Below are 55,785 nucleotides of genomic sequence, written 5' to 3' on the forward strand. Positions count from 1 at the left end.
TTCATTGACAGTGGCTTTTTTGTGTTTGTGCAGGGCTGTGGAAATGTTGTGGATAATTTTCAGCAAGCGCAGAAAACTTACACACATGTGGATACAATATTTGATAGGGAACTATCCCTAAATGATGTGGATGAAAGACATATTCTTGGGGATTCGTCAAGAGAAAATCCAAGTAATACACGGGTTTTGTGGATAATATGTGGAATTTGTGGATAGAGACTGTGGAATCGTGGATAACTATTTTTTACCGGAAAGATATTCTTTCCGGTTCTTTGTGCTGCTGTGCATAAGTTGTGGATAACCATTGGATTCTTTATAATCTTTCTTGGCAGATTCGCGTACCTTTTCTGGACTTGATATACTCTTGATAAGCACTATTCTATTTGATAATGAGGTGAAGGTATTGAAGATCAGGCAATTGCAGCTAGAGGATTTTGAGGCAAGCCTTGGCTTGTCCGAGTACGCTTTTCAATTCAAACTTAACGGTGACGACAGAGTAAAAACCAAACAGAAGTTCAAGCCGGAAAGAGCCTGGGGCATCTTTGAGGAAGGGGAGCTAAGTGCGAAGCTGACGCTGCTGCCTCTTCAGGTGTATGTGCAAGGCAAAGCGGTCTCCATGGGTGGGATTGCTGGAGTGGCGACATGGCCGGAGAACCGCAGACAGGGACTGGTGGCCAAGCTTTTGTCCCACACGCTGCAAACAATGAACGAATCAGGTCATACGTTGTCCTTCCTGCATCCCTTCTTGATTCCTTTTTACCGCAGGTTCGGGTGGGAGATCTACTGTGAATATAAGAAGTACACGATACCGGTGGGCGAGTTTCCGCGGAAGGCCGAAATGGAGGGACGTGTAGAGCGCGATAAAGCAAATATTGAAGTAATGGAGCAGTTATACGGGCGCTTTGCTTCCGGGTATAACGGTACGCTGCTGCGTGATCGTGAATGGTGGGAGAATAGCGTAGTGGATGAGGATACACATCATTGTGTGTTTTATTCTTCAGCGGGTGAACCGGGAGGTTATGTGCTCTATAAAATAGAGAACAAAGAACTGGTTATTGATGAATTCATTTTTATGGACGAAGAAGCCCGCCGGGGATTGTGGACTTTTCTCGCCAACCATGATTCGATGGTCACCGCTGCGAAGTTAAAGCTGGTGCCAGCAGATGATATGCTGCCGTTTTTGCTTCCGGATCCCCGCATTCCGCAGGAGAATTATCCTTATTTTATGGCGCGTATTGTTAATGCCAAAGCCTTTGTGGAAGGACTCACCTTTAAGGAACAGAGCGAGCTGCAAAAGCGCACGTTGCATATTGAGGATGAGCATGCGCCGTGGAACGACGGGCTGTGGGAGTGGAAGGTCAATCAGCAAGGTGAGGCATCTTTAATACAAGTGGAGGGTACCGGAGAGCAGGCGGATTTGTACTGCGGTATTGGAACATTGACGGTGCTGCTGCTTGGATACAAACGTCCGGAAGAATTGCACCGCTGTGGGCAATTAACCGGCAGTCTAGAAGCCGTGGAGTGGCTGGAAGGGATTATGCCGCAGGCACAGACCGCGTTGTTGGATTTCTTCTGATCGTAAGCAGCTCTTCCGCTTTGAATAAAGCAGGGAGAGCTTTTTATTTTTCATATAAAAATGCATGTTGATCCAAGGGTTATTCCGAATACAATGGCGGCAATAAGTAAAAAATAAGACTAACCACTTGGAATTCAGTGAGAATATGTTATAATATGAAAAAAGTCAAAGAAAGTCAAAGTCAACGCATCCCGAAAGCAGTCTCTCCTAAGTGTAATGGTCTGAAAGGCAGGACATTGTGTCCGATTCGCCTTCAGGTGCTTGGGTTAAGTTCTTAAGAGATCACCGCCGGACGGATGTACAGCAAGAATTACCCTAACGCTTTGAACACTGGAGGATGAGTGATGCGTAATATCTCCGATATTATCGAACAATATCTGAAGAATATTTTGCATGAAAGTCCCGAAGGTACGGTGGAAATTCAGCGTAATGATCTGGCGGACCAGTTCTCCTGTGTACCGTCGCAGATCAATTATGTCATCAGTACGCGCTTTACTTTGGAGAAGGGCTATGTGGTCGAGAGCAAACGTGGAGGCGGAGGTTACATCCGGATTCAGCGCTTTGAGCTTCCTCAGAATGTGGCGCTTTACGCACATCTCAATTCCACGATAGGCAATGATATTGACCAGAATTCCGCCGAAGGGCTGATTTACCAGCTTGAGGAGGCCCTGTTCTTAACCAAGCGTGAAGCGTGTCTCATGCGCGCCGCTGTTTCCCGGGATTGTCTGACGATTAATCTGCCCTACCGGGATGAGATTCGTGCCAAGATTATGAAAGCCATGCTGATTTCTTTGCTTGGTAAATAATACGAATGGTAAGGGGGACACCGCTTATGCTTTGCCAGGAATGCGGCGTCAAACCGGCTACCCTTCATTTCACCAAAATTGTGAGTGGAGAGAAGACGGAATTTCATATTTGTGAAAGCTGTGCGCGGGAAAAGGGGGAGTTAATTCCCGGAACCGCGGGCGGGTTCTCCATTCACAGCCTGCTCTCCGGTTTACTGGATCTGGAAGGTTCCGGCAAGGAGAAATCCGCGGCAACCCAAAATGCACAGGGTCTGAAATGCGAGAATTGCGGCATGACGTATTCCCAGTTCAGCAAACTTGGACGGTTCGGCTGCAGCTCCTGTTATAAATATTTTGACAGCACGCTGGATCCGCTGTTCCGAAGAGTGCACGGCAGTACCGCTCATGTAGGCAAGCTGCCGAAACGTGCGGGGGCACAAATTATGTGCAAACGGCAAATTGATGAACTGAAGCTGGAATTGCAGCAAAGCATTATGCAAGAGGAGTTCGAAACTGCAGCCGAGCTGCGGGATCAGATCCGCCGACTTGAAAAAGAAATGGCACAAGAGTAAAGTCTTTCATATATAGGGGGGATGTCGCATGTCAAGTCTCCGGTTTACCGAACAAGCGCTTAGTGACTGGATGCGCTGCGGTGGCAGCCATTCCGAGATTGTAATCAGCAGCCGTATGCGTATCGCCCGCAATCTGGAGCACCTGCCTTTTCCTTTGCTGGCATCTGCTGAGCAGGCGGAAGAGGCGCTGGAACAGCTGGCACCCGTGTTTCAGGGAGAAGCTGCAGCGGACTTTGGTACCTTTCAACTGCTGAAGCTGGATGAGCTGGATGAGCTGGATAAAAAAGTGCTGGTGGAGAAACATCTGATCAGTCCAAATTTAGCCAATGATTCACGGGGTGGAGCGGTCATTCTGAACGAGGATGAGTCGGTCAGCATCATGATTAATGAGGAAGACCACCTCCGGATTCAATGTCTGTTTCCCGGCCTGCAGGTCAAAGAGGCTTGGGTAAGGGCAACGGCCATCGACGATATTTTTGAGGCTTCTGTCAATTATGCCTTTGATGATAGAAGAGGGTACTTAACGAGTTGCCCCACCAATGTAGGAACCGGGCTAAGAGCATCAGTGATGCTGCATTTGCCGGCACTGGTTATGACCCATCAAATCAACCGGATTCTATCCGCTGTAAATCAGGTGGGACTGACCGTAAGAGGGATTTATGGTGAGGGCAGCGAAGCAGTAGGGAACATCTTTCAGATATCCAACCAGATTACCCTGGGACAGACCGAAAGTGAAATCATTGAGAATCTTCACAGTGTGGTCACCCAGATTATAGAGCATGAACGGAATGCCCGTGAACGCCTGCTGGTGGATTCCGCACTGCGGATTACCGACCGGATTAAACGCTCTTACGGCATTTTGTCCTATGCGGCAGTGATGGAGCTTAAAGAGTCGGCCCAGCGGTTATCCGATTTGCGGCTTGGAGTCGATTTGGGGATACTGGAAGGGCCTTCGATTTCAGTGTTGAATGAGTTGAATGTCAAGACACAGCCGGGATTTTTGCAAAAACTGTTCGGTGATGAGCTTACGGCTACTGAACGTGATATGTACCGGGCGAAGCTGCTCCGGGAAACACTGGGATCACAACATTAATTATAGATATTTATTATTCGTGGAGGTGCAGGAGATATGATGTTTGGAAGATTTACGGAACGCGCACAAAAAGTGCTGGCGCTGGCGCAAGAAGAAGCTGTTCGTTTGGGACACAACAACATTGGGACAGAACATATTTTGCTCGGACTGATTCGTGAAGGAGACGGCATAGCCGCGAAAGCTCTAATCGGACTTGGTCTGGGTCTTGAGAAAATTCAGGATGAAGTGGAAACGCTGATCGGCAGAGGACAGGAGCAGCCAACAAACATCGCGTATACTCCTCGTGCCAAAAAAGTTATTGAGCTGTCGATGGACGAAGCCCGCAAGCTGGGACACACTTACGTCGGCACTGAGCATATCCTGCTCGGGCTTATCCGTGAAGGCGAGGGTGTAGCTGCCCGTGTACTCAACAACCTGGGGATCAGCCTTAACAAGGCCCGCCAGCAAGTGCTGCAGCTGCTCGGCAGCAGCGAAGCTACTTCCAGCCACAGCGGTGCGCCTGCTAATGTCAGCACACCAACGCTGGATGGCCTGGCCCGTGACCTTACCGCCTATGCCAAGGATGGCAACCTGGATCCGGTTATTGGCCGCAGCAAGGAAATTGAACGTGTCATTCAGGTGCTGAGCCGCCGGACGAAGAACAATCCGGTGCTGATCGGTGAGCCTGGGGTTGGTAAAACAGCCATTGCCGAAGGTCTGGCCCAAAAGATCATCAATAATGAAATTCCGGAAACGCTGCGCGACAAACGCGTAATGACTCTGGATATGGGTTCTGTAGTAGCCGGAACCAAATACCGCGGTGAGTTTGAAGACCGCCTTAAGAAGATTATGGATGAGATTCGCCAGGCAGGAAACATCGTGCTCTTCATTGATGAGCTGCACACCCTGATCGGTGCAGGCGGTGCGGAAGGTGCCATTGACGCCTCCAACATCCTGAAACCGGCTCTGGCCCGTGGAGAGCTGCAATGCATCGGTGCCACTACGCTGGATGAATACCGCAAATATATTGAGAAAGACGCAGCCTTGGAACGCCGCTTCCAGCCAATTACGGTGGATCAGCCTTCTCCTGAGGAAGCTGTACAGATTCTTTACGGACTACGTGACCGTTACGAAGCCCATCACCGGGTGAAGATCACGGATGAAGCCATCGTAGAGGCTGTAAAACTGTCCGACCGCTACATTCCTGACCGGTTCCTTCCGGACAAAGCAATTGATCTGATTGATGAAGCCGGCTCCAAAGTAAGATTGAATTCTTATACGATTCCGCCAAATCTGAAGGAACTGGAAATGCGTCTGGATGATATCCGCAAGGAGAAGGATTCAGCCGTACAGAGCCAGGAATTCGAGAAGGCTGCCGCACTGCGGGATACGGAGCAAAAGATCCGCGAGGAACTGGACACGACCAAGAACCAGTGGAAAGAGAAGCAAGGCCGCACCGACTCGCAGGTTACACCGGAGGATATCGCTCAAGTGGTAGCCAGCTGGACCGGCATACCGGTCAGCAAGCTGAAGGAAGAGGAAACCGACCGTCTGCTTAATATGGAGTCTATCCTGCATGAACGGGTAATCGGCCAGGACGAAGCCGTCAAGGCAGTCAGCCGGGCCCTCCGCCGGGCACGCGCAGGACTTAAGGATCCTAAACGCCCTATGGGTTCCTTCATCTTCCTCGGTCCTACCGGGGTTGGTAAAACAGAGCTGGCACGGGCGCTTGCTGAAGCAATGTTCGGTGATGAGAATGCGGTGGTCCGGATTGATATGTCGGAGTACATGGAGAAACACTCCACTTCCCGTCTGGTAGGAGCGCCTCCAGGTTATGTGGGTTATGAAGAAGGCGGACAATTGACCGAGAAGGTACGCCGCAAACCATATTCCGTAGTACTGCTGGACGAAATTGAGAAGGCCCATCCGGAAGTATTCAACATCCTGCTGCAGGTGCTGGAAGATGGCCGTCTGACCGATTCCAAAGGCCGCGTGGTCGATTTCCGCAACACTCTGATCATTCTTACCTCCAATGTAGGGGCGCAGGCGATCAAGAAGAATTCGACGCTGGGCTTCACAGCGGTGCAGGATGCGGGAGCAGACTACACCAATATGAAGGGCAAGGTTATGGATGAGTTGAAGAAGAGCTTCCGTCCAGAGTTCCTGAACCGGATTGATGAGATCATTGTCTTCCACTCCCTGGAAGAAAAGCATATCGCAGAAATTGTTACGCTGATGTCCGATGAGCTGCGCAAGCGGCTGCGTGAGTACGATGTGGACTTTGAGCTGACAGAGGGAGGCAAAGCCTTCCTGGCGAAAGAGGGCTATGATCCAGCCTTCGGCGCACGTCCGCTTCGCCGGGCGATCCAGAAGCATATTGAGGACCGGCTGTCCGAAGAATTGCTGAAGGGCAACATCAAAAAAGGTGATTCCCTCAAGATTGATGAGGTGAACGGTGAGCTTGTCGTAACTACCGTTGAACCGCCAGCAGCTTCCCTGGAAAAAGAAGTGGAAACTGAGAAATAATATCCATCTGTGAAACATAGCTCCCGCTCCTCCGTATAGAGGGGCGGGGGCTTTTTGTTGCTGTGCAGACCCTTTTGGTGATAATTCACCCGTTTTTCAGGAAAGTTAATGAGATACTCCTCAAAAGTAGCTCTGAAGTGACCTTTCGTTCAAGGTGCAGAAATGGTAAACTTTGAATAAGAGAAAATTATCCGCAATTTAAGCAGTTCGGACGGTAAGGAGTACACATGGCTAAACCAAAAACTAAATTTTTCTGCACCGAATGCGGCTACGAATCGCCGAAGTGGTTCGGCAAATGCCCGGGCTGCCAGGCATGGAACTCCATGGTTGAGGAGACCGAAAGCGTAGTCAAAACACAAGGAATGAATGCACCTATTTTTCAGAGTAAAGAAAAGGCGCAATCGATCATAAATATAGAAAGTGACAAAGAGCCCCGTATATTGACAGGCATCGGTGAGCTTAACCGGGTTCTCGGCGGAGGTATTGTGCCGGGATCGCTGGTGCTGGTCGGAGGCGACCCCGGCATCGGGAAATCAACCCTGCTGCTGCAGACCTCGCATGCATTGACTACTCAAGGTTTACGCGTACTGTACATCTCGGGAGAAGAATCGGTTCGGCAGACGAAACTCCGTGCCGATCGCCTCGGGGCGTTGTCGGCAGAGCTGTATGTACTGTGCGAAACAAATATGGAAAGCATCGAGGAAGCAATTGAACAGATCAAACCTCAGTTCCTCGTCATTGACTCCATCCAGACGGTATTCATGCCGGAAGTGACCAGTGCACCCGGCAGTGTGACACAGGTTCGGGAATGTACGACAAGATTTATGCGTATCGCCAAAATCCGCGGGATCGCAACGGTTCTTGTAGGTCATGTCACTAAGGAAGGCGCGATTGCCGGGCCACGAATGCTGGAGCATATGGTGGATTGCGTGCTCTATTTTGAAGGAGAGCGGCATCATACGTACCGGTTGCTGCGGGCAGTTAAGAACCGCTTCGGTTCAACCAATGAGATCGGTATCTTTGAGATGGGGGAGATCGGGCTTACGGAAGTGGAGAATCCCTCCGAGCTGTTCTTGTCCGAACGTCCGCTAGGTGTAGCGGGTTCCGCAGTAGTGGCGAGTATGGAAGGAACCAGGCCGGTGCTTGTTGAGCTTCAAGCGCTTGTCGCTGCAACTCATTTCCCTTCCCCCCGCCGGATGTGCACAGGTATGGACCACCAGCGGATGGCGCTTATTATTGCGGTGCTGGAGAAGCGGATGGGGATGTTCCTGCAGAACCAGGATGCTTATCTGAACGTTGCCGGTGGGGTAAAGCTGGATGAACCGGCAGTAGATTTGGCTGTAGCCATCAGCATTGCTTCCAGCTTCCGCGATATATCAACCAAGCCTTATGATGTCTTCTTTGGTGAAGTCGGTCTCACCGGGGAGGTCAGGGGGGTCTCACGCGCTGAAATGCGGGTGAAGGAAGCGTCTAAGCTTGGCTTCCGGAGAGTGATTATGCCAGAGAAGAGCATGAAAGGCTGGAAACATCCGCAGGATATCCAGATTATTGGCGTCAGTACCGTAGCAGATGCACTATCGGTCGCGTTAGATTAGGGGGCATAGGAAGATGAAAGAATATAATCAATTAGATAATATGAATGATCTGCTGAGGATGGCGGCACCCGGAACTCCCTTCCGGGAAGGTCTGGAGAATGTGCTGCGTGCAAAGACAGGAGCTTTGATTGTTGTCGGATACAGCCCGGAGGTGATGGAAGTTGTCGATGGGGGATTCTCCATTAACTGCGATTTTTCACCCAATTATTTATATGAATTAGCCAAAATGGACGGAGCTATTATTCTGAGCGAGGATTTGAAACGGATACTGTACGCAAATACGCAGCTCATTCCCGACTCCTCCATCTCCTCCATTGAGACAGGGATCCGCCACCGTACTGCAGAGCGTGTCGCCAAGCAGACGGGCAAGCTGGTGGTATCCATTTCCCAGCGGCGGAACATCATTACCTTGTATCAAGGTTCCATCCGTTATGCGCTTAAGGAGATTGGGGCAATTCTGGCCAAAGCCAACCAGGCCATACAAACCCTGGAGAAGTACAAAGCAGTACTTACCCAGGGCTTAACGAACCTTTCCGCTTCTGAATATGAAGGCATCGTTACCGTGGCTGAAGTAGTCGGGGTGATCCAGCGTGTGGAGATGGTACTGCGCATTAAGATGGAAATCAAGCGCTATATCAACGAACTCGGCAACGAAGGGCGCTTGATCAGCATGCAGATGGAAGAACTGGTCGGAAATACAGAGGAAGAAGCATGGCTTCTGTACAGAGACTATGCAAGAGAGGAACAGGAGGACAAAATCCGCGAAATTATTGCCGGACTCAAACGTTCCAGCGACGATGAGCTGATGGATGACAATCATATTGCCCGTCTGCTTGGTTATTCCTCTACAGCGATTGCCTCCGAGGAAGTCGTTACTCCGCGCGCTTACCGGCTGCTTAATAAGATTCCACGCCTGCCGAATGTGATCATCCACAATCTGGTGGAGCGCTTCGAAATGCTGCCGAATCTGATGACCGCGAGCATCGCGGAACTCGATGAGGTGGATGGAATCGGAGAGGTTCGGGCACGAAATATCCAAGACGGACTTAAACGTCTGCAGAAACAAGTTCTTATTGACAGGCAAATGTAAATAACATACAATCACGTAATATTGAAGAAGTTAGGCTCAAAGTAATAAAATAGAGGTGAAGAAATGATACAAAAATCAATTCCGAGTCTTTTTACCATTGGTAACCTGATGCTTGGAATGTTTGGTATCATGATGGCGTTTGACGGCAAGCTTAGCATGGCCGCTATCATGGTGATTATCGCTATGCTGCTTGACGGACTAGATGGCCGTGTAGCGCGGGCGCTGGGCTGCGAGAGTGAATTTGGCAAGGAGCTGGATTCCCTATCCGATGTCGTATCCTTTGGTGTGGCACCTGCGCTAATTATGTATCTTACAAGCCTGCAGGATTTGAGTTCTGCGCTCGGCTGGACTGTAACAGCAATATTCCCGGTGTTCGGGGCGCTGCGGTTGGCCCGTTTTAATGTCCGCCCGGGAATCCCCGGATATTTTGTCGGTTTGCCTATTCCTGCTGCAGGTGGCGTGCTCGCCACACTGGCCCTTTTTCATAAAGATGTTTCCGCTCCATTCATGATTGTTGCCACTTTGCTCTTATCTTATCTGATGGTCAGCACAGTCAAATACCCTAACTTCAAGAAGATCGGACTGCCCAAAAAAGCGGTCGTTGGTGCGCCGTTAGTGATTATTGTGGCGGTAGCAGTAGCAGTTGTGTTCCCGGAGCAGATTGCCAAGATGATCTTTGGACTGCTCGCGCTGTATGCTTTGTACGGATTTAAGCATAATATTGACCGGCTCACGGCACGTCGCCGTCACCGCCGCAGAAGACGTTCGGAAGACAAGATCTATCACTCCAAGAACGGGTAGCATGCAAGTTATTCCTCTAGATGATAATTCCTTTATATATACCGAAAAAGGCTTTGCCCTCCCTGACCTCAGTGGACGGCAAAGCCTTTTTCGGTTGAACGAATGAAGAAAGCATACAAGAGCGTCTGCAGCCATAATTAGGATAGGTTGAACAAACCGAGCGTAGCGCATTTCTGCGATTCCTTCACCACAACCTCGTCCATATTAATGTCAAGCAGATTGCACAGTGCGGACATATAGAACAATTCCCGCCCCAGCTCGGAGGCGACAACCTCACGGCAGTTCTCGCACAGTTGGCCCTCAAGATGAGTTCCTGCGAGTTCCTTGGCTTGTTCAAGCCCCAAAGCGGGCTCGAATACCTGTTTGGTGGCATGCAGCTGAATACAGCCGCATTCGGTAATGGCCTTGACAACGGCACGGTTGACGGATGCGCTGCTCTGCCCGTTCTTGGACATTACATCCAGAAGACTACGGTGACGGAGCAGCAGTTCGGAGACTTGATCCTGAAAGGCCTGTAAACTTGGTGCGCTCATTTTTCATTCACCCCTGGGTTCGTAATTGAGTTCATTATATGCCTTGGCCCCCCTGTTTTCAACGGGAATAGGAGTTCCTGGGAATCTGTACAGAAGCGGTAAGGTAAAAGTATGAGAAAAAATATGCAACCCCCGATTACCGTCCTGAAAATTGGAACATACTGGTGAGGTATAGATCATTTTAGGATGAATAAAAGGAGGTGCTTAAGGTTATGTGGAAAAAAATGATGTTGACGCTTGCCGGGTTATGCGGAGCCTGGTCCGGTTTTTCGCTATACCATACGGCAGAAAAAGGATTCCCGGAGGGAATGGGAAAGCTGGGGGAAAACCTGCCTGTGGAAGGAAGCATTTTATTTACGGTGCTGGGTGCCATTATTTTTTTGTTTGCGGGGACTTTATGCGCGGAGTGGGCGGGTTCAAAGCTGCGTGAGGCGGTGCTGTACTGCTCACGAATTCCGATGAATGAATTGGCCGCAGGTGCCGCAGGACTTACGGGAGGGCTGCTGTTGTCCCTGCTGCTCCATCCGGCCATGGACTGGCTGGGGAAGGCAGGTGAGCTGGTGCAGGTGGCTGCCACGCTAGCTCTGGGTTATATGGGGCTGCGTATCGGTCTGGAGAAGAAAGAGGAGTTGGCCTCGCTTTGGACAACCGGGCGCTGGGGACAATCGGCTGAACCGGAGGGCCGCGGACTGGAGGAGCATAAAATTCTCGATACCAGCGTCATTATTGACGGGCGGATTGCCGACATCTGCAAAACGGGATTTATCGAGGGGACGATTGTCATCCCTGAGTTTGTTCTGGAAGAGCTTCAGCACATCGCCGATTCTTCCGATCTGCTGAAACGTAACCGTGGCCGGCGCGGTCTAGATATTCTCAATAAGATCCAGAAAGAACTGGATGTGAAGGTACTTATCTACGAGGGGGATTTCGAAGAGATCTCCGAGGTGGACAGCAAGCTGGTCAAGCTCGCTAAAGTGCTGCGCGGCAAGGTGGTAACCAATGATTTCAATCTCAATAAGGTCTGTGAGCTGCAGGGGGTATCCGTACTTAATATCAACGATCTGGCAAACGCGGTAAAACCGGTTGTTCTGCCGGGAGAGGAGATTATCGTACAGGTCATTAAAGACGGCAAGGAGCATGGACAAGGGGTAGCCTATCTCGATGATGGAACAATGATTGTCGTTGAAGGCGGACGCGAGTACATTGGCACAACGATGGAGGTTTTAGTTACAAGTGTGCTGCAGACCTCAGCCGGCAGAATGATTTTCGCCAAACCGAAACTGCTGGAAAAAGCGCAATAAGCAAGAAGCCATATCGCAAAATGTCTTTTGGGTTGGAAATGACCGCCAAACACGTTATGATGGGGATATACGTGAAAGACAGGAGCAAAAAGAATGTCGAACAGTGTGGGCGCCGTGATTGTGGCGGCAGGCAGAGGAACACGGATGGGGACCGCCGAGAGCAAGCAATATTTGCTGCTTCAAGGCAAACCCATTATCGTGCATACGCTGGAGGTGTTCCAGCAGCATGAGCTTATCTCTGAAATTGTGCTGGTCACTGGCCAGGAGGACATAGAACGCTGCCGGGAATGGGTAGAGGCCTATAAGCTGGATAAAGTGAAGGCTGTCGTTCCCGGAGGCTCCGAACGCCAGCACTCCGTGCATTTGGGGCTAAAGCAGCTGGACACCAACTGGGTCATGGTGCATGACGGTGTACGTCCATTCGTGCAGGAGAGTGAGATTGATGCTTGCTACGAACGGGCCAGAGCGGTCGGCGCGTCCGTACTTGCAGTGCCGGTAAAGGATACGATCAAGCAGGTGGACGGTAATGGCAAGGTGCTGTCTACGCCGGATCGGCGAAGTCTGTGGGCGATTCAGACCCCGCAGACTTTTCGTCTGTCTGATTTGCTTGCGGCGTATGCCGCGGCGGAGCAGGAAGGATTTATTGGCACCGATGACTCCAGTCTGGCCGAGCGCAGCGGGATTCCGGTATCTGTGGTGGAGGGAAGCTACAGGAACATAAAGATCACAACGCCGGAAGACCTGGATTTTGCCGAATTTACAGAAAGAAACAGGGGAGAGGGTTAAGCATGATAGCTGTAGGACAAGGTTTTGATGTACACCAGCTGGTAGAGGGAAGACCGTGTATTATTGGCGGAGTCACCATCCCTTATGAAAAAGGGCTGCTGGGGCACTCCGATGCGGATGTGCTGCTGCACGCGGTAAGTGATGCTATTCTGGGGGCGCTTGGGCTCGGCGATATCGGCAGGCATTTTCCCGACACCGATCCGGCCTTCAAGGATGCGGACAGCCTGAAGCTGCTGGAGCAGGTATGGAGTCTTGCACGCGAGCGTGGCTATAAGCTCGGCAATATCGACTCAACCATTATTGCCCAGAAGCCAAAGATGGCTCCGTACATCCCGCAGATGACCGAGATCATTGCCCGCGCACTGGGAGCGGAAACCTCGAAGGTAAATGTAAAAGCGACCACTACCGAACAGCTCGGTTTTGCCGGACGCGGCGAAGGAATTGCGGCACAATCTATTGTCTGCCTGCTCCAAGATGTGATATCATCTTGAGATGGCTGCAAGTGACCTAATTTTAACCATTATGAAGCGGAGGGAATACTATGGCGGATCAAGTCCGGGTGCGTTACGCACCGAGCCCTACGGGACATTTACATATCGGAAATGCCAGAACAGCACTGTTTAACTATTTATTTGCCCGTAATCTGGGCGGGAAATTCATTATCCGGATCGAAGATACGGATGTAAAGCGCAATGTCGCCGGCGGGGAAGAAAGCCAGCTGAAATATTTGAAATGGCTGGGAGTAGACTGGGACGAGAGCGTGGACGTTGGCGGAGAATACGGCCCTTATCGCCAAACCGAACGCCTTGATTTGTATCGTATCTACTGGCAGGATTTGCTGGACCGCGGTCTGGCTTACCGCTGCTATTGCACCGAAGAGGAGCTGGAAGCGGAACGTGAGGAACAGACGGCCCGCGGCGAAACTCCGCGTTATTCCGGCAAGCACCGCAATTTGACAGAGGAACAACGCCTCGCGTTTGAAGCGGAAGGACGTATTGCCAGTATCCGCTTCCGGGTGCCGGAAGATCGCACATATACCTTTGAGGACATCGTAAAAGGCAGCATTTCTTTTACTACTAAAGAAATGGGCGATTTTGTAATCGTGAAGAAGGACGGAATTCCGACCTATAACTTTGCTGTAGCGATAGATGATCATCTGATGGAAATCTCCCACGTGCTGCGCGGGGAAGACCATATCTCCAATACGCCGCGCCAGCTGATGATTTACGAATCACTTGGCTGGGAACCGCCGCTCTTTGGTCATATGACGCTGATTGTCGGCGATGACCACAAGAAGCTGAGCAAACGGAACGAATCCATTATTCAATTCATCGAGCAGTATGATCAGCTCGGCTATCTGCCGGAAGCTCTCTTTAACTTCATCTCCTTGCTTGGCTGGTCTCCGGAAGGTGAAGAGGAAATCTTTAATAAAGAAGAGCTGATCTCGATCTTTACCGCTGACCGCCTGTCCAAGAGTCCTGCTGTATTCGACACGAACAAGCTGGCTCATTTGAACAATCACTACATTAAGCATGCGGATCCGAAGCGGATTGCAGCGCTGGCCATTCCTCATCTGCAAAAGGCGGGAAGATTGCCGGCTCAGCTTAATGATGAACAGCAGACCTGGGCGGAAACACTCGTTGCACTGTATCAGGAGCAGCTGACGGCTGCATCGGATATTGTCGGGCTGTCCGAAATGTTCTTCCGCAGCCATGTGGAGCTCGAAACGGAAGCGGCTCAGATTCTGGCTGAGAGCCAGGTTTCTGAAGTTCTCTCCGCTTTTCTGGCCAAGGTGGAAGGTACTGAAGACTTTACTGCCAGCAATATGGCTGTTCTGATTAAAGAAGTACAGAAAGAGACGGGCCATAAAGGAAAAGCGCTGTTTATGCCAATCCGTGTCGCTTTAACAGGTCAGACGCATGGCCGTGATCTGAATGTGACGATTGCCCTGCTGGGCCGGAACCGTGTCATTGAACGTTTGAAATCACAAATCAAAGGGGCCTAAGCTTTGAAGGCCTGGGGGCAAACCTCTTGTCAGTCCCTTATCTTTTCGCTAAGATAGAAGAATATTGTAATAGCTGTGATCAGGAAAAGTACGCGCATAAGGACAATTGCCAGAGAGAATAACCTCGTAAGGAACTTCCTTAAGAGGCTGGAAGTTATTCATTTGTCCGCCGCTGAACATGCGCCTGTGAGCTGCAGGGTTGAGCGTTCCTTTGAGGGACGTTAGACTATGCCGGGAACGTTGCCGTTAACGACGCAAGAGGGATGTTGCATCCAGAGGCCGGAATGCCGGGCTGGGGAATATGCAATCATCCAAGCAGAGTGGAACCGCGGTTACACGCCTCTGCAGCTTTAAGCTGCAGAGGCGTTTTTTGTTGAAATAGGAGAGCAGATTCTTTGGATATAAAGATGGATTTCTGACCAGGCCAAAGCTCGCGGCAAACGTGTAGAGAGATAGATAGTGGGCTGCGCCAATACCTTCCTTATGCGTACCTGTAAACAGGAGGCGGGGAAGCCAAGAAGAGGGGAACCGTGATGTTTAAGCATATCAAGTCGGACATTCGGGCAGTATTCGACAACGATCCCGCAGCCCGCAGCAGATTCGAGGTTGTCTTCACTTATGCCGGACTTCACGCCATTTGGGGTCATCGGATGGCCCACTCTTTTTACAAACGGCGCTGGTATACGCTGGCGCGCATCGTTTCACAGATCAGCAGGTTTATGACCGGTGTCGAAATTCATCCCGGCGCCCGTATCGGGGAGCGGTTGTTTATCGACCATGGCATGGGGATAGTCATTGGCGAAACTTGTGAAATCGGTGATGATGTTATTATCTATCAAGGGGTTACACTTGGGGGGACCGGTAAAGAAAAAGGGAAACGCCATCCTACTGTCGGCAATAATGTTGTAATTGGTTCCGGTGCGAAAGTACTGGGATCGTTCCGGATCGGCGATAATTCCAATATCGGCTCCAACGCAGTCGTACTGCGTGAAGTGCCCAATAACAGCACTGTGGTAGGCAATCCCGGCCGAGTAGTCAAGCGCAACGGGGAACGGGTATCCGACCGTCTCGACCATACCAAGATGCCGGATCCGCTGGTAGATTCCCTGCGTTTCCTGCAGAAGGAGATTGAGGAAATCCGGGAACAGCTCGGGAATGAGGATAAGCAGAAAGCCGAGCAGCGTCGGCTGGAAAGCCAGCAATATATAGGGGACTATGAAATTTAAGCATCCCGGTATTCCAGTGAATGCCGGAACATCAGAAAGGATTGGGACAGCATGGCTTTGCAAATCTACAACACAATGAGTCGCAGCAAGGAGCAGTTTGTGCCTCTGAAGTCAGGCGAGGTAAAAATGTACGTATGCGGACCAACCGTCTACGGCTATATGCATATCGGAAATGCCAGACCTGTTATTGTTTTTGATACGGTCCGCAATTATTTAGAGGCAATCGGCAATGAGGTCCGATATATTACCAATTTCACCGATGTCGATGACAAGCTAATCCGCAAAGCGGAGGAAATGAATACTACAGTAGCTGAAGTCGCTGAAATTTTTATCGCTGCCTACGGTGAAGATCTTGCCGGTCTGGGCGTAAAGCCTGCAACGATGAATCCGCGGGTTACACAAAGTATGGATCTGATCATTGAGCTCATCAAGGAGCTTGAAGACAAAGGTTATGCTTATGAGAACGGCGGCGATGTGTATTACCGCACGGGCAAATTTGCCGATTACGGCAAGCTGTCCCGCCAGAATCTCGAGGAACTGCAATTCGGGATTCGTGTGGAAGTGGATTCGCGCAAGGAGAAGCCCGAAGATTTTGTGCTGTGGAAAGCGGCCAAACCGGGTGAAATCCATTGGCATAGCCCTTGGGGGAATGGACGTCCCGGCTGGCATATCGAGTGCTCGGCCATGGTCCGTGAATATTTGGGCGATACTATTGATATCCACGGCGGGGGGCAGGATCTACAGTTCCCGCATCATGAATGCGAATGCGCACAAACGGAAGTGCTGACCGGCAAGCCGCTGTCGAACTATTGGATGCACAACGGTTTTCTCAACATCGGAGACGAGAAAATGTCGAAATCGCTCGGCAACGGTCTGCTAGTCAAGGATATCCGCCAGCGTTTCAAAGCCGGAACGATCCGCTATTTCATGCTCTCCACCCATTACCGCAATCCGCTGAACTTTTCGGAAGAAGCGCTGCTGTCTGCCGAGAAAAGCGCCGAGCGGATCGCGCTGGCAGAGAGTAATGTGAAGCATCGTCTGGAACTTGCTCCTGAAGGGGCTGGGGAAGCAGCGAGCGCAGAGACCGTGGATCGCCTGGCGAATATACTGGAGACTTTCCATGCTAAAATGCAGGATGATTTCAATACCCCGGATGCGATCACTGCCGTATTCGACTGGGTAAGCCTTGCGAATCTTACGCTTGCGAACAACGAGGCGAAATCTGCGGATCTTGCGGCGCTGCTGAAGGCTTTTGCGGAGATGAATGCGGTTCTGCGCCTTGCTCCCGAGCTTGAAGAAGAGGTCGCAAGTGAAGATGTGGAGCGGCTGATCGCAGAGCGGGCAGAAGCGCGCAAGAATAAGAACTGGGGACGGTCCGATGAAATCCGCGACGAGTTGAACAGTTTGGGCATCCTGCTTGAAGACACTCCACAAGGAATGCGGTGGCGTCGTAAATGAGCGGGGAGTTCAATGTGAACAACGCTTGGTTCCCGTACGAACCCTCCAAGCCGGTCCGGCAGCTCTCGCCAATCGTGCTCGCCTATGCGGGAGACGCGATTTATGAAGTGGCTGTCCGCCAATATCTGATCTCGCTGCCGAATCTGCGTCCGAATCACTTGCACCGCACAGCAACCGGACTGGTCTCGGCTAAGGCGCAAAGCACCATTCTTGCCTTTCTTGACCCGATGCTCACGGATGAGGAGAAGGATGTCGCCCGGCAAGGACGGAACGCTAAGTCAGGGACGATCCCCAAAAATGCGGATGTGCTGGAATACCGCCATGCCACCGCTTTTGAATGCCTGATCGGGCACCTGTATTACACAGGGCAGCAGGAGAGAATCCAAGAACTCGTCCACAGCAGTATAGAGTACATGATGAACCGGCCCAAGTGAGGTCATAAAACTTATAGAACAGGAGGCATGAACATGGAAGAAGAAATAAAGACAGAAGAAGAAATATTGGCCGGTAAGCATTCGGTGCTTGAAGCGCTTCGTGCCGGCCGTACACTGAACAAAATATGGATCGCCGAAACAGCGCAAAAGCATTTAACCGCACCGATCGTTGCAGAAGCGCGCAAAGCGGGAATTGTGATCCAGCATGTAGATAAGCGGAAGCTGGACCAGCTTGCACCCGGAGTGCAGCATCAGGGAGTAGTGGCTCAGGCTGCGCCGTTCGCTTATGCGGAAGTTGCCGATATTCTGGCTGCGGCCGAGGCCAAAGGGGAACCGCCCTTTCTTATCCTGTTGGATGAGATTGAAGATCCGCATAATTTGGGCTCCATTCTACGGACAGCTGATTGCACCGGCGTACACGGGGTAATTGTGCCCAAACGGCGCTCTGCGCAAATTACGGCCACCGTGTCCAAAACCTCAGCCGGAGCTGTAGAATATGTTCCCGTAGCGCGGGTCACCAATCTTGGCCAGACTATAGACCGGCTTAAGGAGCTGGGCGTCTGGGTGGTCGGAACAGATGTTGCTACGGATCAGAACCTGTATGAATCGGATATTTTCACCGGTCCGGTAGCTGTTGTTATTGGCAATGAGAACAAGGGAATGGGCCGCTTGATCCGTGAAAAATGCGATGTATTGCTGAAGCTGCCAATGGCCGGTAAGATCAACTCTTTGAATGCCTCAGTTGCGGCCAGCGTCATTATGTATGAGGTATTGCGGCGCCGGCAAGTACAGGGATAGCTATGGCAGATTGGCGCGATGTGCTGCTTGTGGATGGATACAACATGATCGGCGGCTGGCCGGAACTTTCGGCACTGTCGGAGACAGGCATGCAGGGAGCACGCGACCGGCTGCTGGATATGCTGGCCGATTATCAGGCATTCACCGGGCGGCGCGTCATTGCCGTATTCGATGCTTACCGTGTTCCGGGACTTGGCCGTTCCTTTGTGCAGGGGAAGGTACAGGTCTTTTTCACTAAGGAAAAAGAAACCGCGGACGAATGCATTGAGCGGCTGGTTGGAGAATTCGCTCACCGCCGCCGGCAGATTTATGTGGCAACCAGCGATTTTGTGGAGCAGCATGTAATCTTTGCCCAAGGGGCGTTGCGGATTTCTGCCAGAGAGCTGCGGCTGGAGATCGAAGAAAACCAAAAGCAGGTTAAGAAAGCTATCGAGCCGCAGGGTATCAGCTCCCAGCGCCATTCCCTGGAAGAAAAACTTCCACCGGAGATGCGGAAACGCCTGGAGGATTGGCGGCGGCAATGAAAGCATCCGGAAACCCGAAATCATTTGATTAAATGCCAAAAATTGTTATAGAAGATTGTTTTTGGACAAATGCGGTTGACGGTGTAAGGTAACATAATATATACTGATCCTATATTTCGAGAAGTGACGATGTGTCTTGCGTTGCAGCCGGGGGGATTCTTGGTGAGTGTCGACCTCAAGGAATTAATGCTGTCTGAGTATGATTTCATAAGTGATGAAGAAATTGTCGAGATCTTCCGTGGTGGCGACAGTGGCGCATTGGAGCATTTGATTAACAAGTACCGTAATTTCGTACGTGCCAAGGCCCGTTCTTATTTTCTGATTGGAGCGGATCGTGAAGATATCGTACAGGAAGGCATGATTGGCCTTTATAAGGCAATTCGTGACTTCAAGGGCGATAAGCTGTCTTCGTTTAAGGCCTTTGCCGAACTCTGTATTACCCGTCAGATTATAACCGCCATTAAGACGGCTACCCGCCAGAAGCATATCCCGCTTAATTCGTATGTTTCTTTGGACAAGCCTATATACGATGAAGATTCCGACCGGACGCTGATGGATGTCATTTGCGGAACTCAGGTGCTGGATCCGGAAGAACTGATTATTAACCAGGAGGAATTTATCGGCCTGGAGGATAAGATGGCGGAGATCCTCAGTGATCTCGAACGCAAAGTTCTGATGCTGTATCTGGACGGTAGGTCCTATCAGGAGATCGCGGAAGATTTGAAGCGGCATGTGAAGTCGATCGACAATGCTTTGCAGCGAGTGAAACGTAAATTGGAAAGATATCTGGAAGTGCGTGACAATTAATGATATAATGGACAGGAAAGGCTCGGTCATCGAGTCTTTTTTTAGTGTTTATGCAAGTTTTGATGGATAAGATAGGATTTTAGTTGATTGCCGTTGCTAAGAGGTTTATTCACAGTCGGATTGCTCCATAATGGTAAGAATAGTGCCTATCGATGTTCTATCGAGGAATTCCGTCCGTGAAGTCATTCATGACGACCTTACACAAGGCAGCGAACAGCTGGGAAAGACAAGAACAAGACAATGAATGGAACACGGCTACATTACCCGAAATTACCCAGTGCGATGGGGAATTCTTTCGTTGACACAGAGCTTGACATTATGCTAAAGTGTTTTAGGTAGGCCTAAATTCGCGGGTTTTTTTAGGATCAATATTTGCGTCTTCTAATTATAAGATTAGAAGTACGTCTTCGGGAGGTGCATATCATGCGGGTAATTATCACTTTGGCTTGTACAAGTTGCAAACAAAGAAACTATGCGACAACCAAAAACAAGCGAAATCACCCCGACCGCTTGGAGATGAAGAAATTTTGCAAGTTCTGTAACGAGCAAACTCCTCATCGCGAAACCAGATAGTCTTTGGAGGTGTAGTCGGCGTGAAACGTAGTTTCAAGTCATTGTTTTCCTTTTTCACTGAGAGCTGGAGCGAGCTCAAAAAAGTTCGCTGGCCTAGCCGTAAAGAGTTGAAAAACTATTCATTGATCGTTCTCGGTACAATTGTAGTTATGGCGCTTTACTTCTGGGTTCTGGACATCGGTATTTCCGCTCTGATCGAAACGATTATTTAGAGAGGTCCCAGGTGGCTTGTATGGAAAAAAGATGGTATGTTGTTCATACCTATTCCGGGTATGAGAATAAGGTTAAGGCCAATTTGGAAAAACGCGTTGAGTCCATGGGCATGGAAGACAAAATATTCCGTGTTCTTGTTCCTATGGAAGAAGAACTGGTAAACAAGGATGGCAAGAAAAAAACTGTCATGCGTAAAGTTTATCCTGGTTATGTTTTGGTCGAAATGGTTCAGACTGATGATTCTTGGTATGTTGTCCGCAATACGCCGGGCGTTACCGGGTTTGTCGGTTCGACAGGTTCCGGATCCAAACCTACCGCTCTGCTTCCGGAAGAAGTTGAACAAATTCTGAAGCATATGGGCATGGTTGAACCTAAAGCGAAGATTGATTTCGAAATTAAGGAATCCGTACGTATTATGGTTGGTCCCTTTGCGAATTTTGTGGGCTCCGTGGAAGAGATTTTGGCTGACAAGAGCAAGATCAAAGTGCATGTTAACATGTTTGGACGGGAAACCCCGCTGGAGTTGGATTTCACTCAAGTGGAGAAAATATAACAGTGTCAAGGGTTTCTTGTGGGAGAACGCTTTAAGCGTTCGAATACCACTATTTACGCAAGGAGGTGTCACTCATGGCTAAAAAAGTTATTAAAATGGTGAAACTGCAGATTCCTGCAGGGAAAGCGAATCCAGCGCCTCCAGTAGGTCCGGCGTTAGGTCAAGCAGGTGTCAACATCATGGCATTCTGTAAGGAATTCAACGCTCGTACTGCCGACCAGGCTGGCCTGATCATCCCGGTTGAAATTACAGTATTTGAAGACCGTTCGTTTACCTTCATCACTAAAACTCCTCCGGCTGCCGTTCTGCTTCGCATCGCTGCTAAAGTAGAAAAAGGATCCGGTGAACCAAACAAGAAAAAAGTAGCGAAGCTCGGCCGCGCAGCGGTTCGTGAAATCGCTGAAACAAAAATGCCCGACCTGAACGCTGCATCTATCGAAGCTGCAATGCGTATGGTTGAAGGTACTGCCCGCAGTATGGGCATCACAATCGAAGACTAATATGTATTCGATGCACCGGTCATTCATGACCGCAATATGTGGGAGGAATTTCCGCTAATACCACAAAGGAGGAACATTTTCATGGCTAAACATGGTAAGAAATACCTGGAATCTGCTAAGCTGATCAATAGCGAAGCAACTTACGAGCCTTCAGAAGCTGTAGAGCTTGTGAAAAAGGCGGCAACTGCCAAATTCGACGAAACCGTTGAAGCAGCAGTTCGTCTGGGTGTAGACCCGCGTAAACAAGACCAAGCTGTTCGTGGTGTTGTTGTCCTGCCTCACGGCACAGGCAAAACGCAACGCGTGCTTGTATTTGCAAAAGGTGAAAAAGCGAAAGAGGCAGAAGCTGCTGGCGCGGATTTTGTAGGCGATCAGGATATGATCAACAAGATCCAACAGGGCTGGTTTGAATTTGATGTCTGCGTAGCTACACCTGATATGATGAGTGAAGTTGGTAAACTGGGTCGTCTGCTCGGTGGTAAAGGCCTCATGCCTAACCCTAAAGCTGGCACAGTTACTTTCGACGTTACCAAGGCTGTGCAAGAAATCAAAGCCGGTAAAATCGAATACCGTCTTGATAAAGCCGGTCAAATTCACGCACCTATCGGCAAAGTTTCCTTTAATGCTGAACAATTGAACGAAAACCTTAAATCCCTCATTGACGCTCTGAACCGTGCGAAACCGGCTGCTGCTAAAGGTGTTTACCTGAAGAGTATTGCTATTTCGTCCACTATGGGACCGAGTGCTCGTGTAAACACAACTTCTTACAGATAATAGGGGTTGACTCCTAGAGTCATCTTTGATAATCTATAACAGTTGTGAACTTTAAGGTGATCATTCTTCAACTTGAATATGCTTACCGTAGACAGTAGGTGCCGTAGGGCTTAATTTCCTACCGAGGTGTTGTGATAGAAACAAGAAGTGCCGGGTGCATGCCTGTGTAACTTACGTTTTATCAAGCCTTCGTGAATCTGCGGAGGCTTTTCTAATGCCTGCGTAGGAACGACGAGAATTTTCCGGAAGAATCGTCGTCACATAAATTTTCAGGAGGTGTATACAATTGGCAAATGCAAAAGTAATCCAAGCTAAACAGGAAGCGGTTGATGTTGTAACAAGCAAACTGCAGAACAGTGTTTCCACTGTTGTTGCGGACTACCGTGGGTTGAACGTTTCGCAAGTGACCGAACTGCGTAAGCAGCTTCGTGAAGCTGGCGTTGATTTTCAAGTCCTGAAGAACTCTTTGGTGCGTCGTGCAACTGCGGCGTCTGAGTTGACTGAGTTGGACGCAGTTCTGACTGGTCCTACAGCAGTAGCATTCAGTGAAACTGATGCGGTAGTAGCGGCCAAGATTTTGAACGACTTCGCTAAGAAGAACGACGCTCTGAAACTGAAGGGCGGCGTTGTAGAAGGTAAAGTTATCGACGCAGATCAGCTGAAAGCACTGGCTGAGCTTCCATCCCGCGATGGTTTGCTGTCCATGCTGCTTAGCGTGCTTCAAGCTCCAATCCGCAACTTCGCCCTTGCAGTTAAGGCTGTTGCTGAGAAAGAAGAACAAAGCGCGTAAGCCTTTGTCTCTAGCATCATAATCAATACCACAAACAAATTTAAATATAAAATGGAGGTTCAATCATGAGCAAAGAAACAATTTTGGAAGAAATTAAAGGCATGAGCGTATTGGAACTGAACGACCTGGTTAAAGCAATCGAAGAAGAATTCGGCGTAACTGCAGCAGCTCCAGTAGCAGCTGGCGGCGCAGTAGCAGCAGTAGAAGAAGAGCAATCCGAATTCGACGTAATTTTGACAGGCGCTGGCGCTTCCAAAATCAACGTTATCAAAATCGTTCGCGAAATCACAGGCCTGGGCTTGAAAGAAGCTAAAGACCTCGTAGACAACGCTCCAAAAGCAATCAAAGAAAAAGTAAGCAAAGAAGAAGCCGAAACTACCAAAGCAAAATTGGAAGAAGCAGGCGCAGCTGTAGAAGTGAAGTAATTTGCTTCAATAAGGTAATGCCCCGGGAAGAACCTTTTCCTCCCGGTTCTTGCAACCCCCTTGAACTTGTTCAAGGGGGTTGCTGTATACAATAGGAAGAGCAAAATGAAAGGGAGGATCTTATGTCGCAGCATTATTACTCGCAGCAGCCTGAAGCGCGTCATGACAGACGTACCCTAAGCACGGTTCTGAGAGGGAAAACCCTGCGGTTTACCAGCGACGCCGGTGTTTTTTCCAAAGGAGATATCGACCATGGCAGCCGTGTTCTAATTGAGGCTATGGACATTCCGGATGGATCTGCAGTGCTTGACGTAGGCTGCGGGTACGGACCGATTGGCATTAGTGCAGCGTTTCTGGCCCCGGGCGGCCATGTGACGATGATTGATATTAACAGCCGTGCGGTCGAGCTGGCTCGCGAGAATGCCCAGCATAATGGAATCCGCAATGTTACGGTTATGGAAAGCGATGTGTTGTCTGCAGTAAAGGGACAGAAATATGATGTCATACTTACCAATCCTCCGATACGTGCCGGCAAAGCGGTAGTGCATCGTATTTTTGAAGAGGCGTATGAGCATTTGAATGAGGGTGGAAGTCTGTGGATTGTAATCCAGAAGAAACAGGGGGCACCTTCAGCGGCAGCCAAACTCGAAAGCTTATTTCCGGTTGTGGAAGAAGTGGGGAAAGACAAAGGCTATCGTATTATCAGAGCGCAAAAAAATAGTTGATTAGTTATTGACTTGTGATATCGATAGTGGTATTATTATAAAATGTCAGTATTAAGCTAGGCTCCATGTCTTTAGTTTGCTGAAATGTCAAGTAATATATTGTCGCCCGGCAAGCGCATGCCGTACGGCAAGTTTGTGCGAATTCAGTTCTCTATGTTACTGCCACGGCGAAGGTCGCCGGGGAAATAGATAATAGCGCATAAACTGTTGCTTGGTGACGTATAATACGTACGTTTTGGGCAAATCTACTGGATAAGGAGTATTTTGGTCATGGATAGATGCGCTCTTTTTTCGGAAGATTTCGATAAGGGCTTTTCTCTATTTGTGGCTGAATCCTTGTGTTATGGTTCCATTATAATGGTCCAAACAAGGGTTCGCAATCAATTTTTAAGTGAGTAGACATGAGGGGTGAGTAAAGTTGGCAGGACATCTTGTTCAGTATGGTCGACGCACTCGGCGGAGCTATGCGAGAATTAACGAGGTACTCGAGGTCCCGAACCTGATCGAGATCCAACAAAAATCTTATGATTGGTTTTTGGAGGAAGGATTGCGGGAAATGTTTCAGGACATCTCGCCGATCCAGGATTTCACAGGGAATTTGGTGCTTGAGTTCATTGATTACAGCCTGGGTGAACCGAAATATACGGTTGACGACGCTAAAGAGCGGGACGTAACATATGCGGCTCCTCTGCGGGTGAAAGTACGGCTCATTAATAAGGAGACCGGTGAGGTCAAAGAGCAGGAAGTGTTCATGGGAGATTTCCCGCTGATGACGGAGACCGGCACTTTTATTATCAATGGTGCGGAACGGGTTATTGTCAGCCAGTTGGTTCGCTCTCCAAGCGTCTATTTCAGCACAAAAGTGGATAAGAACGGTAAAAAAACCTACACCGCCACAGTAATTCCTAACCGCGGAGCCTGGCTGGAACTTGAGACCGACGCTAAGGACATTATGTATGTCCGCATCGACCGGACTCGTAAGATCCCGGTTACCGTGCTTCTGCGTGCTCTCGGGTTCGGCAGTGATGCTGAGATTCTGGAACTGCTTGGCAATGATGAATATATTCGCAATACGCTGGATAAAGACAACACGGACTCTACGGAAAAGGCGCTTATTGAAATCTACGAGCGTCTGCGTCCGGGCGAACCGCCGACACTTGATAATGCCAAGAGCCTTTTGGTCGCGCGTTTCTTTGATCCGAAGCGCTATGATTTGGCCAATGTAGGCCGCTACAAGATCAACAAAAAGCTGCACATTAAGAATCGTTTGTTCAATCAGCGTTTGGCTCAACCTCTGGTTGATGAGTCCACAGGTGAAATCCTGGCGGAATCCGGCCAAATGGTTGACCGTCGTCTGCTTGATGAGCTGATTCCTTATTTCGAGAAAAATGTTGCCTCCAAAAACTACCGTGTAAGCGGTGGGGTTATGGACAGTATTGATATCCCTCTGCAAACGATCGACGTGTTCTCGCCGATTGAAGAAGGACGGGTTATCAAACTGATTGCCAATGGTAATATCGACAAATCAGTGAAGCATATTACTCAGGCTGATATTATCTCCTCAATCAGCTACTTTATTAATTTGCTGCACGGCATCGGCAACACCGATGATATCGACCACTTGGGTAACCGTCGTTTGCGTTCTGTAGGTGAACTGCTGCAGAACCAATTCCGTATCGGGTTGTCCCGTATGGAACGCGTAGTACGTGAGAGAATGTCGATTCAGGATGCTAATGCGATTACGCCACAGGCTTTGATCAACATTCGTCCGGTTATCGCGTCGATTAAAGAGTTCTTCGGTAGTTCGCAGCTGTCCCAATTTATGGACCAGACGAACCCGCTGGCTGAACTGACACATAAACGCCGTCTATCGGCACTCGGACCCGGCGGTCTGACTCGTGAACGCGCGGGCTTTGAAGTTCGTGACGTCCATCACAGTCACTACGGCCGTATGTGTCCAATTGAAACGCCGGAAGGTCCGAATATCGGGCTGATCAACTCCTTGTCCACCTTTGCCCGCATCAATGAATACGGCTTTATTGAAGCGCCGTACCGTTGGGTCGATCCGAAGACTGGCAAGGTGACCGAGCAGATCGATTACCTGACTGCTGATGAAGAAGATAACTATGTAGTTGCTCAGGCTAACGTACTGATCGACGAAGAGGGCTCCTTCAAAGAAGACATGGTTATCGTTCGTTACAACAAAGATTCAGATAACATTACAACAATGCCAAGTAATCGCGTGGATTACATGGATGTATCGCCGAAACAGGTTGTATCGGTCGCTACGGCGCTCATTCCGTTCCTTGAGAACGATGACTCCAACCGCGCACTGATGGGATCGAACATGCAGCGTCAGGCCGTTCCGCTTCTAATTCCTAAAGCACCGCTTGTCGGCACAGGAATGGAACATAAATCCGCTAAGGATTCGGGCGTATGTATTGTTTCCAAGTTTGACGGTATTATTGAACGCTCGTCGGCCAACGAAATTTGGCTGCGCCGCGTTGAAGCTGTCGAAGGCAAGGAAGTTAAAGGCGATATCGTTAAATATAAATTACACAAATTTATGCGTTCGAACCAGGGTACCTGCATTAATCAACGTCCGCTGGCTAAAAGAGGCGACATTGTTAAGAAAGGTGACATTCTGGCAGATGGACCATCCACGGAAATGGGCGAACTTGCTCTTGGCCGCAACGTAGTTGTTGCGTTCATGACTTGGGAAGGTTACAACTACGAGGATGCGATCCTGCTGAGTGAGAAGCTGGTTAAGGAAGATGTATACACTTCGATTCATATCGAGGAATACGAATCCGAGGCTCGTGACACCAAGCTGGGACCTGAAGAGATTACGCGTGATATTCCGAATGTCGGTGAAGAAGCGTTGCGCAATCTTGATGAGCGCGGCATCATCCGCATCGGTGCGGAAATTAACGCTGGTGATATTCTGGTAGGTAAAGTTACTCCGAAGGGTGTAACTGAACTAACTGCTGAAGAACGCCTGCTGCACGCTATCTTTGGTGAGAAGGCCCGCGAAGTGCGCGATACTTCGCTGCGCGTTCCTCATGGTAGTGACGGTATTATCGTTGACGTTAAAGTATTTACACGCGAGAACGGCGATGAGCTGCCTCCGGGTGTGAATCAGCTGGTTCGTGTCTACATCGCTCAGAAACGTAAGATTTCTGAAGGTGACAAGATGGCCGGACGTCACGGTAACAAGGGTGTCGTTGCCCGTATCCTGCCTGAAGAAGATATGCCATTCCTTCCTGACGGTACACCGGTGCAGGTTGTCCTGAACCCTCTGGGCGTTCCTTCCCGTATGAACATCGGCCAGGTGCTCGAAGTTCATATCGGTATGGCTGCCCTGCAGCTCGGTATTCACGTAGCTACTCCAGTATTTGATGGAGCGCGTGAGAACGACGTGTTTGACACGATGGAAGAAGCCGGCATGCAGCGTAATGGTAAGACTGTGCTTTATGACGGCCGTACAGGTGAACGCTTCGAGCGTGAAGTTACTGTCGGCGTTATGCACATGATCAAACTGGCGCACATGGTTGACGATAAGATTCATGCCCGTTCCACAGGACCTTACTCTCTCGTTACACAGCAGCCACTCGGCGGTAAAGCCCAGTTCGGCGGACAGCGTTTCGGGGAGATGGAAGTTTGGGCGCTTGAAGCTTACGGTGCTGCATATACACTTCAAGAGATTTTAACTGTGAAGTCCGATGACGTGGTAGGCCGTGTCAAGACGTACGAATCCATTGTCAAAGGCGAGAATGTTCCAGAACCAGGTGTTCCGGAATCCTTCAAAGTACTCATCAAGGAACTGCAGTCGCTTGGTATGGATGTTAAGATCCTCAGCGGCGACGAGCAGGAAATTGAAATGAAGGAACTGGATGATGAGGATGAGACGTCAGGCGACAAGCTGAGCCTCAATTTGGAAGGCACAGAAGTCGGAATAGAGTAATTAAAGCTGTAAGAATCAATTTCATTTAAAAAGGACCGTGCCCTCTTTTGATCTAACCATCAAGGGAGGGCCTCCGGTACTAAATCAGGATATAGGTTAAGGAGGGTTGCTCCTTGTTGGACGTTAACAATTTTGAATTCATGAAAATCGGGCTTGCTTCTCCGGAGAAGATTCGTTCTTGGTCCCGCGGAGAAGTAAAAAAACCGGAAACCATTAACTATCGTACATTGAAGCCGGAAAAAGAAGGTCTTTTCTGCGAACGTATCTTCGGACCGCAAAAAGACTGGGAATGTCACTGTGGTAAATACAAACGCGTTCGTTATAAGGGCGTAGTGTGCGACCGATGCGGCGTGGAAGTTACCCGCGCTAAAGTTCGCCGCGAACGTATGGGCCACATTGAACTGGCGGCTCCTGTATCTCATATCTGGTATTTCAAAGGTATTCCAAGCCGTATGGGTCTGGCACTCGATATGTCCCCGAGATCGCTTGAAGAGATCATCTACTTTGCATCTTATGTTGTAACCGATCCAGGTGAAACGCCACTGGAGAAGAAACAACTGCTGTCCGAGAAAGAATACCGCAGCTACCGTGAGAAATACGGCTACGGTTTCCAAGCCGGCATGGGTGCCGAAGCGGTGAAGAAGCTGCTTCAGGATATCGACATTGAGAAGGAATTGGAATTCCTCAAGGAAGAGCTGCGTACCGCCCAAGGCCAACGCCGCAACCGGGCAATCAAACGTCTGGAAGTTATTGAAGCCTTCCGTAACTCCGGCAACAAGCCTGATTGGATGATCATGGATGTGCTTCCGGTTATTCCTCCGGAGCTTCGTCCGATGGTTCAATTGGATGGTGGCCGTTTTGCTACGTCTGACCTTAACGATCTCTATCGTCGCGTAATCAACCGGAACAACCGTCTGAAGAGACTACTTGATCTGGGTGCTCCTGATATTATCGTGCAGAATGAGAAACGGATGCTTCAGGAAGCTGTCGATGCACTTATCGACAACGGCCGTCGCGGCCGCCCTGTAACGGGTCCTGGTAACCGTCCGCTCAAATCGCTCAGTCATATGCTGAAAGGTAAACAAGGACGTTTCCGTCAGAACTTGCTCGGCAAACGGGTTGACTATTCCGGACGTTCCGTTATCGTTGTAGGACCGTATCTCAAAATGTACCAATGCGGACTTCCAAAGAAAATGGCGCTTGAACTCTTCAAACCGTTTGTTATGAAAGAATTGGTGAACAAGGGCTTGGCCCATAACATCAAGAGCGCAAAACGTAAAGTTGAGCGTGTAAGTCCTGAAGTATGGGATGTGCTTGAAGAAGTAATCAGAGAGCATCCGGTTCTGCTGAACCGTGCCCCTACACTTCACCGTCTCGGTATTCAAGCGTTTGAACCGATTCTGGTAGAAGGTCATGCTATCCGTCTTCACCCGCTCGTATGTACGGCTTACAATGCCGACTTTGACGGTGACCAAATGGCGGTACACGTTCCTCTGTCAGCAGAAGCTCAAGCGGAAGCACGTCTGCTCATGCTGGCCTCCGGTAACATCCTGAACCCTAAGGACGGCAAACCGGTTGTTACCCCTTCCCAGGATATGGTCCTCGGTACATTCTACCTGACCATGGACAACAAGGAAGAAAAGGGTACAGGGATGATTCTGCGTACCGTGAACGAAGCTGTTTCAGCTTACCAGCGTGGAACCGCAGGTCTGCACGCCCGTGTAGCTATTCCTGTTAAGGCTCTGGGTAAAACCTGCTTTACAGAAGCGCAACAAGGCGCAATGCTGATTACTACGGTCGGAAAGATCATCTTTAACGAGATCTATCCTAGCAGCTTCCCTTATATCAACGAAGCGACCAAAACGAACCTGCTGCAAGGTACGCCAGAGAAATACTTTATCTATGAAAAAGGCGCGGACATCCGTGAGCTGATTATGAATGCTCCGGAAGCAAGTGCTGTAGGTAAGGAATATTTGGGTCTGATCATTGCCCGCTGCTTCGAAACCTATCACACGACCAAAACATCTGTGATTTTGGATAAAATCAAGCAACTTGGCTTTACGTACTCCACACGTTCCGGTGTTACGGTTGCCGTATCGGACGTTATCGTGCCGGAGGAAAAGGTTACAATCCTGAAAGAGTCCGAGGCTAAGGTCGATGTGGTTGCCAACCAATATCGCCGTGGTCTGATCACCAATGACGAACGTTATGACCGTGTTATTGAGATCTGGTCGAAGACGAAGGATGATCTTACCAACGTGCTGTTGAAATCGATGGACCGTTTCAATTCTATCATGCTCATGGTTGACTCCAAAGCGCGTGGTAACAAATCTCAGATTACCCAGCTGGGTGGTATGCGTGGACTGATGGCTACACCATCGGGACGGATTTTCGAATTGCCAATCAAGGCAAACTTCCGTGAAGGTCTGACCGTCCTCGAGTACTTTATCTCCACTCACGGAGCGCGTAAAGGTCTGGCCGATACAGCGCTGCGTACAGCGGACTCCGGATACTTGACACGCCGTCTCGTTGACGTGGCCCAAGACGTTATTGTCCGTGAAGAAGACTGTGGTACCGATAAAGGCTTCACCGTCAGCCGTATTCAAGATGGCAAGGAAGTTATCGAAGATCTGTACGACCGTATTGAAGGCCGCTACTCCTTTGAAACTGTACGTCATCCGGAAACGAAGGAAATCCTCGTTCACCGCAACGATCTGATTGACTCCGACAAAGCTGAGGCGATTGTTAACGCTGGTGTGACCAAACTGCAGATCCGTTCCGTGCTGAGCTGCCGTGCGCGTCACGGTGTCTGCAAGAAATGCTACGGACGTAACCTGGCAACAGGTAAATTCGTGGAAATCGGTGAAGCTGTCGGTATCATCGCGGCACAATCCATCGGTGAGCCGGGAACCCAGCTTACAATGCGTACGTTCCATACCGGGGGTGTTGCCGGTGATGATATCACGCAAGGTTTGCCGCGTATCCAGGAGTTGTTTGAAGCCCGTAACCCTAAAGGTCAGGCTACAATCAGTGAAATTGACGGGGTAATCAAGGAAATCCGCGAAACCAAGGACCGCCGCGAAATCGAGGTTCAAGGTGAAGCTGAATCCAAGACTTATTCCATCACCTACGGTTCGCGTCTGCGTGTCAGTGAAGGCCAGGAGATTGAAGCTGGGGATGAGCTGACAGACGGTTCGATCGACCCTAAAGAAATGCTGCGCATCAAAGGGATCCGCGGGGTACAGAACTACATTCTGCAAGAAGTACAGCGTGTATACCGTAACCAAGGCGTTGAGATCAATGATAAGCACATTGAAGTTATGATTAAGCAGATGCTGCGCAAAATCCGTATTATCGATGCTGGTGATACGAATCTCTTGCCAGGTGCTTTTGCTGACATTCATGAATACGAAGCTGCGAACAAGGAAGCCATTCTTTCTGGTAATGAGCCTGCAGTTGCCAAACCGGTACTGCTTGGTATTACTAAGGCATCCCTAGAGACAGATTCCTTCCTGTCTGCGGCCTCCTTCCAAGAAACTACCCGCGTCTTGACTGATGCTGCAATTAAGGGTAAAGTAGATAAGTTGCTTGGACTCAAAGAAAATGTTATTATCGGTAAGTTGATTCCTGCAGGTACTGGCATGAATCGCTACCGTAATGTGAAGCTGAGTGATCCGAATGTCGAAAGCTCGCAAGAAGCTTTAGAAACGGTTCCTGCTGAATAGTTAAATAATCATGGCGGGCAGTTGATTATGCCACGACTATTTATAGACGTGGCGCTGCTGCCTGCTGTGAATATTAATAAATTTATTGCCGATTCTCTTGACATCATCTACTGATAATGCTAATATGTCTAAGGTGCGTGAGTAGCCTGGTTATTCTTGTTCATTGGAGGTAATGATTTATCATGACTGATGATAGAGGACTGCAGGATGCTCAGGTCAAGATCGGTACCAAACAAACCGTTAAGGCGGTAGAGTTGGGCCAAGCCGCAGAAGTCTATGTGGCAGAGGACGGAGATCAACGGCTTACTTCCAGAATTGTTATGCTTTGTAACAAACAAGGTGTGAAGGTCACTTATGTGGACACGATGCTGAATTTGGGCAAAGCTTGCGGTATAGAAGTTGGTGCTGCTATGGCAGCCGTCTTAAAACAATAGCACGAGAAGCGTTTTTGTACCGGGGTACACTTCGGCAACAAAGACTTTTCATTTGTCTTTTTATGAACCGCCTGGGTCTGTGGACTTAATGTTCGTAAATAGATTACTATTTCAGGAAGGGGGTGGCACAACAATGCCAACTATTAATCAATTGGTTCGTAAAGGCCGTCAAGCCAAAATCGAAAAATCCAAATCTCCCGCTCTTCAAAAAGGGTTCAACGCCCTCAAGCGTGAGACTACAAATTTGAGCGCCCCGCAAAAACGCGGTGTGTGCACTCGTGTAGGCACAATGACTCCACGTAAACCAAACTCCGCGCTTCGTAAGTATGCCCGTGTTCGTTTGACGAACCGTCTTGAGGTGACTGCTTACATTCCGGGTATTGGACATAACCTTCAAGAGCACAGTGTTGTATTGCTGCGCGGAGGTAAAGTTAAGGACCTTGCAGGAGTTCGTTATCACATCGTTCGTGGCGCTTTGGATACAGCAGGCGTTGCTAACCGTATGCAAGCTCGTTCCAAGTATGGTGCAAAACGTCCTAAAGCAAAGAAATAAGTTAAGAATATCTGAATAACAAACATTGAGAAAGGGGGATATCCATGCCACGCAAAGGTCCAGTTACTAAGAGAGATGTATTGCCAGATCCATTGTATAATAGCAAGTTGGTTACTCGTTTGATCAACCGTATTATGCTGGGTGGTAAAAGAGGTGTCGCTCAAAGCATTCTGTACAATTCGTTCAAGTTGATTCAAGAACGCACAGGCAAAGATCCGATGGAAGTTTTCGAAGCTGCCATCAAGAATATTATGCCGGTATTGGAAGTTAAAGCTCGTCGTGTCGGCGGTGCTAACTACCAAGTGCCTATCGAGGTTAAACCTGAAAGACGTACTGCTTTGGGATTACGTTGGCTCGTGAACTACTCACGCAACCGCGGTGAGAAGACGATGGAAGAGCGTTTGGCGGCTGAGATCATCGACGCTTCCAACAACACAGGCGCTTCCGTTAAGAAACGCGAAGACACGCACAAAATGGCTGAAGCAAACAAAGCGTTTGCTCACTACCGCTGGTAGGATTTAAGGCCGTTCAAATAACTTATATTTTGAAGGGAGACCCAATTCATGGCAAGAGAGTTCTCCTTAAAAAATACACGTAACATCGGGATCATGGCGCATATTGATGCTGGTAAGACTACTACCACTGAGCGGATTCTATTCTATACAGGCCGTACGCACAAAATCGGTGAAGTTCACGAGGGTGCTGCTACAATGGACTGGATGGAGCAAGAACAAGAGCGCGGGATTACTATTACTTCCGCTGCTACAACTGCTGCATGGAAAGGTCACCGCATCAATATCATTGATACCCCTGGACACGTTGACTTCACAGTTGAAGTTGAACGTTCCCTTCGTGTATTGGATGGGGCAGTAGGCGTTTTCAGTGCGAAAGAGGGCGTTGAGCCTCAGTCTGAAACCGTATGGAGACAGGCTGACCGTTATGGCGTTCCCCGGATCGCATATGTAAATAAAATGGATATCATCGGTGCGGATTTCCTAAACGTTATCGACAGCATGCGTGATCGCTTGCAAGCCAATGCAGTTGCTATTCAACTGCCAATTGGTGCCGAAAACGACTTCATTGGTATTATTGACCTGGTTGAGCAAAAAGCTCATATGTTTAAAGACGATCTGGGCCAAAATATTGAAGTAACGGACATTCCGGCTGAATATCTGGAACAAGTTGAGGGGCTGCGTCTTGAGTTGATCGAGAAAGTAGCAGAACTTGACGAAGATCTGACTATGAAGTACCTGGAAGGCGAAGAAATTTCAGTTGATGAGATCAAAGCTGCTCTGCGCAAAGGCGTTGTAGAAGTTAAGATCTTCCCTGTAATTGTCGGATCCTCCTACCGTAACAAAGGTGTCCAACTGATGATGGACGCTGTCGTAGATTACTTGCCATCCCCACTGGATGTACCGGCTATTCAAGGTCATCTGGATGACGGAACTGAAGCGGTTCGCCACTCTTCGGACGAAGAACCATTCTCAGCACTGGCATTTAAAATCATGACAGACCCTTATGTAGGTAAACTCACGTTCTTCCGCGTGTATTCCGGTGTTCTGGAATCCGGTTCTTATGTAGTTAACGCTACTAAGAACAAACGCGAGCGTATCGGCCGTATCCTGCAAATGCATGCGAACAGCCGCCAAGAAATCTCCATCGTTTACGCTGGTGATATCGCGGCAGCCGTTGGTCTGAAGGACACAAGTACTGGCGATACACTTTGTGATGAGAAACATCCGGTTATTTTGGAGTCCATGAACTTCCCTGATCCGGTTATCGAAATCGCAGTTGAACCAAAAACCAAAGCTGACCAAGATAAACTGGGTGTTGCTCTCGGTAAGTTGACTGAAGAGGATCCAACTCTTCGTGCTCACACTGATGAAGAAACAGGCCAAACGATCCTGGCAGGTATGGGTGAGCTTCACCTTGATATTATCATCGACCGTATGCGCCGCGAATTCAAGGTAGAAACCAATGTGGGTAAACCACAGGTTGCTTACCGCGAAACATTCAAAGCACCAGCTCGTGTCGAAGGTAAATTCGTTCGCCAATCCGGCGGTCGCGGTCAGTACGGTCACGTATGGGTTGAATTTGAACCTCTCGAGCCAGGTACTGGCAGCAAGTTCGAAAGTAAAGTAGTCGGTGGCTCTGTTCCTAGAGAGTATATCGCTCCTGCACTTGCCGGTATTGAAGAGCAAATGAAAAACGGCGTTATCGCAGGCTTCCCGCTTGTTGACGTTAAGGCTACCATCGTTGATGGTTCTTATCATGATGTTGACTCCAACGAAATGGCATTCAAAATTGCCGGATCGATGGCACTCAAAGCAGCTAAAGACAAGTGTAAGCCTGTCCTGCTTGAGCCAATCATGAAAGTGGAAGTAACTGTTCCTGAGGAATATATGGGTGATGTAATGGGTATGCTGAACTCCCGTCGCGGTCGGATCGAAGGTATGGATTCCCGTGGTGGAGCGCAAATTATCCGTGCGAAGGTGCCTCTTTCCGAAATGTTCGGATACTCCACAACACTCCGTTCCGGTACTCAAGGACGCGGCGTATTCTCGATGGAGCTTTCTCACTATGAAGAAGTTCCTAAATCCATTGCGGAAGAGATCGTTGCTAAGAACAAAGGCGGAGAATAATTAACTGTTTTAACTTGCTGTCCGGGTACAACCGATCAGTCATCCTAGATAAGCAACTAGCCCGGCGGCTCAAATATAAGGAACCCCACAATAAGGAGGAACTGTTCAAATGGCAAAGGCAAAGTTTGAACGTAACAAACCACACGTTAACATCGGTACTATTGGTCACGTCGACCATGGTAAAACAACTCTGACTGCTGCAATCACTACTGTATTGTCCAAAAAATACGGTGGCGCTGCTGTAGCATTCGACCAAATCGATAAGGCTCCTGAAGAACGCGAACGTGGTATCACTATCTCCACAGCTCACGTTGAATATGAAACTCCTAACCGTCACTACGCACACGTAGACTGCCCTGGTCACGCCGACTATGTTAAAAACATGATCACTGGCGCAGCGCAAATGGACGGAGCTATCCTGGTTGTATCCGCAGCTGACGGCCCTATGCCACAAACTCGCGAACACATCCTGCTGTCCCGTCAAGTAGGCGTTCCTTACATCGTTGTATTCTTGAACAAATGCGACATGGTTGAAGACGAAGAGTTGCTTGAACTGGTTGAAATGGAAGTTCGCGACTTGCTGAGCGAATATGATTTCCCAGGCGATGATACTCCAATCATCCGTGGATCTGCTCGTGAAGCTCTTCAAAACCCTGATGGCGATTATGCACAAAAAATCGTTGAGATGTTCGATACGATTGATACGTACATTCCGCTTCCAGAGCGTCAAACTGACAAGCCTTTCTTGATGCCTGTCGAAGATGTATTCTCCATTACTGGCCGCGGTACTGTGGCAACTGGTCGCGTAGAACGCGGAACAGTTAAAGTCGGAGAAGAAATCGAAATCGTTGGTATTCATGAAGAAACTAAGAAATCCGTAGTTACGGGCGTAGAAATGTTCCGTAAATTGCTGGATTCCGCTCAAGCAGGCGACAACATCGGCGCACTTCTGCGTGGTGTTGATCGTAACATGATCGAGCGCGGCCAAGTAATTGCTAAGCCGAACTCCGTTAAGCCACACACTGAGTTCACTGCTCAGATCTACGTTCTGACTAAAGAAGAAGGCGGACGTCACAAACCATTCTTCACTGGTTACCGTCCACAGTTCTACTTCCGTACAACTGACGTAACTGGCATCATCAACCTGCCAGAAGGTACTGAAATGGTTATGCCTGGTGACAACATCACAGTAACTGTTTCCCTGATCTCCCCAATCGCTATTGAAGAAGGTACTAAATTCTCCATTCGCGAAGGCGGACGTACAGTTGGAGCAGGTAGCGTAGCTTCCATCCAAAAATAATTCGGTTCTATCCGTTAGGATAGTGCTGAACCATAAAGGCAGGGATTCTTCTCCGGAAGACTCCCTGTTTTTTTGCATACAAAAAACTCTATTTCCTTATAAAGACCCGGAAATAGAGTTGAATTCAAATGAAACGATTAAGACATATCTTGGGTGTACGCTGGGCCTGGAACTTTGGATATTACCACATGCAAACTTGCGGGTTGATGACCATTGTTACGGTAGGAAAAAGATTCATCACCGGCGAGGTGGATAACATCCCCTTCAGCTAGATCCTGCTCTACATCGTTAACATTAATGATTCCGTTTCCCTTCAGAGCAAGGATGAATACATCTGCTCCGGGATGTTTATGCGCTGGAAGCTGTTGGCCTGGCATGAAATTAAGCATAAACATTACACTATCGCCTTTTTGAAACAGGATTTTCTTCGTAAACCGTTCCTCCTGATACTGAATTGCTTCTACTACTGTCTTTTTCTCCATCATCAATCCCTGCCTTCGTTTTTATTATTGTCTTAAAGTTTAACTTCATACTCACAATGCTCATGACCTGCAGCATTGCATTTTACTTCTCTGACGGATATCCGTCTTCCCATGATTTTGGATAAAGCCCCTTCCAGAATAGCTCCTTCCAAATCACAAATCAGCTTCTCTTCCTCTAGCGTCGGGAGACCTTTACAAAAGCAGTCTTCCACCGCGATGCTGATCTTGCGATCATCCTCATGCAGGATGCGTGGAATCCCTATTTTCAAATCCTCGAATAATTGTAGTAACTCTTCGAGTGTGTTCACTGGTAGACTCTCACCGATTTTTCGGCCAACAGTAAGTGTAGTTCCTTTACCGCCAAGGGGGAGACCCTGGTTCATTCCGATAAGGCGGATAGTGCGGAATAGTTCAAGCGGAACCATGTTGCCGAGCACAGATCTGTCCATACTTTTCATATCTTCGAAGGTATAATGCAGCATAGATACTCCATCTCCTTTAGATCTCTCTATAGGACTATTGTGACGGATATTGATAAGATATTCCTTGATACAGATCAAGTTTTTGAAAAAAGTTGTGAGGGCAGTCACTGGGCAGCATTAGGATCCTTGTTATGGTGAGCATAGCAGAAAGGATGGTGAGTGAATGGAATGCACAGTATGCAATTCCCATTCTTGTGTTTCTCAGGTGCCCGTATTCAAGAATCTATCAGATGAAGAATTGATAATGGTAGAAGCGATAGTAGAATCGAGCCATTATGCTAAAGGAAGTCTCGTGTTCAGAGAGGGAGAAGAGTCAGATTCGCTTTTTGTAGTGAAGAGTGGCCTCATTAAGCTCACGCAGAGCAATAAAGAAGGTAAGCAGCATATTCTCCGATTCCTGTTCCCCGGCGACTATTTTGGACAGTTTGCTTTGCTGCACCACAAACAAAATTATGTAACAGCCGAAGTTGTAGAGAGTGGAAGTGTATGCCGGATGCACCGCAAACAATTTGTACCTTTATTGGAGAACAACGCGGCGCTTGCGTTCAGCTTTTTAATGTCGATGAGCGAACAGTTGCATCAAGCCGAAGAGCTGGCTGGTGCAATGCATATATATGATGTGGAAAAACGCCTCGCCCGGTTGCTGCTTTATCTGCATAACAGAAATCAATCGGACGATTCCTCACGTGTACAAGGTAGCAGCATTGATTTGCCAGCTGCCAAGAAAGAGTTCGCCGCTATGATAGGAGCCACCGCCGAAACACTTAGCCGCAAGCTGAATTATCTGGAAAGTATGGGGATTATCACGGTCCGCAAAAGAACGGTAGACATTTTAGATCTAAAAGCACTGAATCAAATGGCAGAAATGAAAGAATAGAATCTAGAAACGACAATATACGACAAAATAACGGTCCGAATAACTTATTTTTCAACATTATTCAACAAAATATTACTTAAAATTCTTTACAATTATTCTATCCATAGAGTAAAATATTTCTATATCAGCAATGTTATTTTCAGGAAATTCAGGGAGAGTGGAAGTATGGGGAAATGTCCTTTTTCTTTTATGCATGGTTTAACATCACGTAACACAAGCGAGGAATCTCCCGAAGTTCGCTCAATGGACAGCAAGAATCTTATACCCACTGCCACACAGTCCTTTCATACCCTTGACGGGCATGAGGAACTCAATGAACAGATGCGAATGATTGACTTGACTGAGGAAGATCTTACGCTTCTGCGTCTATTGAAACCGGTTGTGGAAAGAGATATCGACATCATAACCGACCAGTTTTACAAGACGGTGCTTGGAGTCGGTAAACTGGAAGCGATTATTCTTGAACACAGCAGTATTGAACGGTTAAAAAAGACTTTAAAGCAGCATATTATTGAAATCTTCGATGGAAACGTTGATGAACATTACATTGCCAAACGCCTCAGCATTGCGAAGATACATAAGAGGGTCGGACTGGAGCCAAAATGGTATTTGTCGGCTTTTCAAAACCTGCAAAATGTATTTATTACAGCTGTATATAATCAATCCCTGAAAGAAAACGAGACCTTAAAAGTGGTTCAGACCATAACCAAACTGCTGAATTTGGAGCAACAGCTGGTACTGGAAGCGTATGAAAAGGAAAACACCAGAGAGAAGGAAGAGCAGTACTTAATTGTAAAAAATGAACTGAAGCAAAAAATCGCAGAATTCAGCGGTGAGCTAATAGATCTCAGTATGGATACTAACGCTGCTGTAGAGCAGCTGGTGGCAAGCAGTAACGAAGTGAGTAGTACGTTCCAACGAACTGCAAGTTCGGCTAAGGCGTCTCAGGGGATGGCTAGGGACGGGCATGAGCACTTAGACAGCCTTACCGGTCAAATCCATCTGATTTATGAAAGCACCACTGAAATGGAACGGTCGGTGAATGAACTAAGCAGCTCATCTCAGCAGATCCAGAATATTGTTGCAGCTGTTCAGGAAATTGCTGATCAGACCAAAATTCTTTCACTCAATGCTACTATAGAAACTGCGAGGGCCGGAGAGCATGGTAGAGGCTTCAGCGTAGTTGCGCAGGAGGTCAACCGGCTAGCCGAGGATACCAAGAATACAGTTGTACGCATCGGCGAGCTAACCGATCTATCAGGGAGGCTGACCTCTCAGGTTGTTGAAGAGATCCGCAAGGTACAGGAACTGACTAAGAGCGGTAAACATCAATCGGTTGAGACCAGCCGGCTGTTTAGTGAAATCGTGGATTCCATGCAGACCAGCACCCAGGAAATTGTGACCGTAGAACAAGAGATAAGAGTGTTGATTCAAACTATCGAAGGAATCGGCTCTACAACGGCACAATCTGCCGCCTCAGCGGAGTATTTCCGTTCAGCTACAGAGGGTCTTTAATTAGGAACGACTACATATGTGCCATATATATAGAATGAAAACAACTTGTGAAAAAAATCATGAGTTGTTTTGTATTTTCGCTTGCAAAGTGTCCGCCTATTATATATAATAATAAATGTTGTTCTGAGACGTTGCGATGATGTGAGAGGTTACTGACACACCCGGCCCCTTTGCCATGAGGTCGACGTCAGAAAATTTTCACGGAGTATGTCCGATAATAAATTGGGCGATAGAAGGAGGGACTAAAATGGCAAAGCAAAAAATTCGTATCCGCTTGAAAGCATACGACCACAGAATTCTTGATCAATCCGCAGAGAAAATCGTTGAAACAGCAAAACGTTCGGGTGCTGGTGTATCCGGGCCGATCCCGCTGCCAACTGAGAAGCAAATCATTACTATTCTCCGTGCGGTACACAAGTACAAGGATTCCCGTGAACAGTTTGAACAACGGACTCACAAACGTTTGATCGATATTGTGAACCCAACACCACAAACTGTGGATGCCTTGATGCGCTTGGATCTACCGTCCGGTGTAGATATCGAAATCAAATTGTAATACTATCTATTAAAGCAACTAGGAAAAGAAAAGAGGTGTCAACATTGAAAGGTATCTTAGGAAAAAAACTCGGTATGACTCAAGTGTTTACTCCAGAAGGTAACGTAATCGCGGTTACGGTTATCGAAGCTGGTCCTTGTGTGGTACTGCAAAAGAAAGACCTGAATATCGACGGATATGAAGCAGTGCAGTTGGGCTTTTCCGACAAGAAGGAAAGTCGCTCCAACAAGCCTGAACAGGGTCACGCCAAAAAGGCAAATGCAACACCTAAGCGCTACGTTCGCGAAATTCGCGGTGTTGACCTCGGGGCACTCGAGGTTGGACAAGAGCTGAAGGCTGATATCTTCGCTGAAGGCGAATTTGTTGACGTAACAGGTACATCTAAGGGTAAAGGTTTCCAAGGTGTTATCAAACGCTGGGGACAAAGCCGCGGACCAATGGCACACGGATCGCGTTACCACAGAAGACCAGGTTCCATGGGTTCCATCCAAGCTAACCGTGTTCCAAAGGGCAAACGCCTGCCAGGACATATGGGTCACACGACCGTAACGGTTCAAAAGCTTGAAATCATCAGAGTAGACGTTGAACGTAACGTATTGCTGGTTAAAGGCGCTATTCCAGGTCCTAAAAACAGCTTTGTGAAAGTTAAACAAACCGTTAAGAAATAATTACTGAAGAAAGGAGGAACATGAAATGCCAAAAGTAACACTTTTTAATATTAGTGGTAACGAAGTTGGCGAAGTTGAATTGAGCGATACAGTGTTCGGTATTGAACCGAATGTGCATGTTCTGCACGAAGCTGCGCTTATGCAAAGAGCTTCCCTTCGTCGTGGTACACATAAAGTAAAAGGACGTTCTGAAGTGCGTGGCGGCGGACGTAAGCCTTGGAAACAAAAAGGTACAGGTCGTGCTCGTCAAGGCTCCATTCGTTCTCCACAATGGAAAGGCGGCGGCGTAGTCTTCGGACCGACACCACGCAGTTATTCCTGGAAACTGCCTAAGAAAGTTCGCCGTTTGGCCATCAAATCCGCGTTGTCCTCGAAAGTGCTCGGGAATGACATCATCGTATTGGATAGCTTGACAATGAATGCTCCGAAGACGAAAGAATTCGCAGCGATTCTGAACAATCTTAAAGTAGGCAGCAAAGCCCTGATCGTAGCTCCTAGCTATGATGACAATGTGGCACTTTCCGCTCGTAACATCCCTGGGGTGAAATTCGTAGCGGCTGACGGCATCAATGTTCTTGACGTACTGACGTACGACAAACTGATCATCACTAAAGAAGCAGTTCTGAAGGTAGAGGAGGTGTTCGCGTAATGAAAGATCCTCGTGATATTATCAAACGTCCGGTGATTACGGAACGCACATCCGAATACATGAGCGAATTGAAATACGCTTTTGAAGTGGATATCCGTGCTAACAAGACCGAAATCAAAAAAGCTGTCGAGGCTATTTTCAAAGTTAAAGTAGTTAGTGTGAACACAATGCGTGTACCTGGCAAACTGAAGCGTTATGGTAAATACTCCGGTTATACTCCAGAGTGGAAAAAAGCCATCGTTAAGCTCAGCCCGGACAGCAAGCCGCTCGAATTCTTTGAAGCGGTTGAATAATACTTTGTAAAGTAAGGAGGGAATACAGTGCCAATCAAAAAGTACAAACCGACATCTCCGGCCAGACGTAACATGTCCGTGTCTACGTTTGAAGAAATCACAACAAATGAGCCAGAGAAATCTTTGCTTGCGCCGCTGTTCAAACATGCGGGCCGTAACAACCAAGGTAAAATTACAGTTCGTCACCATGGCGGCGGACACAAACGTAAATACCGTATCATCGACTTCAAACGTACAAAAGACGGCATACCAGGTAGCGTTGCTACGATCGAGTATGACCCGAACCGTACATCCAATATTGCTTTGATCCACTATGCCGATGGAGAGAAACGTTACATCCTCGCTCCTCAAGGCCTTAAAGTTGGGGATAAGATTGAGTCCGGCCCTGCAGCCGATATCAAAATTGGTAACAGCCTTCCGCTGGCGAACATTCCAGTTGGTACAGTTATCCACAACATTGAACTTAAACCAGGCAAAGGCGGCCAGTTGGTACGCGCTGCCGGTACAGAAGCTCAATTGCTGGGTAAAGAAGAAAAATACGTTTCTGTTCGTTTGACTTCCGGTGAAGTTCGCAGAATCCTCAGCGTATGCCGTGCAACGATCGGATCCGTAGGTAACGGTGATCATGAACTGATCAAGATTGGTAAAGCCGGACGCAGTCGCTGGCTGGGCAAACGTCCTGAAGTACGCGGTGTTGTAATGAACCCTAACGATCACCCACACGGTGGTGGTGAAGGCCGCGCTCCAATCGGACGGAAATCGCCTATGTCACCTTGGGGTAAACCAACCCTCGGCTACAAAACGCGTAAGAAAAACAAAGCATCTGATAAATATATCGTTCGCCGCCGCACGAAATAAGACGCTTCTGGCAAGTTAGCTTAACGCGAAGCGTCGATTCGCGGTTTGAAGAACCGGATGAAGGGAGGATTCACACATGGGTCGCAGTTTAAAGAAGGGGCCGTTCATCGATGGCTACCTGCTGAAAAAAGTTGAGGAATTGAACGAGGCAGATAAGAAGGTCGTTGTTAAAACCTGGTCCCGTCGCTCTACCATTTTCCCTCAGTTTATCGGACATACGTTTGGTGTATATGACGGTCGTAAACACGTGCCAGTATACGTAACGGAAGATATGGTAGGTCACAAGTTGGGCGAGTTCGCGCCAACACGTACTTACAAAGGCCACGCGGGTGACGATAAGAAAACAAGAAGATAATTAAGGTCTTCGTTTGAGAGGAGGGAAAACAATGGAAGCAAAAGCACATGCAAGATCGGTGCGGATTTCCGCTCGCAAAGCGAAACTGGTTGTTGACTTGATTCGCGGCAAGCAAGTGGGGGAAGCAATTGCAATTCTTCGCCACACTCCAAAATCCGCTTCTCCAGTAGTTGAGAAGTTGCTTAACTCGGCGATCGCCAATGCTGAGCATAACTACTCTATGGACGTGAACAGTTTGTTTGTTAGCGAAGTTTTCGTTAACCAGGGTCCTACGATGAAGCGTTTCCGTCCACGCGCCATGGGCCGTGCAAGTCGGATCAATAAACGTACCAGCCACATTACTTTGGTGGTATCTGAGAAATAAGGAGGGATAACACGTGGGTCAAAAGGTAAATCCAGTCGGTCTCCGAGTCGGAATTATTCGCGATTGGGAATCTAAATGGTATGCAGGCAAAGATTTCGGTACTCTTTTAATGGAAGACGTCAAAATCCGGGAATACCTTAAAGGTAAGTTGAAGGATTCCGCTGTTTCCCGCATCGAGATCGAAAGAGCGGCAAGCCGCGTGAACGTTACAATTCACACTGCTAAACCAGGTATGGTAATTGGTAAAGGCGGAGCAGAAGTAGAAGTACTTCGCAGCGCAGTTACAACTATCGCTGGTGGCAAAAAGGTTCACATCAACATCAACGAAATTAAGCACCCTGAACTGGATGCAATTCTTGTTGCTGAAAGCATTGCACAACAATTGGAACGTCGTGTATCGTTCCGTCGTGCTCTGAAACAAGCGATTCAAAGAACTATGCGTTCCGGTGCAAAGGGAATTAAAACTCAAGTTGGCGGACGTCTTGGCGGCGCTGAGATTGCCCGTTCAGAAGGTTATAGCGAAGGAACAGTTCCACTTCATACGCTTCGTGCCGATATCGATTACGGAACGGCTGAAGCACATACTACTTACGGCCGTATCGGTGTAAAAGTATGGATCTACCGTGGAGAAGTTCTTCCCCCAGCTAAGAAACAAGCTGCTCAGGAAGGAGGCAACTAATCATGTTGGTACCAAAACGCGTTAAACACCGCAAGCAACAACGCGGTCACATGAAGGGTATGGCAAAAGGCGGTACCGAATTGAACTTCGGCGAATTCGGCTTGCAAGCTTTGGAGCCGTCTTGGATCACTAACCGTCAGATCGAAGCTGCCCGTATCGCAATGACACGTTACATCAAACGTGGCGGTCAAGTTTGGATCAAGATTTTCCCAGATAAGCCTATTACTCAAAAACCTCTTGAGGTTCGTATGGGTAGTGGTAAAGGTAACGTTGAGAAATGGGTAGCCGTAGTTAAACCGGGCAAGATTATGTTCGAACTCGGAGGCGTGTCGGAAGAAATCGCTCGTGAAGCGATGCGTCTTGCCGCTCACAAGCTGCCTATCAAGACTAAGTTTGTGAAACGTGAAGAATTGGGTGGTGAAGCAAATGAAAGCTAATGAACTTCGCAACTTAACCACTGCCGAGATTGAACAAAAGATCGCTGGATTCAAAGAAGAACTTTTCAATCTCCGTTTTCAATTGGCAACTGGCCAATTGGATAACCCGACTCGGATTCGTGATGTGCGTAAGGAAATAGCTCGTGCTAAAACCGTTATCCATCAAAGAGTACTCGGGATCAGCTAAGTGAGGGCGGATTAATGATCCGTAATCAGGAAGGAGGCTAACTATGAGCGAAGAACGTAATGCACGCAAAGTGCTGATCGGTAAAGTAGTCAGCGACAAAATGGATAAAACCATCGTAATTGCTGTTGAAACCTATAAGAAACACAATTTGTATCACAAACGCATCAAGTCTACGAATAAATTCAAAGCACATGATGAGGAAAACGTTGCTAAAATCGGTGATACTGTAAAAATCATGGAAACTCGTCCTTTGTCTAAAGACAAACGTTGGAGACTTGTTGAAGTGGTTGAAAAAGCGGTTATCATCTAAGATAGTGAGCAGAGCCTTTCCGGAAGGAGGAAATTAATAATGATTCAACCATTTACACGTTTGCATGTGGCTGATAACTCTGGTGCGAAGGAACTGATGTGTATCCGCGTACTGGGTGGTACTGGACGCCGTACAGCAGCAATCGGTGATCTGATCGTTTGTTCCGTTAAACAAGCAACACCAGGCGGCGTTGTCAAAAAGGGTGATGTTGTTAAAGCGGTGGTTGTTCGTACTAAACGTTCTGTGCGCCGTAAAGACGGTTCTTACATCGCATTCGACGAAAATGCAGCTGTTGTTGTTAAAGACGACAGAAGCCCACGCGGAACACGTATCTTCGGACCAGTTGCTCGCGAACTTCGCGATAAAGACTACATGAAGATCGTTTCCTTGGCACCGGAAGTAATCTAATAAAGTTACCCATAAAGTAACGTGAAGTTCTGAGAAGGTTAGTCATAGGAGGTGTAATAAATGCCTAGAGTGAAAAAAGTTCTGGAATCCCATAACAATAAACTGCATGTGAAGAAAGATGATGTGGTACTTGTGATCAGCGGGAAAGACAAAGGTAAAAAAGGCCGTGTCATCGCTGCTTATCCTCGTGAAAACCGCGTCCTGGTAGAAGGCGTGAACATGGTGAAAAAACACCAGAAGCCTAACCAGTTGAATCCGCAAGGCGGAATCATCGAACAAGAAGCTTCGATTCATGTGTCCAACGTAATGCACATTGATCCGAAGAGCGGTAAAGTTACTCGTATCGGTTACAAAGTACTCGATAACGGTAAGAAGGTTCGGGTAGCAAAGAGATCCGGAGAGATTATCGACTAATACAGTTCTAAAGAAAGGAGGTAAATCTTCATGGCAGCAAGAATGAAAGAACGTTATTTGAATGAAATAACACCTGCTCTGATGCAGAAGTTTAACTATACAACTGTTATGCAAGTACCTAAGATCGAGAAGGTTGTCATCAACATGGGTGTGGGTGACGCTGTTCAGAACTCCAAAGTACTTGATGCTGCAGTTAATGACTTGCAACTGATCGCTGGTCAAAAGCCAGTAATCACTAAAGCTAAAAAATCCATCGCCGGTTTCAAACTGCGCGAAAATATGCCGATTGGGGTTAAAGTAACACTGCGCGGCGAGCGTATGTATTACTTCCTGGACAAATTGTTCAACGTAACGCTTCCACGCGTACGTGACTTCCGCGGTGTTCCCACTAAAGCCTTTGACGGCCGTGGTAACTACACGCTTGGTCTTAAAGAACAACTGATCTTCCCAGAAATCGAGTATGACAAAGTGGATAAGGTCCGCGGTATGGACATCGTTATCGTAACGACTGCAAAGACGGATGAGGAATCCCGTGAGCTGCTGAATCAGCTGGGAATGCCTTTCGCTAAGTAAGAATCATCCATTTCTCCGAAACTGTTTAGGAGGTGTCAGGCTAAAGTGGCAAAAACTTCGATGAAAGTTAAACAACAACGCGAGCCTAAGTTCAAAGTACGTGCATATACACGTTGTGAGCGTTGCGGTCGTCCACATTCGGTACTGCAAAAGTTCAAAATTTGCAGAATTTGTTTCCGTGAGTTAGCTTATAAAGGCCAGATCCCTGGCGTGAAAAAAGCAAGTTGGTAAGAAGTTTATAAACGGGAAGGAGGTTTACACACATGACTATGTCTGATCCTATTGCAGATATGCTTACTCGTATTCGTAACGCCAACACTGTGCGTCACGAGACAGTAGAAATGCCTGCTTCTACTATGAAAAAACAAATCGCGGACATCTTGAAGCGTGAAGGTTTCATCCGTGATGCGGAATTCGTTGAAGATAGCAAACAAGGGATTATCCGTATCTTCTTGAAATACGGCCCTAACCAAGAGCGTGTTATCTCTGGTCTGAAAAGAATCAGTAAACCAGGCCTTCGCGTTTACACGAAGAGCAATGAAGTGCCTCGTGTACTCGGCGGCCTAGGAATCGCGATTATCTCCACATCTAAGGGAGTTATGACCGACAAAGAAGCTCGTCAATCAAAATCGGGCGGAGAAGTTGTCTGCTACATTTGGTAATAAACGTCACAAGATAAGGAGGTGCAACACATGTCTCGTATTGGTCGCAAACCAATCGCAGTACCTAGCGGTGTAGATGTCACTTTGGACAACGCCGTTATTACAGTAAAAGGTCCTAAGGGCACTTTGACTCGTGAGCTTCATAAAGACATGAAGGTTACAGTTGAAAATAACGAAATCACCGTTGTTCGCCCGTCGGACAACAAATTGCATCGTTCACTTCACGGCACAACCCGCTCCGTTGTCAACAACATGGTGAGCGGTGTGACTGAAGGTTTCTCGAAATCTCTGGAGCTGGTTGGGGTCGGATATCGTGCAAGCAAATCCGGAGATAAAATCGTTCTGAACGTTGGTTACTCCCACCCGGTTGAAATTACACCGGAAGCGGGCATCGAGTTCGAAGTTCCTGCGAACACGAAGATCATCGTTAAAGGTATCGATAAAGAACGCGTTGGCGCTTATGCTGCCAAAATCCGTTCCGTACGTGAACCAGAACCGTATAAAGGTAAAGGTATCAAATATGAAGGCGAGCGTATCATCCGCAAGGAAGGTAAAGCCGGTAAGAAGAAATAATCGGCTTACTCTTCATTGTAAGATACCCCGTGCATCTTAAAGTGAAGCTGTTTACGGCAAACTGAAGGGAGTGAAAGGGAAGTCATGATTACAAAAGAGGATAAAAACAAGGCTCGTCTCAAAAGACACCTGCGTGTTCGTAAAAAAATCCAGGGAACTACTGAGCGTCCACGTTTGAACGTGTTTCGTTCTTCGAAACACATCTACGCTCAATTGATTGATGACGTGACAGGCGCTACAATCGTATCTGCCTCGACACTTGATAAAGATCTGAGCGCTACAATCGGCAATGGTGGCAGCGTTGAAGCTGCAAGCAAAGTAGGTCAATTGATCGCTGAGCGTGCTAAAGCTAAAGGTTATGCAGTGGTTGTATTTGACCGCGGTGGATACTTGTACCATGGACGAATTCAGGCTTTGGCTGATGCAGCTCGCGAAGCTGGTCTTGAATTCTAGAATATTTCTTAAAAGGAGGTTAACGACTTGCGTGTAGATCCGAACAGTTTAGAGCTGACAGAAAGAGTTGTACACATTAACCGTGTAGCAAAAGTTGTAAAAGGCGGACGCCGTTTCAGCTTTAGTGCACTTGTTGTTGTGGGCGATGGCAACGGCTACGTTGGTGCTGGTATCGGTAAAGCCGGCGAAGTTCCGGATGCCATCCGTAAAGGCATTGAAGACGCCAAGAAAAACCTGATTCACATTCCAATCGTAGGAACTTCGATTCCCCATCTGGTTACTGGACATTTCGGCGCAGGACGCGTGCTGCTGAAACCAGCATCGGAAGGTACTGGCGTTATTGCCGGCGGTCCAGTTCGTGCGGTATTGGAATTGGCAGGCGTTGGCGACATCTTGACAAAATCTTTGGGTTCTTCGAATTCCATGAACATGGTCAATGCAACTTTAGAGGGTCTTTCCCGTCTGAAACGCATTGAAGAGGTCGCGAAACTTCGCGGCAAATCTGTCGAAGAATTGCGCGGTTAAGGAGGGGAACGTCAATGGCAAAATTGCAAATTACCCTCGTACGCAGCGTAATTGGACGTCCAGAAACACAACGTGTTACTGTTAAGACGCTCGGCCTGCGTAAGACTAACTCGTCCGTGGTTCACAATGACACTGCTGCAATTCGCGGAATGATCAACAAAGTGAGCCACTTGCTGTCCGTTACAGAAATCGAAGGCTAAACGCCTCGCATAAATTAACAAACATAAGGAGGTGCAAACGATGAAGTTACATGAACTTGCTCCAGCTCCGGGTTCCCGCAAAGAACGCAATCGCGTTGGTCGCGGACCTAGTAGCGGTAACGGAAAAACTTCCGGTCGCGGTCATAAGGGTCAAAACTCCCGTTCCGGCGGTGGTGTTCGTCCCGGCTTCGAGGGTGGACAAAACCCACTCTATCGTCGTCTGCCTAAACGTGGTTTCGTCAATCCTACCCGTAAAGAGTATGCGATTGTGAACCTGGAAGATCTGAATAGCTTTGCTGAAGGAACTGAAGTGACTCCACAGTTGCTGATTGAAACTGGTGTTGTCAAGAATTCCAAAAGCGGCATTAAGATTCTCGGTAACGGCGAACTAGCCGTTAAATTGACTGTACAAGCAAATAAGTTCTCTCAATCTGCGGTAGAGAAAATCGAGGCTGCCGGCGGTAAAACCGAGGTGATCTAATGTTCAAGACGCTTAAGAATATATGGCATATTGAAGATTTGCGCAAAAAGATCCTGTTTACCCTGTTCGTTCTGATCATCTACCGACTCGGTTCGTTTGTACCGGTTCCTGGTGTGAACAAAGAAGTACTGGAAACAACAAATCAAAGCGGCGACGCTTTGATGGGTCTTCTGAACACCTTCTCGGGCGGAGCGCTCAAAAACTTCTCGATTTTTGCGATTAGTATTTACCCGTACATTACCGCATCGATCATCGTGCAATTGCTGTCGATGGATGTTATTCCTAAGTTTGCCGAATGGGCAAAACAAGGGGAGCACGGGAAAAAGCAACTGGCGCAAGTCACCCGTTACGGCACAGTAGTGCTCGGTCTGATTCAAGCGTTTGCGACTTCAATCGGATTCAACCGGATCTACAGCACTGAGATGATCCCGAATGCAACCTTTGCGGATTATCTGCTTATCGCGATCATTCTGACTGCGGGTACATCGTTCCTGATGTGGCTGGGTGAGCAGATCACGGAAAAGGGAATAGGAAACGGGATTTCGATCCTGATTTTTGCGGGAATCGTCGCTGCCATACCGGGACATATCACGGCTACGGCTCAGTCCAGCTTTATACAGCCGGATCAGATGTTCCTGAATATTCTTAAAGTCGTTATCGTGTTGATCTTGGTTGCGGCGATTATTGTTGGAGTAATCTTCGTACAGCAAGGGATTCGTAAGATTCCTGTGCAATATGCCAAACGCGTAGTCGGCAACAAGATGTATGGTGGACAGAATACGCATATTCCGCTGAAGATTAACGCAGCAGGCGTTATTCCTGTCATTTTCGCTGTTTCTCTACTGCAATTCCCGGTTGTACTCTCCAGCTTCTGGTCAACACATGAGTGGGCGAAATGGGTTGCTGGCAACCTGAAGTTTAATGAGCCTCTCGGTATGGTTCTGTATGTGCTGATGATTATTGGATTTACGTTCTTCTATACGTTTGTTCAGATGAATCCACAGCAGATGGCCGATAACATGAAGAAGAATGGCGGTTATATCCCGGGTATCCGTCCTGGTAAAGCAACGGAGAAATATCTCACCAAGGTAATGTCCCGCCTGACTATGTCCGGCGCGCTGTTCTTGGCGTTTATATCCGTACTTCCTGTATTCTTCGGGAAGCTCTCCGGTCTACCTGATTCGGTTCAGATTGGTGGTACATCCATCCTGATCGTAATTGGTGTAGCATTGGATACCATGAAGCAGATCGAGAGCCAATTGATCAAACGCCATTACAAAGGCTTCATCAATAAATAGTGGATAGGTTCCGGCGAAGCATGTGATTTACAGACTTCCCGGCACCTATTGTGCTGTTTCTTGCTTGGTGGCGAACTTTTGGGGGGAGAGAGAAATCGTGAACATTCTATTCATGGGCCCTCCTGGGGCAGGCAAGGGGACACAAGCAGCAGTTATCGTTAAAGAGCTTGGCATTCCGCATATTTCGACAGGTGACGCCTTCCGCTTGGCAATCAAGCAGGGTACTCCGGTTGGACTGAAGGCCAAATCTTACACCGAGCAAGGCTTGCTTGTACCTGATGATGTGACTATTGGGATCGTTGAAGAACGGCTTCAGCAGTCCGATTGCGAAAAAGGTTTCTTATTGGATGGCTTTCCAAGAACCCTTTCGCAAGCGGAAGCGCTGGAAGATATCTTAAGCCGCCTCAATATTTCATTGGATCATGTAATCAACTTGAATGTAGACCGTGGACTGCTGATGGCGCGTCTTACGGGACGTAGAATCTGCAGAGTTTGCGGAGCATCCTACCATTTAATTTTCAACCCGCCGAAGCAAGAAGGCATTTGCGACATTGATGGCGGTGAGTTGTATCAACGTCCGGATGACAACGAAGAGAGCGTAGGCAAGCGTCTGGATGAGTATGATAACAAGACAGCACCGCTGCTTGCGTTTTATGAGAATAAAGGTCTTTTGCGTCAGGTAAACGGAGAAAACGAAATCAATGTCGTTACTTCCGAAATCGTATCTTTGTTGCGAGGTTAATGTAATGATCATTTGTAAATCCGAGCAGGAACTTGCCTTTATGAGGGAAGCTGGTCGAATTGTTGCCGAGAGTCACCGGTTGATCGCTGAGGCTATCCAGCCTGGCATCACAACCGGAGAGCTCGACAGAATCGCCGATCAATACATTCGCAGTCAAGGTGCTGTGCCGTCTTTCAAAGGTTACAACGGTTTTCCTGCCAGCATTTGCGCTTCAGTCAACGAACAATTGGTGCATGGATTTCCGGGTAAACGCAAATTGATGGAAGGCGATATAATAACGCTTGATATCGGTGCAGAGTACCGCGGTTATCACGGTGATTCCGCTTGGACCTACGGAGTGGGCAGCATTTCCGAAGAAGCTCAGCGCTTGCTGGACGTCACGGAAGGCTCCTTGTACGCAGGACTGGCGTTAGTCAAACCGGATGTGCGCTTGTTTACAATCTCCCATGCGATCCAGCAAACTATTGAAGACGCCGGATTCTCCGTCGTACGAGAGTATGTGGGTCACGGCATCGGGGCAAAACTGCATGAAGAACCGCAAATTCCGAACTATGGCATAGCGGACCGCGGACCACGTCTGAAACCGGGTATGGTACTCGCGATTGAGCCGATGGTGAACGTAGGGGACAGATATGTCAGAACGCTGGAAGATAACTGGACGGTCGTTACGGTAGACGGTTCATTGTGCGCTCACTTCGAGCATACAGTAGCAGTTACACCGGACGGCATGGAAATTTTCACAAAACTGAATGCGTAGGTGATCTTGATGAATACTCAGAGCAGCCCGCAGATTGGTCAATTGGTGAGAATTCTCAAAGGCAAAGATGCCGGAGAGGCTGCCGTGGTTATCGCAGTTGTTGATAGCAGATTTGTATATATTGCCGATGGGGACAAACGGAAGTTTGATGGGCCGAAGAAGAAGAACATTCAACATCTGGAGCTCATACCCTTTATCAGCAGTGAGGTTGTGAACAGTTTGGAAGAAACCGGCCGGGTTACCAACGGAAAGCTGCGTTTTGCAGTGATGAAGTATGGCGGACCTGCTGGAATAAGTGCAGATGAGAAAGGAGACTAACTGTGGCTAAAGAAGATGTCATTGAAGTCGAAGGTACGGTCATTGAGCCGTTGCCGAATGCAACGTTTAAGGTAGAGCTTGAGAATGGTCATCAAATACTTGCCCATGTGTCCGGGAAATTGCGGATGCACTTTATCCGTATCCTAACCGGAGACAAAGTGGTCGTGCAGTTATCGCCTTACGATTTATCTAAAGGTCGTATAACTTACCGTAAATAGGTGGGAACTACAACAAAAGTTTTGCTTCGCAAAACTTTGAGGAGGTAATTAACATGAAGGTAAGACCTTCTGTGAAGCCCATGTGCGAGAAATGCAAAGTCATCCGCCGCAAAGGGACTGTTATGGTAATTTGCGAAAATCCGAAACACAAACAAAAACAAGGTTAAGAAGGGGGTGTAGCGTAAAATGGCTCGTATAGCTGGAGTGGATTTGCCACGTGATAAACGCGTTGAGATCGCCTTGACTTATATTTTCGGAATCGGTAAAACGACTTCCCAGAAAATTCTTAATGAAACAGGCATTGACGTTAACACACGTGTCCGTGATTTGACGGAAGATGAAGTCAGCAAACTGCGTGAAATGATCGACAAATCGGTTAAGGTTGAAGGTGACCTGCGTCGTGAAATTTCCTTGAATATTAAGCGTCTTACTGAGATCGGCTGTTACCGCGGTGTTCGCCACCGTCGTGGATTGCCTGTTCGCGGTCAACGCACTAAAACGAATGCCCGTACCCGGAAGGGCCCGCGTCGTACGGTAGCAAACAAAAAGAAATAATAAGGGGGGATAAGAGACAATGGCTAAACCGAAAAAAGTCGTACGTACCAAACGTCGCGACCGGAAGAATATCGAGAGCGGCGTGGCACATATTCGTTCCACGTTCAACAACACTATCGTTACGATCACGGATCCTCACGGAAATGCAATTTCCTGGGCTAGCTCCGGCGGTCAAGGATTCAAAGGTTCCCGTAAATCGACTCCATTTGCAGCGCAAATGGCAGCCGAAAGTGCTGCTAAAGCAGCGATGGAACACGGCATGAAGTCCGTTGAAGTTATGGTTAAAGGACCGGGCGCGGGCCGCGAAGCAGCCATCCGTTCCCTTCAAGCCGCAGGGCTTGAAGTAAACCTCATTAAAGACGTAACTCCGGTTCCTCACAATGGATGCCGTCCGCCGAAACGTCGTCGCGTATAGTGAAATCAGAATTGTGATTGTGGTATAATTCTGACGCATCTGCTAATAATAGGTGTTTAGGCATACTACATGATGCACCTGATGGGGTGACAGTTTCATATAGGAGCGACGTTTGAAGGAGGGGTACACTCGTGATAGAAATCGAAAAGCCGAAGATTGAGACCGTAGAAGCCAATGATGATGGAACCTATGGGAAATTCGTAGTTGAACCGCTGGAACGTGGATATGGCACGACTCTGGGGAACTCGCTTCGCCGGATTCTGCTTTCCTCCCTTCCGGGAGCCGCAGTAACATCGGTCCAAATTGACGGCGTTTTGCATGAGTTCTCGACCGTTCCTGGCGTAATGGAAGATGTGACGGAAATCATTCTGAACCTTAAAGCTCTTTCTCTGAAGATCCATTCAGATGAAGAGAAAGTGTTCGAGATTGATGCTGAGGGTGAAGGCATCGTTACCGCAGGTGATATCCGTGCGGATAGCGATGTTGAGATCCTCAATCCGGATCTTCATATTGCAACGCTGGGACCTGGCGCGAGACTTCACATGCGTATTTTTGCAGGCCGTGGTCGCGGCTATGTCCAAGCAGACCGGAACAAACGCGACGACCAGCCAATCGGTGTTATTCCGGTTGACTCCATCTACACTCCTATTTCCCGCGTGAATTACGGCATTGATAACACTCGTGTCGGTCAAGTGACGAACTATGACAAGTTGACGCTGGAAATTTGGACAGATGGCAGTATCAGACCGGAAGAGGCTGTAAGCCTCGGAGCCAAAATTTTGAACGAGCACCTCGTATTGTTCGTAGGACTTACGGATGAAGCGAAAGATGCCGAAATTATGGTTGAAAAAGAAGAAGACAAAAAAGAAAAAGTGCTTGAGATGACAATCGAAGAACTTGATCTTTCTGTCCGTTCCTACAACTGCCTCAAACGTGCCGGTATTAATACCGTACAAGAGCTGACTACGAAAACTGAAGAAGATATGATGAAGGTTCGTAACTTGGGCCGCAAATCTTTGGAAGAAGTTCAAGAGAAGCTCGAGGAACTTGGTTTGGGTCTCCGCACAGAAGAATAGTTAACAGATTGCTTGAGTACTTGAGTGAAGGAGGGAAAACAAATGGCATACCAAAAATTGGGCCGTGATTCCAGTGCGCGTAAAGCGTTGTTCCGCGACATGGTAACGGATCTGTTCCTTTACGAGCGCATCCAGACAACGGAAGCCAAAGCGAAGGAAGTTCGTTCCATCGCTGAGAAACTGATCACTAAAGCGAAAAAGGGCGATCTTCATGCTCGTCGTCAAGTAGCTGCTTTTGTTCGTCGTGAAACTGTTGACGGTGAACAAGATGCAATCCAAAAACTGTTCTCTGATATTGCTCCTCGTTACACAGAGCGTCCAGGCGGATACACTCGTATCCTGAAG

General features: G+C 48.2%; 70 protein-coding genes and 1 other annotated feature (1 of these 71 only partly in view). Of the genes, 67 read left to right on the forward strand and 3 right to left on the reverse strand.

Annotated features, from left to right (window positions below):
* From ACQ76X_RS28940 to pssA, 9 genes are all read left to right on the forward strand, one after another.
* Nucleotides 1–216, forward strand: a 216-nt coding sequence (locus ACQ76X_RS28940) for a hypothetical protein (protein ID WP_438497270.1), incomplete at its 5' end; no start/stop codon positions are given.
* Between the two features lie 187 nt (nt 217–403).
* Nucleotides 404–1,576 (forward strand): GNAT family N-acetyltransferase, encoded by a 1,173-nt coding sequence (locus tag ACQ76X_RS28945; RefSeq protein WP_438497271.1) that lies wholly within the window; start codon nt 404–406, stop codon nt 1,574–1,576.
* 344 nt (nt 1,577–1,920) lie between these two features.
* Nucleotides 1,921–2,382, forward strand: coding sequence for a CtsR family transcriptional regulator (locus ACQ76X_RS28950; protein WP_438497272.1), 462 nt, complete (start codon nt 1,921–1,923; stop codon nt 2,380–2,382).
* 26 nt (nt 2,383–2,408) lie between these two features.
* The gene (locus tag ACQ76X_RS28955) at nt 2,409–2,933 is read left to right on the forward strand and encodes a UvrB/UvrC motif-containing protein (RefSeq protein WP_076112967.1); all 525 of its coding nucleotides are present in this window, start codon (nt 2,409–2,411) and stop codon (nt 2,931–2,933) included.
* Between the two features lie 28 nt (nt 2,934–2,961).
* Nucleotides 2,962–4,026: a protein arginine kinase gene (locus ACQ76X_RS28960; protein ID WP_038597147.1), complete on the forward strand. Its 1,065-nt coding sequence runs from the start codon at nt 2,962–2,964 to the stop codon at nt 4,024–4,026.
* Between the two features lie 36 nt (nt 4,027–4,062).
* Nucleotides 4,063–6,531, forward strand: a complete 2,469-nt coding sequence (gene clpC, locus ACQ76X_RS28965) for an ATP-dependent protease ATP-binding subunit ClpC (RefSeq protein WP_038597145.1) — start codon at nt 4,063–4,065, stop codon at nt 6,529–6,531.
* Between the two features lie 227 nt (nt 6,532–6,758).
* Nucleotides 6,759–8,126, forward strand: coding sequence for a DNA repair protein RadA (gene radA / locus ACQ76X_RS28970; RefSeq protein ID WP_038597143.1), 1,368 nt, complete (start codon nt 6,759–6,761; stop codon nt 8,124–8,126).
* 13 nt (nt 8,127–8,139) lie between these two features.
* Nucleotides 8,140–9,216, forward strand: coding sequence for a DNA integrity scanning diadenylate cyclase DisA (gene disA, locus ACQ76X_RS28975; RefSeq protein WP_438497274.1), 1,077 nt, complete (start codon nt 8,140–8,142; stop codon nt 9,214–9,216).
* Nucleotides 9,217–9,279: 63 nt separating this feature from the next.
* Complete coding sequence (pssA, locus tag ACQ76X_RS28980; RefSeq protein WP_038597137.1) at nt 9,280–10,017, forward strand: CDP-diacylglycerol--serine O-phosphatidyltransferase; 738 nt, start codon at nt 9,280–9,282, stop codon at nt 10,015–10,017.
* Nucleotides 10,018–10,154: 137 nt separating this feature from the next.
* On the opposite strand, the gene ACQ76X_RS28985 is transcribed toward pssA, so the two are convergent.
* Nucleotides 10,155–10,550: a hypothetical protein gene (locus ACQ76X_RS28985; protein ID WP_038597135.1), complete on the reverse strand. Its 396-nt coding sequence runs from the start codon at nt 10,548–10,550 to the stop codon at nt 10,155–10,157.
* Between the two features lie 212 nt (nt 10,551–10,762).
* Between ACQ76X_RS28985 and ACQ76X_RS28990 the strand changes: the two genes are divergently transcribed.
* From ACQ76X_RS28990 to tuf, 25 genes are all read left to right on the forward strand, one after another.
* Entirely contained in the window at nt 10,763–11,851 is a 1,089-nt protein-coding gene (locus ACQ76X_RS28990) for a PIN/TRAM domain-containing protein (protein WP_438497275.1), read from the forward strand.
* 93 nt (nt 11,852–11,944) lie between these two features.
* Nucleotides 11,945–12,637, forward strand: a complete 693-nt coding sequence (gene ispD, locus ACQ76X_RS28995) for a 2-C-methyl-D-erythritol 4-phosphate cytidylyltransferase (RefSeq protein WP_438497276.1) — start codon at nt 11,945–11,947, stop codon at nt 12,635–12,637.
* Between the two features lie 2 nt (nt 12,638–12,639).
* Nucleotides 12,640–13,128, forward strand: coding sequence for a 2-C-methyl-D-erythritol 2,4-cyclodiphosphate synthase (ispF, locus tag ACQ76X_RS29000; RefSeq protein ID WP_038597129.1), 489 nt, complete (start codon nt 12,640–12,642; stop codon nt 13,126–13,128).
* A 50-nt stretch (nt 13,129–13,178) separates the two neighbouring features.
* Entirely contained in the window at nt 13,179–14,642 is a 1,464-nt protein-coding gene (gene gltX, locus ACQ76X_RS29005; protein WP_438497278.1) for a glutamate--tRNA ligase, read from the forward strand.
* Nucleotides 14,643–15,175: 533 nt separating this feature from the next.
* Entirely contained in the window at nt 15,176–15,868 is a 693-nt protein-coding gene (gene cysE / locus ACQ76X_RS29010) for a serine O-acetyltransferase (protein WP_438497279.1), read from the forward strand.
* Nucleotides 15,869–15,919: 51 nt separating this feature from the next.
* On the forward strand, nt 15,920–17,326 hold the full coding sequence (gene cysS, locus ACQ76X_RS29015) for a cysteine--tRNA ligase (protein WP_438497281.1): 1,407 nt from the start codon (nt 15,920–15,922) through the stop codon (nt 17,324–17,326).
* Nucleotides 17,323–17,760 (forward strand): Mini-ribonuclease 3, encoded by a 438-nt coding sequence (locus ACQ76X_RS29020; protein WP_038597122.1) that lies wholly within the window; start codon nt 17,323–17,325, stop codon nt 17,758–17,760. The genes cysS and ACQ76X_RS29020 overlap by 4 nt, the downstream gene beginning before the upstream one ends.
* Before the next feature lie 33 nt (nt 17,761–17,793).
* The gene (gene rlmB, locus ACQ76X_RS29025; protein WP_438497283.1) at nt 17,794–18,558 is read left to right on the forward strand and encodes a 23S rRNA (guanosine(2251)-2'-O)-methyltransferase RlmB; all 765 of its coding nucleotides are present in this window, start codon (nt 17,794–17,796) and stop codon (nt 18,556–18,558) included.
* A gap of 2 nt (nt 18,559–18,560) precedes the next feature.
* Nucleotides 18,561–19,082, forward strand: a complete 522-nt coding sequence (locus tag ACQ76X_RS29030; protein ID WP_076112963.1) for an NYN domain-containing protein — start codon at nt 18,561–18,563, stop codon at nt 19,080–19,082.
* Nucleotides 19,083–19,244: 162 nt separating this feature from the next.
* Complete coding sequence (gene sigH, locus ACQ76X_RS29035; protein ID WP_020427086.1) at nt 19,245–19,889, forward strand: RNA polymerase sporulation sigma factor SigH; 645 nt, start codon at nt 19,245–19,247, stop codon at nt 19,887–19,889.
* 423 nt (nt 19,890–20,312) lie between these two features.
* Entirely contained in the window at nt 20,313–20,462 is a 150-nt protein-coding gene (gene rpmG / locus ACQ76X_RS29040; protein WP_074086515.1) for a 50S ribosomal protein L33, read from the forward strand.
* A 20-nt stretch (nt 20,463–20,482) separates the two neighbouring features.
* Complete coding sequence (secE, locus tag ACQ76X_RS29045; protein ID WP_038597114.1) at nt 20,483–20,674, forward strand: preprotein translocase subunit SecE; 192 nt, start codon at nt 20,483–20,485, stop codon at nt 20,672–20,674.
* Nucleotides 20,675–20,694: 20 nt separating this feature from the next.
* On the forward strand, nt 20,695–21,228 hold the full coding sequence (nusG, locus tag ACQ76X_RS29050; RefSeq protein ID WP_020427084.1) for a transcription termination/antitermination protein NusG: 534 nt from the start codon (nt 20,695–20,697) through the stop codon (nt 21,226–21,228).
* A 74-nt stretch (nt 21,229–21,302) separates the two neighbouring features.
* Complete coding sequence (gene rplK, locus ACQ76X_RS29055) at nt 21,303–21,728, forward strand: 50S ribosomal protein L11 (protein ID WP_020427083.1); 426 nt, start codon at nt 21,303–21,305, stop codon at nt 21,726–21,728.
* Between the two features lie 81 nt (nt 21,729–21,809).
* Complete coding sequence (gene rplA / locus ACQ76X_RS29060) at nt 21,810–22,502, forward strand: 50S ribosomal protein L1 (RefSeq protein ID WP_076112962.1); 693 nt, start codon at nt 21,810–21,812, stop codon at nt 22,500–22,502.
* Nucleotides 22,503–22,569: 67 nt separating this feature from the next.
* Nucleotides 22,570–22,724: a sequence feature (ribosomal protein L10 leader region), on the forward strand.
* A gap of 64 nt (nt 22,725–22,788) precedes the next feature.
* Nucleotides 22,789–23,292 (forward strand): 50S ribosomal protein L10, encoded by a 504-nt coding sequence (rplJ, locus tag ACQ76X_RS29065; protein ID WP_076112961.1) that lies wholly within the window; start codon nt 22,789–22,791, stop codon nt 23,290–23,292.
* Between the two features lie 65 nt (nt 23,293–23,357).
* Entirely contained in the window at nt 23,358–23,717 is a 360-nt protein-coding gene (gene rplL / locus ACQ76X_RS29070) for a 50S ribosomal protein L7/L12 (protein ID WP_076112960.1), read from the forward strand.
* Nucleotides 23,718–23,839: 122 nt separating this feature from the next.
* A complete protein-coding gene (locus ACQ76X_RS29075; protein ID WP_342437341.1) occupies nt 23,840–24,442 on the forward strand; it encodes a class I SAM-dependent methyltransferase in 603 nt (200 codons plus the stop codon).
* A 418-nt stretch (nt 24,443–24,860) separates the two neighbouring features.
* Complete coding sequence (rpoB, locus tag ACQ76X_RS29080; RefSeq protein ID WP_438497285.1) at nt 24,861–28,406, forward strand: DNA-directed RNA polymerase subunit beta; 3,546 nt, start codon at nt 24,861–24,863, stop codon at nt 28,404–28,406.
* 113 nt (nt 28,407–28,519) lie between these two features.
* Nucleotides 28,520–32,131 carry a DNA-directed RNA polymerase subunit beta' gene (gene rpoC / locus ACQ76X_RS29085; RefSeq protein ID WP_340896374.1) on the forward strand — a complete coding sequence of 1,204 codons (3,612 nt, stop codon included), beginning with the start codon at nt 28,520–28,522 and terminating at the stop codon, nt 32,129–32,131.
* Nucleotides 32,132–32,313: 182 nt separating this feature from the next.
* Nucleotides 32,314–32,565 carry a ribosomal L7Ae/L30e/S12e/Gadd45 family protein gene (locus ACQ76X_RS29090; protein WP_340896375.1) on the forward strand — a complete coding sequence of 84 codons (252 nt, stop codon included), beginning with the start codon at nt 32,314–32,316 and terminating at the stop codon, nt 32,563–32,565.
* A 133-nt stretch (nt 32,566–32,698) separates the two neighbouring features.
* Nucleotides 32,699–33,118, forward strand: a complete 420-nt coding sequence (rpsL, locus tag ACQ76X_RS29095; protein ID WP_038597092.1) for a 30S ribosomal protein S12 — start codon at nt 32,699–32,701, stop codon at nt 33,116–33,118.
* A gap of 44 nt (nt 33,119–33,162) precedes the next feature.
* Nucleotides 33,163–33,633 carry a 30S ribosomal protein S7 gene (gene rpsG / locus ACQ76X_RS29100; RefSeq protein WP_036652908.1) on the forward strand — a complete coding sequence of 157 codons (471 nt, stop codon included), beginning with the start codon at nt 33,163–33,165 and terminating at the stop codon, nt 33,631–33,633.
* A 48-nt stretch (nt 33,634–33,681) separates the two neighbouring features.
* Nucleotides 33,682–35,760: an elongation factor G gene (fusA, locus tag ACQ76X_RS29105; RefSeq protein ID WP_340896377.1), complete on the forward strand. Its 2,079-nt coding sequence runs from the start codon at nt 33,682–33,684 to the stop codon at nt 35,758–35,760.
* Between the two features lie 109 nt (nt 35,761–35,869).
* Nucleotides 35,870–37,060 carry an elongation factor Tu gene (gene tuf, locus ACQ76X_RS29110; RefSeq protein ID WP_438497288.1) on the forward strand — a complete coding sequence of 397 codons (1,191 nt, stop codon included), beginning with the start codon at nt 35,870–35,872 and terminating at the stop codon, nt 37,058–37,060.
* A gap of 137 nt (nt 37,061–37,197) precedes the next feature.
* Here the strand turns inward: tuf and ACQ76X_RS29115 are convergent, their stop codons facing one another.
* Nucleotides 37,198–37,545 (reverse strand): cupin domain-containing protein, encoded by a 348-nt coding sequence (locus ACQ76X_RS29115; RefSeq protein ID WP_438497290.1) that lies wholly within the window; start codon nt 37,543–37,545, stop codon nt 37,198–37,200.
* A gap of 29 nt (nt 37,546–37,574) precedes the next feature.
* On the reverse strand, nt 37,575–38,024 hold the full coding sequence (locus tag ACQ76X_RS29120; protein ID WP_438497291.1) for a V4R domain-containing protein: 450 nt from the start codon (nt 38,022–38,024) through the stop codon (nt 37,575–37,577).
* A 244-nt stretch (nt 38,025–38,268) separates the two neighbouring features.
* Between ACQ76X_RS29120 and ACQ76X_RS29125 the strand changes: the two genes are divergently transcribed.
* The 33 genes from ACQ76X_RS29125 to rplQ all read left to right on the forward strand — a co-directional run.
* Nucleotides 38,269–38,901 carry a Crp/Fnr family transcriptional regulator gene (locus tag ACQ76X_RS29125; RefSeq protein WP_438497292.1) on the forward strand — a complete coding sequence of 211 codons (633 nt, stop codon included), beginning with the start codon at nt 38,269–38,271 and terminating at the stop codon, nt 38,899–38,901.
* A 243-nt stretch (nt 38,902–39,144) separates the two neighbouring features.
* Nucleotides 39,145–40,416, forward strand: a complete 1,272-nt coding sequence (locus tag ACQ76X_RS29130) for a protoglobin domain-containing protein (protein WP_438497293.1) — start codon at nt 39,145–39,147, stop codon at nt 40,414–40,416.
* A 247-nt stretch (nt 40,417–40,663) separates the two neighbouring features.
* Entirely contained in the window at nt 40,664–40,972 is a 309-nt protein-coding gene (rpsJ, locus tag ACQ76X_RS29135; RefSeq protein WP_017692074.1) for a 30S ribosomal protein S10, read from the forward strand.
* 44 nt (nt 40,973–41,016) lie between these two features.
* Nucleotides 41,017–41,640 (forward strand): 50S ribosomal protein L3, encoded by a 624-nt coding sequence (rplC, locus tag ACQ76X_RS29140; protein WP_076112955.1) that lies wholly within the window; start codon nt 41,017–41,019, stop codon nt 41,638–41,640.
* A gap of 25 nt (nt 41,641–41,665) precedes the next feature.
* Entirely contained in the window at nt 41,666–42,289 is a 624-nt protein-coding gene (gene rplD / locus ACQ76X_RS29145) for a 50S ribosomal protein L4 (RefSeq protein WP_038597074.1), read from the forward strand.
* Complete coding sequence (gene rplW, locus ACQ76X_RS29150) at nt 42,289–42,582, forward strand: 50S ribosomal protein L23 (RefSeq protein ID WP_019908225.1); 294 nt, start codon at nt 42,289–42,291, stop codon at nt 42,580–42,582. The genes rplD and rplW overlap by 1 nt, the downstream gene beginning before the upstream one ends.
* A gap of 27 nt (nt 42,583–42,609) precedes the next feature.
* A complete protein-coding gene (rplB, locus tag ACQ76X_RS29155) occupies nt 42,610–43,440 on the forward strand; it encodes a 50S ribosomal protein L2 (RefSeq protein ID WP_038597071.1) in 831 nt (276 codons plus the stop codon).
* A gap of 76 nt (nt 43,441–43,516) precedes the next feature.
* Nucleotides 43,517–43,795 carry a 30S ribosomal protein S19 gene (rpsS, locus tag ACQ76X_RS29160; RefSeq protein ID WP_038597069.1) on the forward strand — a complete coding sequence of 93 codons (279 nt, stop codon included), beginning with the start codon at nt 43,517–43,519 and terminating at the stop codon, nt 43,793–43,795.
* 31 nt (nt 43,796–43,826) lie between these two features.
* The gene (gene rplV / locus ACQ76X_RS29165) at nt 43,827–44,159 is read left to right on the forward strand and encodes a 50S ribosomal protein L22 (RefSeq protein ID WP_019908228.1); all 333 of its coding nucleotides are present in this window, start codon (nt 43,827–43,829) and stop codon (nt 44,157–44,159) included.
* Nucleotides 44,160–44,172: 13 nt separating this feature from the next.
* Nucleotides 44,173–44,838 carry a 30S ribosomal protein S3 gene (gene rpsC, locus ACQ76X_RS29170; protein WP_038597067.1) on the forward strand — a complete coding sequence of 222 codons (666 nt, stop codon included), beginning with the start codon at nt 44,173–44,175 and terminating at the stop codon, nt 44,836–44,838.
* A gap of 2 nt (nt 44,839–44,840) precedes the next feature.
* Nucleotides 44,841–45,275 carry a 50S ribosomal protein L16 gene (gene rplP / locus ACQ76X_RS29175; RefSeq protein ID WP_036652954.1) on the forward strand — a complete coding sequence of 145 codons (435 nt, stop codon included), beginning with the start codon at nt 44,841–44,843 and terminating at the stop codon, nt 45,273–45,275.
* Nucleotides 45,265–45,462 (forward strand): 50S ribosomal protein L29, encoded by a 198-nt coding sequence (gene rpmC / locus ACQ76X_RS29180; protein ID WP_019908232.1) that lies wholly within the window; start codon nt 45,265–45,267, stop codon nt 45,460–45,462. The genes rplP and rpmC overlap by 11 nt, the downstream gene beginning before the upstream one ends.
* A gap of 43 nt (nt 45,463–45,505) precedes the next feature.
* Entirely contained in the window at nt 45,506–45,772 is a 267-nt protein-coding gene (gene rpsQ / locus ACQ76X_RS29185; RefSeq protein WP_038597064.1) for a 30S ribosomal protein S17, read from the forward strand.
* Between the two features lie 39 nt (nt 45,773–45,811).
* Nucleotides 45,812–46,180 carry a 50S ribosomal protein L14 gene (gene rplN, locus ACQ76X_RS29190; RefSeq protein WP_019908234.1) on the forward strand — a complete coding sequence of 123 codons (369 nt, stop codon included), beginning with the start codon at nt 45,812–45,814 and terminating at the stop codon, nt 46,178–46,180.
* Between the two features lie 60 nt (nt 46,181–46,240).
* Nucleotides 46,241–46,594, forward strand: a complete 354-nt coding sequence (gene rplX / locus ACQ76X_RS29195) for a 50S ribosomal protein L24 (RefSeq protein WP_019908235.1) — start codon at nt 46,241–46,243, stop codon at nt 46,592–46,594.
* 30 nt (nt 46,595–46,624) lie between these two features.
* A complete protein-coding gene (gene rplE / locus ACQ76X_RS29200) occupies nt 46,625–47,167 on the forward strand; it encodes a 50S ribosomal protein L5 (RefSeq protein WP_076112954.1) in 543 nt (180 codons plus the stop codon).
* A gap of 45 nt (nt 47,168–47,212) precedes the next feature.
* Nucleotides 47,213–47,398 (forward strand): type Z 30S ribosomal protein S14, encoded by a 186-nt coding sequence (locus ACQ76X_RS29205; RefSeq protein ID WP_036589425.1) that lies wholly within the window; start codon nt 47,213–47,215, stop codon nt 47,396–47,398.
* 32 nt (nt 47,399–47,430) lie between these two features.
* Nucleotides 47,431–47,829 carry a 30S ribosomal protein S8 gene (rpsH, locus tag ACQ76X_RS29210; protein WP_019908239.1) on the forward strand — a complete coding sequence of 133 codons (399 nt, stop codon included), beginning with the start codon at nt 47,431–47,433 and terminating at the stop codon, nt 47,827–47,829.
* 30 nt (nt 47,830–47,859) lie between these two features.
* The gene (gene rplF, locus ACQ76X_RS29215) at nt 47,860–48,402 is read left to right on the forward strand and encodes a 50S ribosomal protein L6 (RefSeq protein ID WP_038597058.1); all 543 of its coding nucleotides are present in this window, start codon (nt 47,860–47,862) and stop codon (nt 48,400–48,402) included.
* An 84-nt stretch (nt 48,403–48,486) separates the two neighbouring features.
* Entirely contained in the window at nt 48,487–48,855 is a 369-nt protein-coding gene (gene rplR, locus ACQ76X_RS29220) for a 50S ribosomal protein L18 (protein ID WP_076112953.1), read from the forward strand.
* A gap of 27 nt (nt 48,856–48,882) precedes the next feature.
* Complete coding sequence (gene rpsE / locus ACQ76X_RS29225; protein WP_036652980.1) at nt 48,883–49,380, forward strand: 30S ribosomal protein S5; 498 nt, start codon at nt 48,883–48,885, stop codon at nt 49,378–49,380.
* A gap of 14 nt (nt 49,381–49,394) precedes the next feature.
* Nucleotides 49,395–49,580: a 50S ribosomal protein L30 gene (rpmD, locus tag ACQ76X_RS29230; RefSeq protein ID WP_438497294.1), complete on the forward strand. Its 186-nt coding sequence runs from the start codon at nt 49,395–49,397 to the stop codon at nt 49,578–49,580.
* 40 nt (nt 49,581–49,620) lie between these two features.
* Nucleotides 49,621–50,061: a 50S ribosomal protein L15 gene (gene rplO / locus ACQ76X_RS29235; protein WP_076112952.1), complete on the forward strand. Its 441-nt coding sequence runs from the start codon at nt 49,621–49,623 to the stop codon at nt 50,059–50,061.
* Nucleotides 50,061–51,359 carry a preprotein translocase subunit SecY gene (gene secY, locus ACQ76X_RS29240; RefSeq protein WP_038597052.1) on the forward strand — a complete coding sequence of 433 codons (1,299 nt, stop codon included), beginning with the start codon at nt 50,061–50,063 and terminating at the stop codon, nt 51,357–51,359. Before rplO ends, secY begins: the two co-directional genes overlap by 1 nt.
* 97 nt (nt 51,360–51,456) lie before the next feature.
* On the forward strand, nt 51,457–52,101 hold the full coding sequence (locus tag ACQ76X_RS29245) for an adenylate kinase (protein WP_038597049.1): 645 nt from the start codon (nt 51,457–51,459) through the stop codon (nt 52,099–52,101).
* 4 nt (nt 52,102–52,105) lie between these two features.
* The gene (gene map / locus ACQ76X_RS29250; RefSeq protein ID WP_076112951.1) at nt 52,106–52,858 is read left to right on the forward strand and encodes a type I methionyl aminopeptidase; all 753 of its coding nucleotides are present in this window, start codon (nt 52,106–52,108) and stop codon (nt 52,856–52,858) included.
* A 9-nt stretch (nt 52,859–52,867) separates the two neighbouring features.
* On the forward strand, nt 52,868–53,176 hold the full coding sequence (locus ACQ76X_RS29255; protein ID WP_038597045.1) for a KOW domain-containing RNA-binding protein: 309 nt from the start codon (nt 52,868–52,870) through the stop codon (nt 53,174–53,176).
* A gap of 2 nt (nt 53,177–53,178) precedes the next feature.
* Complete coding sequence (gene infA, locus ACQ76X_RS29260; protein ID WP_018753971.1) at nt 53,179–53,394, forward strand: translation initiation factor IF-1; 216 nt, start codon at nt 53,179–53,181, stop codon at nt 53,392–53,394.
* Between the two features lie 53 nt (nt 53,395–53,447).
* Nucleotides 53,448–53,561, forward strand: coding sequence for a 50S ribosomal protein L36 (rpmJ, locus tag ACQ76X_RS29265; RefSeq protein WP_026688601.1), 114 nt, complete (start codon nt 53,448–53,450; stop codon nt 53,559–53,561).
* Between the two features lie 19 nt (nt 53,562–53,580).
* Nucleotides 53,581–53,949: a 30S ribosomal protein S13 gene (rpsM, locus tag ACQ76X_RS29270; RefSeq protein ID WP_020427053.1), complete on the forward strand. Its 369-nt coding sequence runs from the start codon at nt 53,581–53,583 to the stop codon at nt 53,947–53,949.
* 19 nt (nt 53,950–53,968) lie between these two features.
* Nucleotides 53,969–54,364, forward strand: a complete 396-nt coding sequence (rpsK, locus tag ACQ76X_RS29275; protein WP_019908251.1) for a 30S ribosomal protein S11 — start codon at nt 53,969–53,971, stop codon at nt 54,362–54,364.
* 131 nt (nt 54,365–54,495) lie between these two features.
* Nucleotides 54,496–55,440 (forward strand): DNA-directed RNA polymerase subunit alpha, encoded by a 945-nt coding sequence (locus ACQ76X_RS29280; RefSeq protein ID WP_036692422.1) that lies wholly within the window; start codon nt 54,496–54,498, stop codon nt 55,438–55,440.
* A gap of 42 nt (nt 55,441–55,482) precedes the next feature.
* Nucleotides 55,483–55,785, forward strand: the 5' portion of a protein-coding gene (rplQ, locus tag ACQ76X_RS29285; RefSeq protein ID WP_019908254.1) for a 50S ribosomal protein L17. Its footprint extends 63 nt past the window's final position; the window shows 303 of its 366 coding nt (coding positions 1–303); it begins with the start codon at nt 55,483–55,485; its stop codon lies off the right edge, out of view.

Source organism: Paenibacillus sp. IHBB 3054 (assembly GCF_051594305.1).
In the GTDB taxonomy this organism is placed as follows: Bacteria; Bacillota; Bacilli; order Paenibacillales; family Paenibacillaceae; genus Paenibacillus_AQ.

Excerpts from the sequence above, each read along its gene's own strand:
- ACQ76X_RS28950 (WP_438497272.1), top strand. The coding sequence starts at position 1,921 with ATGCGTAATATCTCCGATATTATCGAACAATATCTGAAGAATATTTTG.
- ACQ76X_RS28955 (WP_076112967.1), top strand. The coding sequence starts at position 2,409 with ATGCTTTGCCAGGAATGCGGCGTCAAACCGGCTACCCTTCATTTCACC.
- ACQ76X_RS28960 (WP_038597147.1), top strand. The coding sequence starts at position 2,962 with ATGTCAAGTCTCCGGTTTACCGAACAAGCGCTTAGTGACTGGATGCGC.
- clpC (WP_038597145.1), top strand. The coding sequence starts at position 4,063 with ATGATGTTTGGAAGATTTACGGAACGCGCACAAAAAGTGCTGGCGCTG.
- radA (WP_038597143.1), top strand. The coding sequence starts at position 6,759 with ATGGCTAAACCAAAAACTAAATTTTTCTGCACCGAATGCGGCTACGAA.
- disA (WP_438497274.1), top strand. The coding sequence starts at position 8,140 with ATGAAAGAATATAATCAATTAGATAATATGAATGATCTGCTGAGGATG.
- pssA (WP_038597137.1), top strand. The coding sequence starts at position 9,280 with ATGATACAAAAATCAATTCCGAGTCTTTTTACCATTGGTAACCTGATG.
- ACQ76X_RS28985 (WP_038597135.1), bottom strand. The coding sequence starts at position 10,550 with ATGAGCGCACCAAGTTTACAGGCCTTTCAGGATCAAGTCTCCGAACTG.
- ACQ76X_RS28990 (WP_438497275.1), top strand. The coding sequence starts at position 10,763 with ATGTGGAAAAAAATGATGTTGACGCTTGCCGGGTTATGCGGAGCCTGG.
- ispD (WP_438497276.1), top strand. The coding sequence starts at position 11,945 with ATGTCGAACAGTGTGGGCGCCGTGATTGTGGCGGCAGGCAGAGGAACA.
- ispF (WP_038597129.1), top strand. The coding sequence starts at position 12,640 with ATGATAGCTGTAGGACAAGGTTTTGATGTACACCAGCTGGTAGAGGGA.
- gltX (WP_438497278.1), top strand. The coding sequence starts at position 13,179 with ATGGCGGATCAAGTCCGGGTGCGTTACGCACCGAGCCCTACGGGACAT.
- cysE (WP_438497279.1), top strand. The coding sequence starts at position 15,176 with ATGTTTAAGCATATCAAGTCGGACATTCGGGCAGTATTCGACAACGAT.
- cysS (WP_438497281.1), top strand. The coding sequence starts at position 15,920 with ATGGCTTTGCAAATCTACAACACAATGAGTCGCAGCAAGGAGCAGTTT.
- ACQ76X_RS29020 (WP_038597122.1), top strand. The coding sequence starts at position 17,323 with ATGAGCGGGGAGTTCAATGTGAACAACGCTTGGTTCCCGTACGAACCC.
- rlmB (WP_438497283.1), top strand. The coding sequence starts at position 17,794 with ATGGAAGAAGAAATAAAGACAGAAGAAGAAATATTGGCCGGTAAGCAT.
- ACQ76X_RS29030 (WP_076112963.1), top strand. The coding sequence starts at position 18,561 with ATGGCAGATTGGCGCGATGTGCTGCTTGTGGATGGATACAACATGATC.
- rpmG (WP_074086515.1), top strand. The coding sequence starts at position 20,313 with ATGCGGGTAATTATCACTTTGGCTTGTACAAGTTGCAAACAAAGAAAC.
- nusG (WP_020427084.1), top strand. The coding sequence starts at position 20,695 with ATGGAAAAAAGATGGTATGTTGTTCATACCTATTCCGGGTATGAGAAT.
- rplK (WP_020427083.1), top strand. The coding sequence starts at position 21,303 with ATGGCTAAAAAAGTTATTAAAATGGTGAAACTGCAGATTCCTGCAGGG.
- rplA (WP_076112962.1), top strand. The coding sequence starts at position 21,810 with ATGGCTAAACATGGTAAGAAATACCTGGAATCTGCTAAGCTGATCAAT.
- rplL (WP_076112960.1), top strand. The coding sequence starts at position 23,358 with ATGAGCAAAGAAACAATTTTGGAAGAAATTAAAGGCATGAGCGTATTG.
- ACQ76X_RS29075 (WP_342437341.1), top strand. The coding sequence starts at position 23,840 with ATGTCGCAGCATTATTACTCGCAGCAGCCTGAAGCGCGTCATGACAGA.
- ACQ76X_RS29090 (WP_340896375.1), top strand. The coding sequence starts at position 32,314 with ATGACTGATGATAGAGGACTGCAGGATGCTCAGGTCAAGATCGGTACC.
- rpsL (WP_038597092.1), top strand. The coding sequence starts at position 32,699 with ATGCCAACTATTAATCAATTGGTTCGTAAAGGCCGTCAAGCCAAAATC.
- rpsG (WP_036652908.1), top strand. The coding sequence starts at position 33,163 with ATGCCACGCAAAGGTCCAGTTACTAAGAGAGATGTATTGCCAGATCCA.
- fusA (WP_340896377.1), top strand. The coding sequence starts at position 33,682 with ATGGCAAGAGAGTTCTCCTTAAAAAATACACGTAACATCGGGATCATG.
- tuf (WP_438497288.1), top strand. The coding sequence starts at position 35,870 with ATGGCAAAGGCAAAGTTTGAACGTAACAAACCACACGTTAACATCGGT.
- ACQ76X_RS29115 (WP_438497290.1), bottom strand. The coding sequence starts at position 37,545 with ATGATGGAGAAAAAGACAGTAGTAGAAGCAATTCAGTATCAGGAGGAA.
- ACQ76X_RS29120 (WP_438497291.1), bottom strand. The coding sequence starts at position 38,024 with ATGCTGCATTATACCTTCGAAGATATGAAAAGTATGGACAGATCTGTG.
- ACQ76X_RS29125 (WP_438497292.1), top strand. The coding sequence starts at position 38,269 with ATGGTAGAAGCGATAGTAGAATCGAGCCATTATGCTAAAGGAAGTCTC.
- ACQ76X_RS29130 (WP_438497293.1), top strand. The coding sequence starts at position 39,145 with ATGGACAGCAAGAATCTTATACCCACTGCCACACAGTCCTTTCATACC.
- rpsJ (WP_017692074.1), top strand. The coding sequence starts at position 40,664 with ATGGCAAAGCAAAAAATTCGTATCCGCTTGAAAGCATACGACCACAGA.
- rplD (WP_038597074.1), top strand. The coding sequence starts at position 41,666 with ATGCCAAAAGTAACACTTTTTAATATTAGTGGTAACGAAGTTGGCGAA.
- rplW (WP_019908225.1), top strand. The coding sequence starts at position 42,289 with ATGAAAGATCCTCGTGATATTATCAAACGTCCGGTGATTACGGAACGC.
- rpsS (WP_038597069.1), top strand. The coding sequence starts at position 43,517 with ATGGGTCGCAGTTTAAAGAAGGGGCCGTTCATCGATGGCTACCTGCTG.
- rplV (WP_019908228.1), top strand. The coding sequence starts at position 43,827 with ATGGAAGCAAAAGCACATGCAAGATCGGTGCGGATTTCCGCTCGCAAA.
- rplP (WP_036652954.1), top strand. The coding sequence starts at position 44,841 with ATGTTGGTACCAAAACGCGTTAAACACCGCAAGCAACAACGCGGTCAC.
- rpmC (WP_019908232.1), top strand. The coding sequence starts at position 45,265 with ATGAAAGCTAATGAACTTCGCAACTTAACCACTGCCGAGATTGAACAA.
- rpsQ (WP_038597064.1), top strand. The coding sequence starts at position 45,506 with ATGAGCGAAGAACGTAATGCACGCAAAGTGCTGATCGGTAAAGTAGTC.
- rplN (WP_019908234.1), top strand. The coding sequence starts at position 45,812 with ATGATTCAACCATTTACACGTTTGCATGTGGCTGATAACTCTGGTGCG.
- rplX (WP_019908235.1), top strand. The coding sequence starts at position 46,241 with ATGCCTAGAGTGAAAAAAGTTCTGGAATCCCATAACAATAAACTGCAT.
- rplE (WP_076112954.1), top strand. The coding sequence starts at position 46,625 with ATGGCAGCAAGAATGAAAGAACGTTATTTGAATGAAATAACACCTGCT.
- rpsH (WP_019908239.1), top strand. The coding sequence starts at position 47,431 with ATGACTATGTCTGATCCTATTGCAGATATGCTTACTCGTATTCGTAAC.
- rplF (WP_038597058.1), top strand. The coding sequence starts at position 47,860 with ATGTCTCGTATTGGTCGCAAACCAATCGCAGTACCTAGCGGTGTAGAT.
- rplR (WP_076112953.1), top strand. The coding sequence starts at position 48,487 with ATGATTACAAAAGAGGATAAAAACAAGGCTCGTCTCAAAAGACACCTG.
- rpmD (WP_438497294.1), top strand. The coding sequence starts at position 49,395 with ATGGCAAAATTGCAAATTACCCTCGTACGCAGCGTAATTGGACGTCCA.
- rplO (WP_076112952.1), top strand. The coding sequence starts at position 49,621 with ATGAAGTTACATGAACTTGCTCCAGCTCCGGGTTCCCGCAAAGAACGC.
- secY (WP_038597052.1), top strand. The coding sequence starts at position 50,061 with ATGTTCAAGACGCTTAAGAATATATGGCATATTGAAGATTTGCGCAAA.
- map (WP_076112951.1), top strand. The coding sequence starts at position 52,106 with ATGATCATTTGTAAATCCGAGCAGGAACTTGCCTTTATGAGGGAAGCT.
- ACQ76X_RS29255 (WP_038597045.1), top strand. The coding sequence starts at position 52,868 with ATGAATACTCAGAGCAGCCCGCAGATTGGTCAATTGGTGAGAATTCTC.
- rpmJ (WP_026688601.1), top strand. The coding sequence starts at position 53,448 with ATGAAGGTAAGACCTTCTGTGAAGCCCATGTGCGAGAAATGCAAAGTC.
- rpsM (WP_020427053.1), top strand. The coding sequence starts at position 53,581 with ATGGCTCGTATAGCTGGAGTGGATTTGCCACGTGATAAACGCGTTGAG.
- rpsK (WP_019908251.1), top strand. The coding sequence starts at position 53,969 with ATGGCTAAACCGAAAAAAGTCGTACGTACCAAACGTCGCGACCGGAAG.